Source organism: Salinigranum halophilum (assembly GCF_007004735.1).
Taxonomy (GTDB): domain Archaea; phylum Halobacteriota; class Halobacteria; order Halobacteriales; family Haloferacaceae; genus Salinigranum; species Salinigranum halophilum.
The window spans coordinates 277,903-330,878 of record NZ_ML660182.1; the positions used below are offsets into that span (position 1 = coordinate 277,903).

Here is a 52,976-nt window from a genome sequence, read left to right on the forward strand (position 1 = left end):
TTGACGATCTCGGCCCCGAGTTCGGAGGCGAGGTCGGCGACGGTGACGCCGGCCAGTTCCTGCACGCGCGGGACGAGGCCGACGACCGGGACGCCGCGCGATTCGAGGAACGGGACGACGTCGTTCTCGAGTTCGTCGTACGCGGAGTCGGAGACGCGGTTGAACAGGACGCCAGCCAGCCGGTCACCGATGTCGGACGTGGCCGCGAGGACGTCGTCGAGATCGCCCGGGTCCGCGTAGTCGGCGACGAGAAGCACTCGTGCGTCGAGGAGGTCGGCGACCTGCGGGTCGGTGAGGTCGACGATGCCCCCGGTGGTGTGGTGGCCGCCACCCTCGACGAGCATAAGGTCTCGCCCCTCGGCGAGCGCGTCGAACTGTTCGCGGACGTTGTCGGCGAGCGCGCCGGGCTCTTCGTGGCCGCGGATAGCGCCCTGGACGAACGTCGGCGAGTAGACGATGGGCTCCATCTGGTGCATCTCCGAGTCGAGGTCGAGCAGGTCGCGCGCGAGCATCGGGTCGCGGTCGAGCGTCTTGCCGACGTTCGACTGCAGGCGCGTCCCTTTCGGCTTCATGTAGCCGACGTCGCGGCCACGCTCTTTCGCCAGGAGGCCGAGCGCGAGGGTGATGGCCGTCTTGCCTGTGCTCTCTCCGGTCGAGGTGACGAGTAGTGTCTGGGTCTGGGGTTCAGTCATTGGTCTGGCTCCGTGAGGGGCTTGTCGGTCTCCGATTCGGTCGGTTCGGCGGGCCGCTCCAGTTCGTCGAGGTCGACGGTGAGCCGAACGTCCACGGCCTGTGCGCCGTCGGGCATCGCCACGAGCGGGTTGATGTCGAGTTCGAGGATGGCGGGGAAGTCGGTCACGAGTTGTGAGAGGCGCTGTATCGTCTCGGCGACGGTGTCGACGTCGACGGGGTCGCGCCCGCGTGCACCCCTGAGGAGCGGTGCCGCGTCGATTTCGCCGGTCATCTCGGCCGCTTCGGTCTCGGTGACGGGTGCGACGCGGAACGTCGTGTCCTCCAGTACCTCGACGAAGATGCCGCCGAGGCCGAACATCATGAGCGGGCCGAACTGCGGGTCGCGGTTCATGCCCACGATGGTCTCCACGCCGGAATCGAGGTCGACCATCTCCTGGACCTGGACGCCGAGTATCTCGGCGTCGGGCTGGTAGTTCCGCGCCCGCGTGATGAGGTCCTCGTAGGCGTCGTACACCTCCTCGTTCGGGACGCCGACGCGGACGCCGCCGATGTCGGACTTGTGGAGGATGTCGGGTGAGACGATCTTCATCACGACGTCGCCCTCGATGGGCTGTGCGAGGTCGAGCGCCTCGGTCGGGTCCGTCGCGATGCCGCCCTCCGGTGTCGGAATCCCGTAGGCGTCGAGGAGGTCCATCGCCTCGACACCCAGCCTGGGCTCGTCGCGCTCGGCGGCGCGGCCGAGAATCTCGCGGGCGGCCTCGCGGTCGACGTCGAACGTCGTCGGGGTGTCGTACTCCCGCGTGGAGAGCTCCTTGAACCGGACGAGCGCGTCGAGACCCTCGATGGCGCGGGCGGGGTCGAAGTAGTTCGGGATGCCGGCCTCGCCCAGGACGCCGGCGGCCTCGTCGACCCGCGCACCGCCCATGAAGCAGGCGGCGACGGGCTTGTCGTGTTCTTTCTGGAGTGTCACCGTGTCGCGGGCGAGCTGCTCGTAGTCGAGGACGGCGGTGGGACACGAGAGGACGAGCGCGCAGCCGACGTTCTCGTCGGCGAGGGCGACGTCGAGCGCCTCCGCGAACCGCTCGTTGTCCGCGTCGCCGACGATGTCGACGGGGTTGTAGATGTTCCCCTCCTCGGGGAGGCTCTTCGAGAAGGCGTCGAGCGTCTCCTCGGAGAAGGACGCCATCCCGAGTCGGGAGTCGCCGACGGCGTCGGTCGACATGACGCCGGGGCCGCCGGCGTTCGTGATGATGGCCACGTTGTCGTTATCGGGGAGTGGCTGTGACTCGAGGACGCGCGCGGCGTCGAACAGTTCCTGGACCGAGTCGGCGCGGATGACGCCCGCCTGGTCGAGGCCGGTCTCGTACGCCTGCTCGCTGCCGGCGAGCGTCCCGGTGTGTGAGGAGGCGGCCTGTGCGCCCGCGTCGGTCCGCCCGGACTTGACGAGGACGACCGGCGTGTCCTTCGTCACCTCGCGGGCGGTGTCGATGAACTGCCGCCCCTCCTCGATGCCTTCGAGGTAGCCGATGATGACGTCGGTCTCGGGGTCGTCACCCCACTCGTTCACGAAGTCGGCCTCGTCGAGGACGGCCTTGTTCCCCAGTGAGACGACGTCTTTGAAGCCGATTCCCTGGTCGTTGGCCCAGTCGAGGACCGCCGTGATGAACGCCCCCGACTGAGACATGAACGACATGTTCCCCGCGAGGGCGTTGTCCGGGCCGAACGTCGCGTTCATCCCTCGCCGCGTCGAGAGGACGCCGAGGGAGTTCGGCCCGACGAGGTTCAGTTCGTACTCCTCGGCGACGGCGCGCAACTCTTCTTCGCGCGCTGCCCCGTCGCTGCCGGTCTCACCGAAGCCGGCGGTGATGACGACGACGTTGTCGATGCCGTTCTCGCCCGCCTCGCGGACGACCTCGACGGCGACAGAGGGCGGGACGACGACCACGGCGAGGTCGGCGTCGGCCTCCGCGAGCGACGAGACGCAGGGGCGGCCGAGCACCTCCTCGCGCTTCGGGTTCACGGGAACCACCGTGCCTTCGAAATCGGCGAGGAGGTTCTCCGTGATGGCGCGGCCGACCGACCCCTCGCGGTCTGTGGCGCCGACCACGGCGACACGCTCTGGGGCAAACAGTGCAGCTAGCTCTCCCATCCTCTGGCCGTTCACTCGCGACGGAATTAAAACCGCCGAGTCTTCTCGCGCCGTGAGAGCCGTCCGCAGGTCACACGAGGTCGTCGGGGTCGTTCGCCGCGCGGACGCGCTGTGCTTCGGCGGCGTAGCGCTCGCGCGTCTCCCGGTCCTCGACGCGACCCAGTGTGCCGGGCGACACCTCGACGGCGGCCGTGGTGTCGCGGTGGTCGGAGAAACTCACCAGCGCCCGTTCTTTACGGTAGTACCGCGTCCCGTCGGGCGTCGCGTACACGAGGATGATGATGTTCTGTTCGTCGTCCGAGTACGTCCGCTCGACGAGCCACACGCGAACGGGCTCGGCAGGGTCTGTCGCCTCTGACTCGGGGGTCATCCCTGTGTCCATACACTCCGTTCCCCCGCGACGCGCAAAAGTTCCGGCGTGGCTACCACTGTGTGAGAACCGACTCGACCTCGCCCGCGCGGGAGGCTGCGACCCGGGCCGCGTGGTAGTCGACCCACGCCTCCGTGTACGCGCGGGCTGGGTCGACGTCGTCGTGTCGGTCGAAGTACCGCAGGGTGAGGTCACCGTTCTCGACCGCTTCGCGTGCGTGCCGGAGATGGTCGCGGACGAGCGGTGATGGATTCGAGTCGAGTCGTTCCCGGAGCGCCTCCCGTGCTGTGCGCTTCTCTTCGAACACGCTGTCGGCGTCGGGTGGGGACTCGGGGTCGAGCGTCTCCAGCGCGTCGACGAACGCGTGGATATGGACGAAGCCTTCGGCGACTTTCGCCGCGCCGAACGCCGGGAACTCCGTCGTCCGATACGCTCCCTCGTTCACCCCGTTGCGTCCGCGCATTCCGCGGGTCCAGATGCCGTCGGCGAAGGCGGCCGGGTACTCCTCGTGTTCCTCCTCGAACGTCTCGAAGCGCTCGACGAGCGGGTCGAGGTCGGAGACGAGTGTCTCGACGTTACGGGTGAGCTGCTCGCCGAAGGGTCTGCGCTCTCCGTCCGGCGAGCCGTCTCCGAGCGGCTGTTTGCGGGCGACCGCCCGGTACTGCCGGACGTCGAGGAGTCGCGCCTGGGCCGTCGCGTGCTGGCCGGCGAGCGAGGCTTTGCCCTCGGGCGTCGAGCGGTCCGCCCCCGACCGCACCTCGCCACCGGGGACGACGGCGTCGGCGTCGCGCTGGCCCCACCACCGCTGGTGGTCGATGCGGCGGGCGTAGGGGAGATACCGCCCCGGGTCGGCGCAGGCGTGGTCGACGGTGAGTGACTCGAACGCCGCGAGCGTCTCGTCCGCCTCGCGATAGAGCGCGTCGACGTCGAACGACCCCTCGAGCGCCACGGCGTACGCGAGTGCGCCGACGGCGTCGTCGACGCGCCACAGCGCCTCCTCGACGGTGTCGGAGGTCCGCGGTCTCGAATCGAGGTCGTCGAGAAAGGCGCGGGCCTCCTCGACGTCGTCGCGGGTGTACGCGGGGAAGTCCGGCAAACTGTCGGGGTCGATGTCTTCCCATCGCTTCTCGGCCGCCGGCACGGCCTCGGCGAGTCGCGCCCGGTAGGCGTCGACGTGGCTCTCCAGCACGGGCACGGTCGGCTCGACAGGCGGGACGGGAATCGTGCGGGTTCGTGCCCGGACCACGACGGGTGGGAGTGGGCCATTGGGAACGGACGCACAGCCGCTCAGGCCGGCGAGCGCCGCCGTCGTCAGTGCGAGAAAGCCGCGCCTGGAGGGGAGAGGCGAGCGGTGGGACACGACAGGCGCTTGTAGAAGCGAGGAAATGTGTGTTCTGGTCGTCGCCGGTCAGTCGGTCACCTCGACGACCCGCGCGTCGGCGAGCGCTCGAATCTCGTCGGGGGCCATCGGGAAGACGGCCTCGGGCGTGCCCGCCGCAGCCCACACCGTCTCGTGAGTGAGGAGGGTCTCGTCGAACAGGACTGGGACGGCCGTCGCATGACAGAAGGGCGGGACGCCGCCGATAGACCACCCGAGCGTGTCGGCGATTCGGCCCGGGTCGGCCATCGTCACCTCGTCCGCGCCGACCCCGAGGTGGTCGGCGAGGCGGGCCTCGCTCACCCGGTTCGCTCCGCTGGTGACGACGACGACGAGCTCCCCGTCCGTAGCGAACGCGAGGCTGCTGGCTATCTGCGCCACGTCACAGCCGACGGCGTCGGCGGCGTCGGCGGCGGTCTTCGTCCCCTCGGGGAACTCCTCGACCGCGAGGTCGACGCCGTATCGCTCTCTCGCCTGTGCCGTGAACTCCGTCGCGCGTGGGTGCATAGTCTCGAGATGGTAGAGGGGGGACAAAACTCCTGTCGACTGGACGGTCTCACCCCGTGGGTAGCTGTGTGACCCGACGCCGGTCGAGACGGCCGTCGCCACGCGGCGCGCCAACGGGGCGGACCCGTGTGTCCACCGTGGTCGACGCGGAACCGCGAGACCGCACCTTCTTAGCCCCCCGTCTCGGAGATGAAGCCATGAGACCGGTCCGCCAGCGAACGCCCTCTCGACCGCGCCATCGATGAACCGCCTCCACCCGCGCGTCCGACTCGTCTGGGTCGCCCGCGCCGTCGTGAGCGCGACGGTTCTCGGCGTCGTCCTCGGCGTCGCCGCTCGAATCGTCCCGTTCGTACCCACCGACGTCGTCGCGCTCGCCGGTGTCGTGCTCCTCTTCGGGGTCGTCCACGCCGTGCTCCGGTACCGCTCGTGGCGTTACGAGATCCGCGACGACTCCATCTACCTCGAACGCGGCGTCCTCACGCGCGTCCGGACGGTCGTCCCGTTCGTCCGCATCCAGCACGTCGACTCCTCGCGCAGCCCCGTCGAGCGCGCCGTCGGCCTGGGGCGTGTCGTCGTCTACACCGCGGGGTCGCGCGGCGCGGACGTCTCCGTCCCGGGACTCACGCCGGTGGCCGCCGACGACCTGCGCGAACGACTGAAACGCCTCGCCATCCGCGCGGAGGGCGACGACGCCGTATAGATGAAGCTCTCCCCGCTCTCGGTCCCGTATCGCGTGCTCGAACGCGGCGGGAGCCTCCTCGTCGCCGCGGCGTTCATCGTCTTCTCGGGCGGATCGATGCTCGACGGGTTGGCGGGCCCGCTGACGCTGTTCGCCCTGCTCGGCGTCGGCGTCCTCCTCCTGGTCGGCTACGAGGTCGCGTACTACCAGCGGTACGAGTACGAACTCACGGCCGACACGTTCGACATCCACTCGGGCGTGTTCGCCCGGCGCGACCGAGAGATTCCGCTTCGCCGTATCCAGAACGTCGACATCTCGCGTAACGTCGTCCAGCGCGTCCTCGGCCTCGCCGCGGTCGACTTCGAGACCGCCGGCGGCAGCGAGACCGAAGCGTCGCTTCGGTTCGTCTCGTTCGAGGAGGCGAAACGCCTCCAGCGCGAGGTTCCGCGGCTGAAGCGCAGCACGGCCGGCGAGGAACCCGAGGAGCCGGAGCCGGCGACGGAGCTGTTCGCGCTCTCGGACCGCGAACTCGCGCTCGTCGGCCTCCTCTCGTTCGACTTCCGGGTGCCCGGTGTGCTCGCGCTGGTGCTGTCGGGGTCGGTGCCGGTCGTCAGCTCCGTGCTCCCGAGTCGCGGTGCGCTCCCGGTCGCCGCGTTCGTCCTCCTGCTCGTCGTCGGCGTCTTTCTCTTCTCGTGGATCGCCGGTGCCGTCGCGGCCGTCGTCAACTACTACGATTTCCACCTCGTGCGCGCGGGCGACGAACTCCAGTACGAACGCGGGTTGCTCCAGCGGTACGACGGCTCGATCCCGTTCGACAAGCTCCAGACGCTCACCGTCGAGGACACGCCGCTGAAGCGCGCGTTCGGGTACGCGACGCTCCTCATCGAGACCGCGGGCTACGCACCGGGACAGTCGTCGGGTGGGGGTCGCGGGTCGGAGGCCGCCATCCCGCTGGCCGAGCGCGACCGCGTCTTCGAACTCGCGAACGCCATCGACGCCTTCGGCGACCCCGAACTCACGCGACCGCCGAAGCGGGTCCGTCGTCGCTACGTCGTCCGCTACCTCCTCGTGGTCGGCACGCTCGTCGCCGTCCTGTTCGGCGTCGACGCTGCCCTGGCCGGTGTGGCCGGGCTCGGTCCGCTCCCGTTCCCGTGGTACCTCCCGCTGGTGTTCGTCCTCGTCATCCCGCCGGCAGCCCACCTCAAGTGGACCCACCGGGGGTACTGGCTCGGCGAACACCACGTCGTCACGCGCAACGGCGTGTTGAAGCGACAGACGAAGGTCGTCCCGTACGACAGGATTCAGACCGTCATCGACACCCGCACGGTCTTCCAGCGGCGGTGGAACCTCGCGACGGTGACGGTCGACACGGCGGGGTCGCTCTCCATCACGGGCGGTGACGCCGCTGCCGTCGACGTCGACGACGCCGTCGCCGACGACCTCCGTGCCGAACTCGACGAGCGACTGCGCGAGGCGCTCGCCGAACGGCGGCGGACGCGACAGTCGCGCCGCGCCCGCGCGGACGCGCTCGGCGGCACCGCTACGGGGGCGACGGAACGCGACTCGTCGGATGGACAGGAATCGGACGACACGTCGGCGGGGTTCGTCTGGGGGGAATCGCTCGACGGCGGGTCGTCCGACAGCGAGCAGGGACCTGAGAGCGGGGACGAAGGCAAGGGAGAGGACGATGCCGGCGTGACCGGCGGCGACGGGGACGACGCGGAACCGACGCCGGGCCCGGACACGGAAGGGCCGAACCGCGACCACACCTGACGCGCCCCGTCGGGAGCAAAGCTATACTGTCGGGGGCCGAGATACTCCCGTGCGCGTTTACGAGACGACCACCGTCGACTGGGGCGACCTCGACACGGAGACGCGCGCGTCGCTCGCGTGGACCGGGATGGCGGCCTTTCAGGTCCTCGACGGCGTCTCACCCCCGGAGGTCGACCCCATCCAGGCGTACGCGCCACACCGGGTCGACGTCGGTCGCGGCGGGAGCCAGGAACTCGTGCTCGTCTACACGGAGCGACGACCGTCGTCGTTTCCGCACTCCTCGGGCGTGACCGTCGCGGACCTCGACACCGTCGTCGAGGACGCCCTCCGGGAGGACGAGACGCGGGTTCTCAGACGGCTCCGCGACGACGAGGCGTTCCGAGCGCTCCTGCGTCGGCACCTCTCCGCCGAGGCCCGCACGTCGCTGGTCGAGGAGTACGGTCAGGACCCGGACGCGGCGGGCTACGTCCAGCGGTTGCTCGACACTACCTAATTGCGGCACTCGAAGTCGGGGGTCCGTCCCAGTCGGCCATGGCGTGTGAGGTCGCGCACGCATTAGCCTGTCTAGCGTGGTCACCGACGAGACGAGGACACCGTTGCTCTCCGGGTCGAGACCGACGATGAAGTATGAGTGTGGACAGTGGGATTGCCCGGCGTTCCGGCACGGGTAGTCCCGGTTGCCTCCTCCACCCCGCACCCCGTCGAGCGGCGCACGTCCAGTGGTGGGCTGCTCACTTCCGTGCCTGACCCGATTCCACCGACGAACCACGGACGACCACCCCTGCGGATGGGGCCCGTGGGCCGCTGCCCCCGACGGACGAGGCTTCTCAGTCGGCTCCCGGGGCCCGTGTCGGTCTGACCGGACGCCCCCGGGTTCGGTCCCCGCTAAAGACCTATTTCACGGGTGACGAGCAGGGCCTAACTGCCCGACCTAGTCCATCCCATCCTATCCCGGTGCCACATAAGGGCCTTTCGGCTTGGATTGCAGACCCAAATCAGAGGACGGCACGGGCGTACGCACCCGCGCTCAGCGGGACGAAGGCGGTGAGGCCGACGACGACCCAGCGGTGGTAGCCCATCCAGGCGGCGGAGAAGTTGAACACGAGTTCGGGGTCGACGGCGAACGCCCACGAGGCGGCCAGCCCGAGCATCCCCAGGCCGAGAACGAGCGTGAGACCGGCCGCGGTCACCGGGTCGGTCCGCCCGCGTCGGCCCGCGAGGAAGACGACGACGGCGATCGGTGCGAGGAACCCGAGCACGGTCCCGCCGGCCGGACCAGACGCGTAGTAGAGCCCGAGTTCGGTCCCCGGGTTCGAGACGAGCACGAACGGTGCGACGAGCGCAGCGACGACGGCGCCACAGGCGACACTGCCGACGAGGGGCGCGACGTCTTCGACGTCCATGTTCCAACCCCTGTCCGCCGTGGTCTTAACAGGTCTGAAACGGCGCTCGCGCTCACGGCGGCGGCGGTCGTCTCGCGCAGGCAGAAAGTGGAAAGAAGTAAGCGGGACGGTGCGCCTCGTCCTGTATGGAACGCGTTGCAATCATCGGCGCATCGATGACCCAGTTCGGGCAACGGGACGCCTGGCTCCAGGAGCTACTCGCCGAGGCGGGGCAGGCCTGTCTCGACGACGCGGGCGTCTCCGCCGACGAGATCGACCACCTCTACCTCTCGAACATGGCGAGCGGCGAGTTCGAGGGGCAGACGGGCTCGATGAACTACCTGGCGCACGACCTGGCCGCGATGCCGTCGTACACCCAGCGCATCGACCAGACCTCCTCCTCCGGCGGGGCGGGCGTCTACGCCGCGTACCAGTCCATCGCGTCGGGCGCGAGCGAGATGACGCTGCTCGTCGGCGGGGAGAAGATGACCCACTGCACCACCGCGGAGGCGACCGACGTCATCGCGTCCATCACACACCGTGCGGAGTACAAACACGGCCTGACGCTCCCCTCTTTCGCCGGGCTGACGGCGCGGCTGTACCTCGACCAGTACGACGCCCCACGGGAGTCGCTCGGAAAGGTCGCCGTCAAGAACCACAAGAACGGCGTCCACAACCCTCACGCGCAGTTCCAGAAGGAGGTCGACCTCGAGACGGTGCTGGAGTCGCCCATAGTCGCCGACCCGCTCCGCCTGTACGACTTCTGTCCCATCACCGACGGCTCCGCAGCGCTCCTGTTCTGCCCCGAGTCCGTGGCGGAGCAGTACACCGACGACTACGCCGTCGTCGCCGGCGTCGGCGGCGCGACGGACACCCACGTCGTCCACGAGCGGGCCGACCCGACGACGATGCGCGGCGTCGTCGAGTCCTCCGAAATCGCCTACGAGATGGCCGACATGGGCCCCGACGACATCGACGTGGCCGAACTCCACGACATGTTCACTATCCTCGAGTTCCTCCAGTCGGAGGACCTCGGCTTCTTCGAGAAGGGCGAGGGCTGGAAGGCCATCGAGGAGGGCAAGACCGAGTTGGACGGCGAGATTCCGGTCAACCCCTCGGGCGGGCTGAAGTCGAAGGGTCACCCGCTCGGTGCGTCGGGGGTCGCACAGGTGTACGAGATATACAAGCAGGTCATCGGTGACGCCGATACCCAACAACTGGACGCGGACGTCGGGCTCGCGTGCAACGTCGGCGGCTTCGGCAACTGCGTCATCACCACCATCCTGGAGGGTCAGTGAGATGTCCGATTCTGAGCACACACACGAACTGGAGGCGTACCGCTACTCCGACGGGAGCATCACCTACCCCGGCCACCCGGTCGGCCCCGACGGGAGCGAGCCCGAGGGGACGGTCGACCTGAGCGAGTACACGGCGACGGTCATCACGTGGACGACGTCGATGGCGACGCCGCCGGGCGTCCGCCAGCCGAACACCATCGCCATCGTCGAGTTCGACGTCGACGGCGAACCCGTCCGGGCCGTCGGACAGGTCACCGAGGGTGCCGAGGTCGACATCGGCGACGAGGTTCGCGCGGTGTACTGTGAGGAACTCCGCGAACCCGGTGCCGGTATCCGCCATCCCGACAGCCAAGAGTGGGACGGGTTCAGGTTCGAACCGGTCTGACGCCGCCACGTGTGGCTCCGGTGTGAGACGGCGTGCGGGCCGCGGAACGGGTCAGCGCTCTCGTTCGATGCGAACGACGGGCGACGACCTCGGGCGGTGAGCGAAGACAGCGGAGCACGGCAGTGCGAGAGAACGAGACGGCGGCGGTTCGCCGGCGAACCCCTACTCGGCCGCCACCGCGCGCGGCGACGCCTCGAGGGTCTCGAGTTCGTCGAGGCAGTCCTGCACCGTAATCGTATTACTCTCTCTCACGTTCGGCGCGACGGTCGCGATCCCGTCGTCGGTCCGCACTTCGAGACACATCACTGGTAAGACGAGTTCGCGCGCGACGCCGTCGACGAACGACTCGCGCTCGCGGACGGTGAAGAACGGGTCGATGTCGACTCCCACCGTGTCGGCCCACGCGTCGAACGCCTCGTACGCGGCGACGGCTGGCGGTTTGTGGCCCTCGTCCTCGGTCAGCCGGACGCGCCCGTTCCACACCGAGACGTCGTACGTGCCGATTCGGCCCGACGCCTCCAGTTCACGGAGTCGCCTCACGACCGCGTTCTGCTGGTCGTTGGCTCCGAACATATCTCCCCTGACGTAAAGCGTGACGCGCGGTGTCGCAGTCTCGCTGTGTATGGCGCACATCGTGGTGTCCCCCTGCAAGGAGAATGTCGAGCAATCTATGAAAGCGTTTTCCTGATTCTCCGTTGATGCGAGAGCGTGGACGAGCGCCCGGATGATGCGGGTGTCGTGGCTCGGCATTCGTCGCGGCCGGACTGGAGAAGAGCGTTCCCCGCGGAGTCGCCGTTACTGCGACTCGGGCGCGGGGTCGATGAGCACGACCGCTTCACCGTCGATGACCGTCGTCTCGTCGGCCGTCTCGACGGTCGTGTCCAGCCGGTATCGTCGGTCGCCGAGGTCCTCGACGATCTCGACGGTCGCGGTGAGTTCCGAGCCGATGTCGACCGGCTTCAGGAAGCGGAGGTCCTGTGAGAGGTAGACGGTCATCCCCGGGAGTCGCGCGAGCGCGGAGCTGATGAGGCCCGAGGCGAGCGTCCCGTGGACGATTCGCCGGCCGAACCGCGTCTCCTCGGCGAACTCGTCGTCGAGGTGGAGCCGGTTGGTGTCCCCGCTGATGCCCGCGAAGGCGAGGACGTCCTCCTCGGTGATCTGTTTCGTGAAGCTGACGACGTCGCCGACGCCGAGCTCCTCGTCGGCGTCGACGGAGCGCTCCATCGACCACGACTCCTGGCTGTACGCGACGGAGTCGACCTCCGGCTCGCGTACCTCGCTGGCGCCGTTCTGACTCGCCAGCATGGCTCGATTGGCTTCGGCGACGTTGGAGTACATGCGGACGAAGCTCTTCGAGACGTGCTTGGACGACTTGAGCCACGCGGAGGTCATTCCGCGGACTGGTGCAGTCATGTCCATCGCGCTATATTCCATGCTCCGTGTGAACGTCTACAACATTCATAACAGTTGTGAAAGTCCGCTTCGGCTCGACTCGTACCTCCGCCCTCGAAACCATCTGGTGGCATTGAATGGTATTAGGTGGTCAGAGTAGTAAACTTTATCCACTCACGGGGGCTACGAGAAGACGAGATGACAGACGACCCGGACGATGCAACGCCCATGTGGTCGCCCGCCGCGTTCGCGAAGCAGATGCAGGAGGCGTCCCAGCAGGCCACCAAGAGCCAGCAGGAACTGCTCAAGCAGTTCATGCAGGCGTCTTCGGGAGGCATGGACGGCTTCTCACAGCTGAACGCGATGAGTATGGGCAGCGCGATGTTCAAGACGCGCGTCCAGAGCGGCGGCCGCATCTCCATCCCCGACGCCGAGCGCGAGGCGCTCGACATCGAGGAGGGAGACATCGTCCAGGCGATCGTCATCCCCGTCAAACGAAACCGGTGATTCACCATGTCCGCTAACCCCTTCAGCACCATGTTCGACATGCAACGCACGTACATCGAAGCCAGCCACTCCGCGTTCGAGAGCTCGCTCAAACTCCAGCAGGTCGCGTCCGACGCGTTCCTCGGGAGCTTCGAGTCGACGAAGTCCCTGCAGAAGCGCGGCGTCGACCTGACGAAGCGCGCGACGCTCGCCAACCTCGACGCGGTCGAGGAGGCGCTGCCCGCCGACGTCGTCGCCGACCTCCGCTCGGCCGTCGACGAGCAGTACGCCGCCCTCGACGAGGCCCACGACGACGCCTGGGACGCCTTCGAGCGCTCCGCCGAGGACGTCGTCGACTCCTACGACGAACTGACCGAGGCGCAGGCCGAGATGGTCGACGAGCTGTACGAGTCGCTCATGCAGGCCAACGCCGAGGCCGCCGACGTCGCCGACGAGGCCGCAGACGTCGTCGAGCAGTAAATCCGACGGATTTTCCCACCCGCTCTTCGTATTTGAGACCATGGCTAACGACACATTCGACATGACAGACATGACCGACGCAACGCAGATGGAGTCGTTCTTCGAGCAGCTCTCGGAGACCTACTCCGAGGCACTCAAACGCAACATGGACGCTCAGGCGGCGTTCGCCGACCAGTGGATGGAATCGATGGAGGAGGCGATGTCCGAAGAGCGACTCGACGACGCGTCCGACGGTGCCGTCCAGGCCTACGAGGCGTGGATGAACGCGGCCGAGTCCTCGTACGAGCGCGTCGGCGACGCGCTCGAGGGTGAGGACGTCGACCCCGAGGAGTTCCGCGACATCTGGTTCAACGCCGCCAACAAGGCGTTCAAGGAGTCGATGTCGACGACGGCGTTCGCCGCCGCGACGGGCCAGAACGTCGAGGACGTCCTCGACTTCCAAGAACAGCTGAACGACGCCGCACAGGACACCCTCCACGGCATGGGCTTCGCCACGACTGGCGACGTCCGCGAAGTGGGCGAGCGCCTCGTCGAAATCGAGCGCCGCCAGCACGCCATCGAACAGAAGCTCGACCAGCTCCTGGAGCAACAGTAAGATGAACCCCTTCACCGCACCGTTCGAGGCACAGCGGAAGATGCTCGACTCGTGGACAGAGGCCGTCGAGACGGCCGAAGCCACGCCCGAGGGTCTCGAGACGATGGCCTCGGTCGACGTGGGTGAGACGCCGAGCGAGGTCGTCTACGAGGAGAACAAGCTCAAGCTGCTCCGCTACGACGCCGAGGCGGCCGGTATCGAGCCCGAGGAGACCCACGACGTCCCCATCCTCATCGTCTACGCGCTCATCAACCGGCCGTACATCCTCGACCTCCAGCCGGATCGGTCGGTGGTCCGGCGACTCCTCGAAGCGGGCTTCGACGTCTACCTCATCGACTGGGGCGAACCCTCCATGCTCGACCAGTCGCTGACGCTCGACGACTACGTCAACCGCTACATCGACAACTGCGTCGACGAGGTCGCCGAGCGGGCGGGGCTCGACGCCATCAACCTCCTCGGCTACTGCATGGGCGGAACGATGAGCGTCATGTACGCCGCGCTGCACCCCGAGAAGGTCCGGAACCTCGGCCTGATGGCCGCGGGGCTGTGTTTCGCTGGCACCGGCGGCATCCTCGAAGAGTGGGGCGACGACGAGTACTACTCGCCGCGCGACGTCACCGGTGCGTTCGGAAACGTCCCCGCGGAGTTCCTCGACGTCGGCTTCGCCCTGATGGACCCCGTCAACAACTACGTCTCGAAGTACACCACGCTGTACGACAACCTCGACAACGACGACTTCGTGCAGAACTTCGCCCGGATGGAGCGGTGGCTCTCGGACGGCATCGACCTCGCCGGCTCGACGTACGTCCAGTTCCTCGAGGACGTCTACCAGCAGAACAAGCTGTACGAGAACGAACTGGAACTCGACGGCAAGCACGTCGACCTCGGCGAACTCACGATGCCGGTCCTCCAGATCGTCGGACAGTACGACCACCTCATCCCGCCGGAGGCGTCCCGCCCGTTCAACGACGTCGTCCCGTCGGACGACACCACGCTGATGGAGGAGTCGACGGGCCACATCGGCCTGTCAGTGTCGAGCAAGTCCCACGCGAACCTCTGGCCGAACGCCGCCGCGTGGTTCGCCGAGCGGTCGCGCCTCGACGACGAGAGCGAGGCCGTCGACATCGAACTCGACGACCCCGACTCCGAGAGCGACGAGGCCGTCGACGCGGAGAACGGCACCGCTCACGTCGACGACGAGGCGTTCGACGACACGGACCTCGACCAGGTCCGCGGCGTCGGTCCCGCCTACGCCGACCGACTGCGCGAAGCGGGTGTCGGGACCGTCTCCGAACTCGCCGCGGCCGACCCCGACGAACTCGCCGCGAGCATCGACGTCTCGACGTCGCGGGTCGCCGACTGGGTCGACCACGCGACCGAACTGACGTCCTGACACGCGCGTTCCGGACTGACCACGGCTAGCGGACGCTGGGCTGACCAGCCACCATCGCCGTCGTTCCGGCGGGCGGTCGCCGCTTGGAACGAGTGAGACCGGTTCTCGTGTCGGCTTCGAGACCTGAACTATTATACGCTGCTTCCGAGTGTCACCAACTGTGAGTCACCGTCACCGCGTCGACAGGCTGTCGGCGTCGTGGCGCTCACTTCGAACATGAAACTCGAAGACAGAACCTGTGTCATCACGGGCGCATCGAGGGGGATTGGCCGCGGTATCGCGGAGGAGATGGCCGGCGAGGGCGCGAACGTCGTCGTCAACTACCGCTCATCGGAGGCGGAGGCACGGGACGTCGTCGAGACCATCCGCGACGCCGGCGGTGACGCCATGGCGGCGCAGGCCGACGTCACCGATTACGAGGCCGTCGGGCAGATGTGCGACGAGGTCCACGAGACGTTCGGCCCCGCGGACATCCTCATCAACAACGCCGGCATCACGAAGGACACGTCGTTCGCACGCATGAGCCCCGAGGAGTGGAAGACCGTCATCGACGTCAACCTCAACGGGACGTTCAACGCGACGAAGGTGTTCTTCGACGACATCAAGCAGTCCGACCAGGGGAGGCTCATCAACATCTCCTCAATCGTCGGTAAACAGGGCAACTTCGGGCAGGCCAACTACGCGACGGCGAAGTCGGGCATCTTCGGTTTCACCCGGACCATCGCGCTCGAACTCGCCCCGTCGGGGTCGACGTCGAACTCCGTCGCCCCCGGCTTCACGCGCACGGACATGCTCGACGAGGTCCGCGAGGACATCCAAGAGCAGATTCTCGAACAGATTCCGATGGGCCGGTTCGCCGAAGTGGAAGACGTCTCCCACATCGTCAAGTTCCTCGCCAGCGAGGAAGCGTCCTACATCACCGGCGAGGTCATCGACGTCAACGGCGCGATGGACCTCTGAGGCAGCTGCCCGCCTCCTGTGTGAGTCGTATACAAGGACATAATATCCTGTATTAACGATATACATAGTATATGTCCATGTACAAGGTAAGTTTAAGTGGAATCGAGTCAACGTACTGAGTAGACATGACCCAGCAACTCCTCACCCGCAGTGCGGACGAGACGACGCCCGACCTCCCGACCGAACTCGACTCGACCTCGTCGAAACTGGTCTACCTCTACCTTCGCGCCGCGGGGGCGTGCACCGTCGACGAACTCCAGGCGTCGCTGGATATGAAGAAGATCTCGCTGTACCCACTCCTCAAGAGCCTCTCGAAGAAGGGACTCGTCGACAGCGAGGGCGAGACCTACCGGCTCGCCTAGGGCGGCTCAGACTGCCCCGTCTCCGTCCCCGTTCTCGCGGTTCCCCACCTCGTCGCTTTCGTCGTCGCCCTCGTCGCCCCCCGCCGACTCCGCTCGCACTTCGTCCCGAATCGACTCGAGCTCCGCGTCCACGTCGACCGCCGCGTCGTCGTGTTCGGCACCCGCGTCGTCCACGTCGGCCTCCGGTTCGTTCCGCCCGTCGGCCGTCTCGTCGTCGACCGGGATGACGACGCTCCGTCGCTCGTCCCCCGAGCGTCGTGACCGCGACGGCGACTCCCGCCCCGCCTCCCGCGCGGCGGCCAGTCGCGACTCGATTTCGCCGGTGAGGTCGCGCGCCTCCCTGAACACGTCCCGTGCGACCGGGTCCGTCGGCTCCTCGGTCCCGGTGAGCGCCCGCCGCAGGTCGTCGAGCGCACGCTCGGTCCCCTCGACGACCCGCCGGTCGACCCCGTCGAGACTCCCTGTCCCCTCCCCTCGGAGGCTCCGCTCGGGGTCCGCCAACCTGAGGACGCCGCGCAGCAGTTCGAGCGACTGGATCGTCGTCTCGAGGATGGCGATGACGGTCGGGATGGTGTACTCCTCGGTGAACCTGACGACGTCGCTCCCGCGCGGTGGCTCGCGTCGAGCGGGTCGCCGGTCGCGCCCGTCGTCGGTGTCGAGCGTCCGTTCGAGGTCGTCGAGCGTCGTCCGGAGGTCGGAGAGGAGGGTCGCGAGGTCGTCGCGGTCGGGGTCGTGGCTCATACACCACGTTGGGGCGGCGAGGACAAAAACGTCCGCGCCCGCCTCGGCCTAGCGACGCGCCGCGCGCTGGTACTGCGGCGGCCACGCCGCGTCGCGCCCGAGTTCGGACGCGGCACGATGTGTGAAGTACGGGTCGCGGAGGTGTTCACGCCCCAGGAGCACCACGTCGGCCCGGCCGTTGCGGACGAGTGCGTCCGCGTGCTGTGCTGTCGTAATCGCGCCGACGGCCGCGACGGGCAGGTCGACCGCCGTCCGAACCCGTTCCGCGTACGGGACCTGGTAGCCGGGCCCGACGTCGGGGAGTTCCTGTTCGGGGTGGATGCCGCCGCTGCTGACGTCGACGAGGTCCGCCCCACAGTCGGCGAGGTCGCCGGCGAGGCGGACCGTGTCGTCTACCGTCCACGAGTCACGGTCGGGGAGCCAGTCCGTCGCGGAGACCCGGACGAACACCGGCCGGTCGTCGGGCCACACGTCGCGGACGGCCGTGGTGACCTCCCTGACCAGCCGCGTGCGTCCCGCGAAGTCGCCGCCGTACTCGTCGGTCCGTCGGTTGGTGACGGGCGAGAGGAACTCGTGGAGGAGGTAGCCGTGAGCGGCGTGGACCTCGGCGACGAGGAACCCGGCGTCGAGTGCGCGCTCGGCGGCCGCGACGAAGTCGTCGACGACGCCGCTGATGTCGGCCGTCGAGAGCGCGTGGACCGGCGGCGACTCGTGGTCCTCGTAGGGCCACGGGACCTCGCTGGGCGCGACGACCTCCCAGCCGCCGTCGGCCGGGCCGATGGGAGCCCCGCCCTCCCAGGGTCGGCGCGTGCTCGCTTTCCGCCCGGCGTGTGCCAGTTGGATGCCGGGCACCGCGCCCTGGTCGCGGACGAACGAGGCGAGACGCCGGAGCGCGGTCGCCTGCTCGTCGGTCCAGATGCCGAGGTCCTCGGGTGAGATGCGCCCCTCGGGGGCGACGGCGGTCGCTTCCGTCATCACGAGACCGGCCCCGCCCACGGCTCGACTGCCGAGGTGGACGAGGTGCCAGTCGGTCGCGACCCCGTCGACTGCAGAGTACTGACACATCGGGGAGACCCCGATTCGGTTCGGTATCGTCGTCTCGCGCAGGGAGAGCGGGGAGAACAGCGATGGGCTCATTACACCGTGTTGGTGCTTGGATAATTATACGTTGTGTTCGACGTGTTTTAGGCGAGCCAAAAACTTATGACCGACGCTCACTCAGACGGGTGTATGAGCGGACCCGATGCGGAAGCCTCACCTGACACCCGCGCGAACGAGACCAGTCGGAACGCGGACACGCCGCGCGTGTCGGCACTCCACACCTCCCCGGACCGCCTCGTCCTCACCGAAGCCGGGAACACGGACGGGTGGTTGGCGAGCGACGGCGCTGTCGCGCTCGACGAGATCGTATAAGCGAATCGCCCGAACCGCAGCGTCACCGCGGTCGCGTCCGCGCGCCAGGTCGTCTATTCGGTGACGAGCGAGTCGTCTTCGAGGTAGTGCTCGACGTGGTGGGCCGCCTCTTCGACCTCGATGAGGTTCTCTCGGAGCATGTGAGCGGTCGTGGGGTCGCCGAGGTTCTCGGCGAGTTCGATGTGCTCGCGGAGCGTCTCGATGATGTCCCCGTACAGTTCCACGTCGTTCTCGAGGGACGTCCGGATGTCGTAGACGTCGTCACCCTCGGGTTCGACTGGTGCGTGTTCCTCGTGGTTCTTCCCCCCCGAGAGCGGAACGCCGCCGAGCGCCTGGGCCCGCTCTGCGAGTTCGTCGGCGAACTCCTCGGCCTCCTCGGCGGCCTCGCCGAGGAAGACGTGGATGTCACGGAACTCCGCACCCTCGACGTTCCAGTGGTGTTTCTTCAGCTGGTGGTAGAGGACGTACGTCGCCGCGAGGTCGGTGTTGAGGGCATCGACGAGCTGTTCTGCACGGTCGGCATCGATGCGGAGCGCGTCGCTTCCTTCGACGCTCCCGGCGCGCTGTCGGACGGACTGCTGAGTGCTCATTACACTACGACGTAGGGAGAGAAGCCACTTCATGCTTGTGTTTTAGCAAAAATACTTTCTGTAAAGAAAAGAAAAACACTCGTTATGATACATCGTGGGGGGCCGTCTCCTGTGAGAGAGTCACACACATATGTGTCGAGCACGTAGTCTCCCCGCTGGTCTCACTGGACCAGCACGGCGACCGCAAACGACGTGGGTTCTGTCATGGTTTCCCACGGGGTAGGCCTGCGGTCGCCTCCCACTGTCGTCCCCGTTTCGACCCCGACGGGCGGACGTCCGACGGAGAGACGAAGGGAAACGCTCTTTTCGCCCACGGCCGCAGTTTCGACGTATGAGTGACGGGGACGACGCCGCCGATTCGTCTGGGTCGGACGAGGAGCCCACCGCAGAGAGCCTCGAGGAACGCCTCACCGCCGTCGAAGAGGAGCTAGACGCCGCCGAGACGGAGGCCGACCTCGACGAGGTCGAAGCCACCATCGACGACATCGAGAGCGACCTCGAACGCGCGGACCTGCCGGAGCCCGACGAGGACGACGACGACGCCGAGGACCCCCGCGCGGACCTCGAGTCGAAGGTCGACGCGCTCCGCGACGCGCTCGAGGAGGCCCGCGGCCCCTACGGCGAGGACGTGGTGGCCGAGATAGACGAGGCCAAGAGCACCATCGAGGACACCCGCTGGACCGAGCAGGGCGAAGGTGAGGTCGCGGAGGCCGTCGCGACCTTCACCGACGCCGCCGCGGAGACGCTCGACGGCTCGTTCTCGGCCGACGGTGCCGACACCGACTCGCTCGTGGCCGCACTCGATTCCGTCGCCGAGGCAGTCACCGAGGCCGGTTTCGACGCCGACGACGACGCCGAAGAGATCGCTGCGCTCCTGGAGGCGACCGACGCGCTCTCGACCGGGCTCGAGGAGGCCCAGGAGTGGGACGACCTGCTCGTGAACGAGCAGTTGGAGGCGCTCGGCTTCTACGACTGCCTCGGCCACTACAAGGACTTCCCGCCCGAGTGGTCCGCGGTCAAGGAGTGGGAGAAGCAGGGGAACGTCGAGATGGTGTTGCTCGCGCTCGACAAACTCGGCGACTCCGGCTTCATGGAGGAGCACTGCCTCGAAGCCATCACACGCATGGGCGACCCGGGCGCGTTCGACGAGATGCACGCTCGCGCGCAGAAGCGCGGCAAGCCCGCGATCAAGGCGCTCGGAAAGATGGGTGCCGACGCCGAGGACGCGGTGGAGACGCTCGTCGACTACGTCGACGCCGACTCCGACCCGGCCCTCCAGAAGGTGACGTTCAAAGCCCTCGGTGAGATTGGCTCCGAGGAGGCCACCCAGGCGCTCGCGGACAAACTCGCCATGGACAACGACAACGTTCGCCCGCACGCGGCCCGTGCGCTCGGGCTCGTCGGGGACACCCGTGCGGTGAAGCCCCTGACTGACGCCCTGACCGACGACGAACACGACAAGGTCCGCGCCGCTGCGGCGTGGGCACTCCGACAGATCGGCACCGAAACCGCCCTCGAAGCCGCCGCCGGAGCCGCCGACGACACGGCGTTCGTCGTTCAGCACGAGGCCGAACGCGCCGCCGAGACGCTCGCGTCCTCCGACACGGACGCCGAAGCCCCGACGGCGTAACGGCGCTCCTTCTTCCCGTCCAAGAGTTCATAACAGAAGACGCGGCCACCACGCGGCGTGTTCCGCACGCGCCGCCCGACCGTCCGGCTCCTACTCGTCTGTGCGCTGCTCGTCGTGGGGACGACACCCGCGGTGGTCGCCGCCGAACCGACGTCCGCTCCTCGGCTCGTGTCGGTGTACCCGAATCCCCTCGCCGACGGCGACGCCGGGGAGTTCGTCGTCGTCACCACGACAGGGCCGCAGAACCTCACCCTCGCTGACGGCGAGGGGGCCATCGAACTCTCGCTCCCCGGCGGCCCGGTCGCCATCTCGGCGGACCCGACTGCGACGAAGGCGCTCACCGACCGCCCGGTCGTCGCCGTCTCGGGACTCGAACTCGCCAACGGCGGCGAGCGACTCGTGCTCAGCCGCGGGGGGAGAACGGTCGACACCGTCGTCTACGAGGACGCGCCGGCCGGCGAACGACTCCTCGTCGACGGGGACGGACGGGAGTGGCGTCCGCTCGGGTACGAGCCCCGTCCGGTTCTCGCTCACGGGGGCGCGCAGGTGACGGCGTTCGTCCTCCCCGACTCGCCCGACGTCGCGCTGGACACGATTCGGGCGGCCGACGACCGCATCCTCCTCGCGGGCTACACCTTCACCTCGCCGCGCGTCACGCGCGCCCTCGTGGACGCCTCCGAGCGCGGGGTCCGCGTTCGTCTCCTCGTCGACGACGCGCCCGTCGGTGGCCTGACGACTCGGGAGGCCCGGATGCTCGACCGACTCGCTCGGGCGGACGTGGAGGTTCGCGTCATCGGCGGCGAGGGTGCACGCTTCGCCTTTCACCATCCGTGGTCACGAGAACCAAATGCGGCCGAAACACCCCCGTCGCCTTCGCCTGGAGACCGACCGACGGCGCGGGGCGGTTCCGCCATTGAGGCCAGTTCCGCCGCGCACTGGGATTCGTTAAGTGGGTCGCGGCCCTCGCCACGAATGCGGCCGTCGGCGGGGCGGCCCGGAGACGAAGATGAAAGACGAAGAAACGACGAGCGACGGCTATGAAAAGCGCCTCGGCGACCTCGCCGAGGAGATGAAGAGGCACATCGAGAAGTCGGACGACGGATGGGCTGCGGCGCGGGACATGGTGCTGCTGGCCAGCGACATCGACAACCTGCCGGCCGTGAAGAGCGGGGCCAGCAACCCCATGAAGGTGTACTGGAACCCCGTTCACCACATGCTGGCCGAGGGCGACGGGTCGTACCTGGCGGCGTTCGGCCTGGGCGACGGAACAAGGGCGGTCCTCGGAGGAGGCTGGGGGATAGAGGACAGCAACAAGCAAGACCTCGCCGCGTCCGTGGCCGCCATGGGATTCGAGGACCCAGAACACCTCGATAGACATTGGAAGAACATGCAGGGCAACGACGGCGCCGAGGGTGGCCGAGGAGGCCGAGCGCCGGACGAGACAGGTGACAAGCAGCGGCTCCGCCCGCTGCTCGACATGGAGCAGGACAGCGCGTACAACGGGACGGACTGGGAGGCCACGGACGCCCAGAAGGCCGGCGAGGCACTGCTATGGGCGGCCGACGAGTACGGCCTCGGCCTCGAGGACAGGCTCCGCGCCCTCGCGCACGCCTTCGAGCGCACCGACCGGTGGCGGAACAGCATCATGTCGCCGCGGGCCCTGTGGCTCCTCCTCGGGCGCAAGATGCGCGACGAGGACCTGTACGTACAGACCAAGGCGGAGGCCGGCGAGCTCGACGACGAGCTGCTCAGCCACGCCGAGAACATCGAGGTCGAGGCCGAGTGCCGGGCCGAGCGGCTGCGGGGGCTGCTGTGACGGGCGACTGGCTGAGCGTCGACGATCGGACGGCCGAGACGGACGCACTCTGGCACGCCGACTCCGCCATGGCCAGCGCCGAGCTGGGGGCGAGGCTCCTGGACGGCATGGTGCGCGACGTCGGTAACTGGAGGACGGCGTGGCTGCTCATCGGGTATGCGGCGGAGAGGGAGTACGGCATGTTCCTCCGGGACGAGGAGTACCGCGAGCTGGAGGACGACCTCGCGTCCCTTGAGGGGGGCTTCGAGCCGGCCGGCGTGCTGCGCGACAGGCTATAGCCGCGGCGGCCGAGCGCGGCCTCCTTGCCGTGGTGGACGATTTTCGCGATGCTATAGACGCCTCGTTCGCACCGGACCCGTAGCCACATGTCTGGTGCCGTTCGTCGGTCCGGACGAGGGCCGTCTGACGGGCCTCCAGACCCTGATATTCCGGGGATACGGGGTTTGTACGCAGAATATTTCTCGAAAAAAGCCAGGGCCGGCACACCGGCGCCGCAACCGCCACCCTTAGACGCACCGGACGGCGTCCCCGATATGCGATATGGGTCGAAAAACGGCGTGCGGGGTTGGGATGGCCCTCTCGACCAGGTCATCGGTAGCCCAGTGGACGCACAATCAATCTGTGGCCACATGGGTGTGGTGTGCTCCAGGCAGGCACGAGGTGTGGTTTGAGTTATTCAGCGGCCCTTGGACAGGCTACGAGTGGGACCGGTCAAGCCTTTATATAGCGGGGCCAGACGGTTCTTTAAATAGCTGACTGGGCCCTGGTCGGCCTCCTGCCTGGGGTGAAAACGCGGTGCGGGGACAGCCTGTCTGGGGCGGTCGGGCCATTTCGGTAACTTTTACCCTCCCCGGGAGGCCCCGTAGGTGGACCGGTGCAGACGTAGACGAGAGAGACATGTGGTCAGGATAAAGCACGCACGGGCACACGCTCACGAAAAACAAATTGAGCCTACCCCCCAGACAGCCCGACCAGGCCGTCCCCGTACGTCGGTTTACCCCCAGACAGGCCCCCAGTCAGGGGCCCAGACATTGCCCGACCACCCCTATTAAAAGGGCCCAGACGGGTCTATTGCACGCAGGAAAACAAACCGCAGAAAAGTCTACTCGAGGTCCTGTTGGACGGCGCCCTGTTGCGCTATGCCGAGCCACCGTCTGCCGTCCTCGTTCAGCTCGATACCGCGGTAGCAGCGCTTTCTGCCGCCGCCGTGTGAGACGCGGCTGACCTCGACGTCGAACTGGTCTACCCGCTTGAGCTTGGTGGTCAGCTGTCCCTTGGAGAGCTCGGTGACACCCTCGTGGTCGGCCCACGCGTTGTAGGCGTTGAGCATCTGGTCCTTGCCGACCCACTCGCCGTGGTCGCAGAAGAGCTCGGCGAACGCTTGGACCGGGTTGGCGTTCGTGTCGTACCCCCTCCGTATCTCCGCCGCGGACTTCTCGTGCTGCAGCGCGAGCGCGTTCCGCTCCTTCACCCTGTCGAAGGCATCGACGGCGCGGTTGAGGATGCCGGAGAGCTCGGTCTCGGTGGTCATCATCGCGACCGCCTCGTGCTTCATCAGGTCCTCGTCGGTCTCCGCCTCCATGTCCACACCCATGTGGACGGGCACGAGCCTCCGCGACATACCCTTGGAGTCGTCGGCGAACTCCGGAGGTTCGTTCGCCGCGCCGATTATCTGCGCCTCGTTGCTGAAGGCGAACTTCTTGCCGTACTTCTCCCTCGCGCTGACGGTGTTGCCGTCGGTGAGCTCCTTCAGCACGCCGGTGTTCTTGATGACCCCCGAGTCCATGTCCCCGATGATGTTCGCGCGTTTGCCGTACAGCTGGGCCTTGCTCGCGTCCGCGTCGTAGCCGGTCAGGTCCCGGAGGCTCTCGGACGAGACCGAGTCGCCGACGAACTCACGGACGACGTCCAGGAGGGTCGTCTTGCCGTTCGCGCCGTCCCCGTGCAGGATGACGAAGTTGGCCACGGGGTACCCGGGCGAGATGCAGAGGGCGACGGCGTCGTAGACGGTGTCGATGAGCGTCTCGTCGCCCTCGAGCGCCGTGCGGAGGAACGCGTCGAACGCCTCCGGCTCCACGCCCGGGTCGTACCGCACCGGGATGGACTCCAGCAGCATGTGCTCCGGGGAGTGGTCGAGCAGTTCGCCGGTCTCGAGGTTCAGGGTGCCGTTCTCGCAGGCCACCAGCGGCTCGTCGAGGCTCGCGCCTATCTCGTCCTCGTCGACCTTTGTGGCGCTGAGGTGGTACTCGACCTTGTTCTGCTCGTTCTCCGAGGCGTACTTGCCCAGTTTGTCCGCGAGTATCTCGTGCAGCCTGTTCTCGCCGTCGCTCTTCCACGTCCCGGTGCTCGGGTCGTAGCGGAACAGGTCGCCGCTCTGCTCGTGGGAGAACCAGTCGTGGTCCTCGCGGAGCAGGTCGGCGGCGATCATCCGCGCGTCCACGAAGTTGCCGTTGTCGTAGTTCCACCTGACGGTGTCCCAGTCGGTGACGCCATACCCGCCGTCCTCCTTGTCGACGGCGCGCAGGACGCTCCGCTTGTAGCTCTCGCCCTTCCGCGGCCACTTCTTCAGCGCCGGCGGGTCGACGGCGTCGGGCAGGTTCCGCCCGTCCATCGCGTCCCGGACGGCGCCCTTGTCGCCGTCGAACCACCACGCGAGATTTCCGGCGAGCGCCGTCTCCGCGCTCGACCTGTCGTCGAAGCCGCTGTAGTTGCCCGACCAGAGCGCCTGCAGGCTCTCGGAGTCGCTGTCCACGACGGCCTTCTCGAGCCTGTCCCGGTACTCCGCCCGGGACACGGAGGAGGATGTGGACACATCCTCCCGTCCCGTGTCGGGAGCCGGCTCCGGCGCGTCCCTCTCGGGCACCAGCGCGAGCAGCGTCTCCGCGTCGACCTCGAGGATGGGAGCGTCGTTGGCGAGCGCGTACTCGCCCTCGCCGTCCTCGGAGCAGTCGTGGTCGTCCTTGTCGCACGCCGCGAGGGTCGAGCCGGGGCCGACGGTGAACTGGTTGTCTACGCGTATCTCGCCCCACTCCACTTTCGGGTTCCTCGCGCCGCACTTCTGCTCGAAGCGGTCCGCGATGTCCGCCGGGCCCTTCACGTAGAGGTGGCCCTCGTGCGGACCGGCGTGCGGGGAGGCGACCGAGAGGGTGTCGGCGAGCTCCTCAAGCTTGTCGGGGAGCCCGTCGCCGGCGTCGTCCACGTCGATGTCGACGAGCCCGTCGCCGCCGTACACGCCGTAGTTTCCCGACAGCTCCTCCGCGGTGGGCCCGTACCGGTCGTGCCGCCCGACCGGCTTCTTCCACCCGTCGTGGACGTCGATGAAGCGCCCGTAATCGAGGTCGGCCTCCATGAGCCGCTTGGCGAACGCCCTGCGGTCCCGCTTCGTGTCCGGGCTCTCGTGGGACCACACGAGGCCTGCGCAGTCGTCGCACGCGTCCTCGCCGCCGAGGACGGACGATGTGGCCGGCTCCCCGCAGAAGTAGCACGGGTCCGACTCGCCGGAGCCGAACATTCCCGCGCACTCGTCGCAGACCTGTTCGCCCGCGACCTCCGTCGTCTCCCGGTCCGATTCGCACACATGGCAGCTCATAGTCGGCCCGCCTCCGGCTCGTGGGCCTTCCTCGCGTGCTGAATCATGCCCCTGCGGCCGGCGTACTCGCCGTTGCAGACTGGACAGACGCCGTCGTCGGGCAGCTGGTGGAAGCTCTGACCGGTGTGGTCGACGGCGAGGTGGGCGTACAGCCGCGGGACGCGCCGCCCGCAGAACCCGCAGTCCTCGCCTACGACCTCAAGCCGCCCCTCGGGGAAGGCATAGGTGGCGCACGGCGGCGCCTCGGTGTGGTAGCGGGTCCGCCACTCCCAGCCGGCGTCCTCGGCCATGTTGACGAACACGACCTCCACGGCCCGCTCGTCGGGATCGCAGCCGGTGGCCTCGTGCACGGTCATGCCGTCGTAGGCCTCCGTCTCGGCGCACGTGCCCGGGACGGCCACCACGACCGCCGTGTCCGGGTCGCCGTCTTCGGAGTCGACCACGATGTCGCCCGGCTCAGGCATGGGCCACCTCCAAGTCGCGCCCGACGTCGCACGGCTCCGCGTTGCAGTACAGATAGCCGCGGTTGGGCTCGTCGTACCAGTCGGGGTCGCTCACGACCAGCTGTGGGTACCTCTCGGCCATGCTCTCGACCATGTCGGGGCTCCCGGTGAGCATGAGCGGGCTGCCGCACTCGGGGCAGCTCTCGCCCATGTCCATCACGCTGGCGCCGTCGTACGCGAGGGCGTACAGCGCCGCCGCCTCGCGCTGCCCCGGGTCGTCTGCGTCGTACGACCACACGATGTCTTGGGTCATCGCTTCACACCCCCGCGGTTGGAGATGTCGTTGCCGACGAGCTCGTGCGCCTCGCGCCACGAGCCGAACCGCCGGATGTACGTCTCCGGTGCCGCTTGTCCGTTCCGTCTATACTCCGCCATCGTCACGGGTCGTCCGAGCTCCTCGCAGACCCGCTTGAGGTCCGAGATGAGCTCGTCTTCTTCGTAGTTCCTCATGCTTGCGCTCCACGACGGGAGAAGAAGGGCTTATTTTCCGGGAGCGCGTATCCAAACACACTGGTTCTGTGCTTGGGCGCTCCGGCGTCCTCCTTCCAACCGTCTACTCTCATGTACGCCCTGTGCCATATTAAATCCGTCACTGAAAGACTAAATTCAAGTCTTGGTAGTTCTGGATTCTTTATTTTCAGGGCCTGAGCTGCCGGTTCTCTGTTTCCGGAGCCCGCAGGACGCACTCGTGACGACGTGCGGAACCCACTAAATCGTTCCGAGAGCGTAGGTCGTCCTCAGGAGTCCATATTCGGCCCATGCCAGGTCCGGTCACGGGGACGACCGAACGCAAGGGCCGGCCAGAGAAGTCCGGATCTGTGAGAATGTGGAGACGAAACAGTGTGATGAGCGAGAGGCGGGAGCGCTCAGCCCATCATGCCCTTCAGTTCCTCAGCGGGCGGGACCCCGGCCTCGTCGAGGAGCCTCCCGACGGCACCAGTCTGCGTGTTCATGATCATGAGCTTGTAGTAGTTCAGCCGCAGCATCTCGTCCTCCGAGACGCGCACCCTGCTCTTGTTCACCATGCCGTATTATACGATTCGCGGGCTTATCAGACCTTCCCGCCGGGATCAGCGGCTCCGACGGTCTCAGGTTAGGCGCACGGCCCGTATAGAATTATTTACGCGCGTTGTCGAAGAAAGTCCGACCAACTTCGACCGTTGGTAAAATCGACCAAGTGGACCTGGGAGGATGGGGTGTCCCAATGGGGTCGTCATCGGAAATGGGGTGCGAGAAGGCAATCGCATATCGGAGAGGCCTGAGGGACGCCGGAAGGGCAGGGGTTCGGGGACCGGTTCAGTCCCCGACGATCCTCGTGGGCGTCCACTTGCGAGTCAGGCTGAGCAAGGAGGCCTCGTCGGGGCCGCATCCCCAGGTGCACTCCACGTCGGTGACGGTCCTGGCCGTGCAGGACCTCTCGACTTGAACCTGCACGAGCCCGCCGCACGCGTGGGACGGGCACGGCCGGAGGAACACCTCGGTGATGCGGGCGCAGTCAGTCATCGTCCCTCAGCCCCATCCGGTCCAGACGGTCGTACACCGTGTTGCGGGACACGTCCAGCTCCTCGGCGAGGTACGAGACGTTGGCGCCCTTCTCGTACTTGTCCCTGAGCCACTCGAGGTCGACGTCCTCCTCCGGCCTGCCGACCCGGCCCTCGCGCTGCGCCTCGCGGTAGCCGCGCTCCATGCGCTCCCTGATGATCTTGCGCTCGTACTCCGCTATCGAGGAGAGCAGGTTGAACAGCAGCTCGCCCTCCTTGTTCGAGGTGTCAATGCTCTGCTCGGTGACCACGATGTCGATGCCGCGCTCCTCAAGGTCGGCCGCCCATGTGGACAGCTGGTTCACGCTCCGCCCGAACCTGTCCAGCTTCGTGAAGGCGACGGCGTCGAAGTCCCCGATGCGGCTCATCATGTAGTCGAAGCCCGGCCTCTCGTCCGCCACGGCCGAGACGCCGTCGTCCTCGAACACCTCGTAGTCGACGCCCTGGTACTCCGCCCAGTCTACCAGCCTCTGCCTCTGCGGTCCGATGTCCTGGTTGACGGTGGACACCCGGGCGTACAGCGCAACCTTTCCTTGCATGCGCATCTATCTTGGATTTATATCCTAATATGCCCTTTTATCCTGTTGATGATGTATCTTAGGATTTCCCAACAGAGGACGGGAGCCCGACACCGCCTTCTTGGTTACATCCGCTGATATTCAGGACAAAGAATTTATCAATACTTCTGATAGACTGGAATCTATATGAGAGCGAAGGTGAAGTACGGCGCCCTGATAACGGGCGTAGGACTACTGCTCTGGTTTGGCGGCATCGAGATTGGTGGCGCCGACGTGCTGATGTACGGCGGAATGACAGGAATAGTGGTCGGCGGCCTGATGCTCTACCTCGCCTATGAGAAGTGGTACTGCGCCGCCTGCGGGCAGGTCCTCTCCCGCGGCAGCAAACCCGACCGGTGCGAGCGGTGCGGGAGCAATCGCGTGACCACCAAGGACCCGGGTGCGGTCCGCTGAGTCCTCGTTCAGCCGAGGAGCGAGTGGAACACTACAAGGGTGCCGGCGGCGATGCCGGCCATCGAAATAGCGACGATTATTTCTAGCGGACCGTGCGGGATGTGGCCCGACACCACGAGCACCACGACCATCAACACCGTCAGGTAGAGCCAGTCGTCGTACTTACCCATCAGAGAACACCCCGGCCGGCGCGATCCGCACGTCCGTGATTCCGAGCCTCAACTCAAGCTGACGCTCCAGCTCCTGCGCCTCCAGCACGTCGTCGCAAACCGCCATCACGTACGTGTGGTCGTCGTCCATCCACACCCTGGCGTCGACGGCGGCACGGACTGTGGCCACATCCTCTTCGCTTCGGCCGACGATCGCCACTCGGGTCAACGGCGCTCGCGCACATGGTCCATATCCTCCCTGCGGTCCAGCTCCTTGGCCACCGCGTACTTAATGAACGAGCCCGCGTCGTCGAAGCCGGCGTCGCCCATGACGCCCTCAATTCGGTCCTGCATCTCGTCCGGGATTCTCGGTCTCATGTTCGGATCCAGATACGTTCCGCACACTTAAAAGGCCGACTACCGCATCGGCCCCAGAACGGCTCCGGAGGGCTCAGAAACGGCCTGTGTGGCATTTCCACGTACACAACCGTCACCTCGGACGCACCGAGAGGCCTCTCTGATATGCGATATTGGGCCGGAAACGGCGTGCGGGGCGACGGCCGGGCTGTCAACCAGAGAGTTGGGGCGTCGGTGGTCAGAGCTTACTCGATGTACGGTGCACTCGTTGTTGAAGTTTCACACGAATTGATTAGAACTCATACACACGCCCCGCGCGATAATAATCCACCACAGACGGGCTTGGAAGAAGCCTCGAGGAGACAGCATACGTCCCCTCGGCCCGTATGCTCCCGTCCCGCAGCGGAAGAGCTTAACTTCGAAGGACGCGAACCACGCACCATGGTCACCACGGTATCGACCTACCCGACCGAGGAGCAGAGGGACAGGTGGCGCGAGCGGGCCGAGGAGCTGGGCATGACCCAGTCCGACCTCGTCGCCTCGATGGTGGAGGCGGGCCTGAAGGCGTCGGAGGGCTTCGAGCCAGGCGTCGGCATGGACGAGACGGAGGCCGACCTCCGCGAGCAGCGCAACGAGCTCCGCGAGGAGCTGGAGCGTGAGAGGGCCCGCGTCGCCGACCTCGAGGAGCGGGTCTACCGCGGCGAACGGTGCGAGGCCGAGCGCTTCGTGTCCGAGAACCCCGGGTGCTCGCACTCCGAGCTCATCAACCACCTGCAGTCCACCGTGCCCGGCCGCATGGACAGGCTGACGGAGGGGCTGGTGGCCGACGAGACGCCAGACGGGGGCGAGGGCTGGTACCTGCCGGGCGACGAGGGCACCGGCGGCGGCTCGAGCGCGCCGTACGTCGCCGGGACCGGCCTGCCGATCGAGGGGGACCGCTGATGGCCGGCAACAGGCCCACCGAGCCCGGCGAGCTGCTCGGCGTGTACCGGCGGCCCGCCGACGTGCCCGACCGGCACCGCCTGGCCCACCACGCCCCGGCCTACGAGGGCCGCGACGTCATCGGGGAGTGGCTGGCCGAGCACGTCCTGTCGGGCTGCGGGACCGACAACGCAAGGGAGAAAGCGCTGAGGCACGGCCGCAGGTGGCGCGATCATGCCGAGGGCCGGGGCGTGCACCACGCCCTCGCCGGGCCCGGTGACGTCGAGGCCTACGCCGCCTCCCTGTCCGGCAGCGACCGCACCGTGGCCAGGTACTGGAGGCGGCTCGTCGCGTTCTACGAGCACCTCCTGACCAGCCCGGACCACCCCCACCTGTACTCGCCGGTCTACATGGCCGCCGACATGGGAGGGGCGGCGCGCGAGGCCTGGGACACGGCGGCGGGGGTGCGGTGATGTCCCGCGAGGACGTGGCCGCCGCCTTCGGCCGCGGCCTGGACCCGCTGGCGGAGCACGCACCGGTGTTCGAGGACCTCGGGCTCGACGTCTTCGAGGCCTTCCTCGGGGAGACGGGCCCCAGGGCGCCGAACACGGAGCGCAACTACCGCAACAGCTTCCGGCACTGGCGGAGCTTCATGGAGTCCGAGGGCCGGCACCCCGCCTGCCCGTCGCGGTCCCACGTCGAGCGGTACGTCCGGGCCCGCGCCGACGACGGCGTGCGGGCGTCCACCATCAGGACCGAGCTCGTCCACGTCGGCGCCGCGCACTCGTACTGGTGCAGGGACGAGGCGTACCCGCACACCGCCGACTTCGACCCGTTCGACGTGGACCCGCCGTCCGACGCCAGGGCGCCGGTGGACGACTACCCCAGGGTGACGCTCGACGACCTGCGGGCCGCGGTCTCGTCGACCGGCCACTACCTCGACCGGGCCGTGCTGGTGCTCCAGCTGAAACTCGGGCTCAGGGCGACGGAGCTCTGCAATGTGCGGATGGCGGAGGTGAACCCCGACCACGGCGGCCTGCGCGACTTCTACCCCGACATCGGCACGCACCCGGAGGTGGCGGACAGGCCGGGATCGCTGTACGTGCCGACCGGCAGGGAGGGCAACAAGTCGAAGCGCGCCCGCGTGCTGCCGCTGGACGACGAGGCCAGGCGGTGCCTCGCGCGCTACCTGCTCGTGCGGCCGACCTGCGGGCGGGGCGGCGTGTTCCTGAGCAAGCGGGAGAAGGTGCCGCTGACGAACAAGCACGTGTCGCGCGTCTGGAGGGCGGCCATGACGGGCCGCCTCGCCGACCCCGACGGCAAGCGGCCGGTGCGGAGCCACTACGGCCGGCACCACTTCACGACGTACTGGGACGTGCACCGCGACTGGAACTCGGAGCTGGTGGCGTACATGCGGGGCGACGCCGCCGGGAGCAGGAACGCCGGCGGCTCGGACTCGATGAGCCACTACCTGCACGCGCACTACGAGGACATCGAGGCGCCGTACCGCGAGCAGGTGTTCAAGCTGGGGGTGTGACGGGCTACAGGAACCTCTCCTCAAGCTCCGGGTGCTCGAAGTCGTCGTCGAGGGTGTCGGCCCGGAAATCGTGTTCGAAGTACAGGAGGACCCGTGAAACGACGCGGCGGACCTTCACGGCGTTGACGCTGCATATCTTGAGCCTGACCTCGTCCTGCACGAGCTCGTAGTCCCTGACGCCATGGTCACCGTCTATCTCGTCCAGGGCCGACCTGAGCTCGGCGCCGTTCTTTTGCGAAAGCAGGTGGCGGACCGTCGTCTGCCGTGTGGCCTCGTTGAGATGAACCGACGGGTGGAGCTTCAGGGAGACGTCCGACCGCGGCGGGACGAAGGACACCCTGTGCAGGAGCGGCCTGACGCTGATCCTCATCGGGCCATAGACCGGGGCCAGCTGCTCGAGGGACTCGCGAATGCCCGCGCGCTTTTGCGAGAGAAACGAAACGCCGCTGATGACTATCGTGACGAGCAGGAGGAGGAGCTGCACCACGTCAATGAGGGCCAGTTGTCCGAGGGTGTCCAGCACCTGGTTCAGCATCGGTCGAGAGTCACGGTGGATGGGCGAGGCGTCATCCCAGGCGTGCTATCGGGCTCAGCCTGTCCTGCTCGACGACGTAGACCTCATCCCCGTACCTGTCGGGCCAGAGCCTGCGGGACCTGCTGAATCTGAAGGTGGACGAACGCCTGACAACCGGCCTCGGTGCGCACCCGAAGACCCTGTACTCGCGCCTGTTGAGCTGCTGTACGAGGATGTAGTAGTCGGCGGTGAGCTCGCCGTGAGTGGAGACATGGAGGCGCGGGCTATTGACGCGCGGGCCGACGGTCTTAACGTCGACACGCATTCCCCTGTACCGGAGGTCGAATCCGGGGTCGCCCCCCTCGTATATCTCGGTGTCGAACTCCCCCGTCACGCCGAGGTGCTTCGACACTGCGTACTCCCCCAGCGCGCCGCGCTCGTGATTGGGTATCGTCCCCCTGCCGTCCCTGGCGCGCATGGCACCCAGCTCCGCGAGGGCCTCGACGCGCCCCGGCTCGAGCCTCACAACCGGCAGCTCTGCGGCGTCCAGCTCCGAGACCGGGACCAGCGGCTTGAGGAACCGCAGGATGTCGTCGCCGGCCAGGGCTGCCCTGCCGTCCCCGCTCATGTCCCACCCCCGCTGATTCGCTTGAGGATTGAGTCTCTCACGTTATCTTCCAGCTCGTCGGCCCGGACGTGTATGTGGATGTGGGTCACCGTCTCGCCGTCTGTTTGTACGTCCGCTCCGGTCCTGGCTGCGACGGAATCCTGTGCGGGCTCCTCCTCTGCGCCCTCTGCTTCCTCCTCCTCCGGCTTGTCGTCATCGTCGGGTGTGTCTTCGCTCGGCAGCGGGTACTCCTCAACGAGCTCGGACGCGTAGGACTCAAAGTCGTCGCTCAGGGCGAGCCTCGTCTGGTATCCCCTCCTTCCGGCCTTGTATTCACCGAGGCCAGCGGCCTGGGCGGTCTTGATGAGGACGTTGACCTCGCGGTCCTCGACCTCCGCCCGGACGGATTTCTGCAATTCCTCCCTGAAGCTGTCCTGCGAGACGGCCGGGACATCCTTGATGACGTCAATTTTGCCCGACGCGTAGGCGCCCGCTATCGCCTCCCGGTAGGGTTCGTAGTCCTCGATGGCCTCGCGGAATATGCCCTCCACGGACTCCTGACCCTCGAATTTCGGAGAGTACGCCAGACCCGATCCCGGGCTAGTGAGACCAAACACGTCATCATCCTCCTCGAGGAATCCGAGAAGGACGCCGTAGTGGAGGGTCCGACGGACCGTCTTCTGGTTCTCGTCGAATCTGTCGTAGATTTCCGACCTGCCCATCCTGCCGCTCTCCCTGATTAGCCTGGTGATTTCGTGGAGGAGCTCGGGTTTGGCCCTGTGAGGTAAGCCGGCGGATGTCATCTGCCTCGTACATCAATCCGCGGCGCCTTAGTATTAACGGTCCGGACCTCTTTCTGAACGGCGCCCATTGTCCACATGTAGACAACCGCCTTCACGGGGCCACTCGAGCCCCAATTTGAGCATTCGATATTTGACGTTGACAGGGACATCTTTGCTGGGCCGGTCCGATATTACTGGCACCACATCTCTTGTGCTACCGCCGAGAGCGCATCCAGTTTCCGAGCCCATCACCTGTTTCCAAGGGTCGAGGTCGACTCTGAAGTACAGAGTGCGCCGCAACGCCCGTGTCTTACCTCGTGACAGGAGTGAATCGGATCAAATTTAAAGCGAACTGGTGACGAAACCGAACCTATGACCGAGGACAAGGAGTGCTTCGTCATCTGCCCCATCGGCTCCGAGGGGAGCGACGAGCGCGAGCGGTCGGACAAGCTGATGGAGCACATCATCGAGGAGGCGGTCGGGGGATACGGCTACACCGCGGTCAGGGCCGACCAGATGAGCGATCCCGGCAGCATCACGAGACAGATCATACAAAAGGTGGTGGAGAGCGACCTGGTGATTGCGGACCTGACCGGCCACAACCCGAACGTGTTCTACGAGCTGGCCGTTAGGCACGCCACAGCCAGGCCCTTTATCCAGTTAATTGATTCTTCGGACACCATCCCGTTCGATCTCGCCCATATGCGCACCATAGATTACGATTTTGACGTCAGCAACGCCGCTCAGGCATCAGAAAAGATAAGCGAACAAATAGCAACAATCGAGGAAGGCGACAGTGAGTTCGACAACCCAATTGCCCAGTCAGCTAATTTCAAATCTTTGCTCGAGAGCGAAGACCCTGCTCAAAAGAGCATCGCGGAATTACTGGAAGGGATGGCCAATATAAACAAGAGACTCGATGTTATTGAGAACGAAGTGACGAAAAATCAATTGGAAGATATGACCGATCTGAATGACGTTTGGAGAAATATAGCACAAAAAGAGGATCAAGCTGCGAGAAATAAACAGATCAGGGAGCTCGTGAATAGCCTCGGCGATGAAGAACTGGAGAAACTGAGAGAGGCAAAACAAGAACTAGATTTCATAAATAAAGATGAAGACTTGTAATAGGTGCAAAGTCTCAAAAATGCTGGTATGCAGATCTGTTTTCTGAGCCCACCACGCACACTACGAGGACATCGAGGCGCCGTACCGCGAGCAGGTGTTCAAGCTGGGGGTGTGAGAATAGGTTCCGCCAAAATGGCAAGCCGGAGGAAAATGTTACGCCAGAGCCAACCTGCCTGGCCACTGGACGGGTTCACTGGGGTCATCAGCCCTTTGTCGTTGTGCCGGTAATACTGGGTGCCCGGAAGGCTTTTCACCCGCAGTGTCATTTTATCTGACACGCTTAGCATGGCCGTGACAAGAGAGAGGCTGCACGAGCTAATCGAGTCACACCCGAAATATCAGAAACGGGTGTATATTGACTACATTCTTGAGTTGGAAGACGAGAGGGAGATTGAACTTGAGGAGTTGTCGTTTGTGCCAAGTAACAACACGCTTGATACCTGGTTCTCCGACGGAGCGGAGCGCGAGGCACACATTGAGTCGGGTGAGCACAAGAAGCTTAAGCGGTATGCCGCCTCATACTTCAGGGAGACGGGATGTGACTCGGTGTCCTTCGAGGTCGAATCGTGGTTCGGCCGGCCTGACGTAGGGTGTACCGGGGCAAAACGCTTCGCGGAGTGCGGTGTCGTCCGCGTTGGCAAGTTCGTTGAGGCGTTCGGTCTTGAGACGAACATAGACCTACTCGGCAGACCCAATCCGAAGTACGACATCGCAGAGGAGATAATCTACCTGCCTTACCGTTCGAACGAGGAGACGCCACCGGTCACAATCATTTCGATGAAAAACCGGAGGACTGGCGAATGAAGGTCCTGAGGCACACCAGCGCGAACGACATCCTGATGAGCCCGGATGAGATGGACCTGGCCCTCAAGGAGTTCGGAATCGGCAGTAGATTCTGGCTTGCGTACTCTCTCTTCGGCAGGTGTGGGCTGAAGTCAAACGAGGCGGTGCGCATCAACTCCACGAACATTGTCGAGGACCACGACCCGCTGCTTCTTGAACTCGAGAGCTCCGGGGGTCATGGTGACCTGAGGCGCGTCCCGATTCCGAACGACATCGCCACGTGCATCATCGGGAGGGACCGGGTGGAGCAGGGCTCGGGACCGACGCTCGACATAGCGACTCGGACCATCAGGAGTTGGTCCAACAGGGTAAGAGACGAACTCGTTGAGAAGACCGGACAGGAAGAGTGGCGCCACCTCTCTCCGAAGTCGTTCCGTCATTCCTGGGCGAAGAACCTGCTTGAGGACGGCATCCCGCCGCAGACCGTGATGCGCTGGGGTGGCTGGAGGGACCCTGTGAGCTTCCACAATCTGTATATCGCCGACGACAAGCGGTCTGACTACACCCAGGTCTATGACACGAGTGTCTTCAAATCGAAGTCTCCCCACTACCTGAACGACGAAGACGCGCCTTGATGTATTTATTAAGCGACTGCATCCAGTTTCTGAGCCCACCACCCGAAGTACGCCGTCGTCGACCACGCCGCGCTCGTACTCACGGAGAACTGGAAACCATCCGGGACCGGTGGTCGCTCCAGCCGCGGCTGGGGCGTCCGCGTCGATTCTCCCACGCTGGCGGCCGACCTCGCGGCCCTGTTCGCCTCCGATATCGCCGGCCGCGACGTCACCTCGTGGACCCGCTTCCGACGCGGACGGGCGTTCACCGAGAGCGACCCGCTGCCGGCGTCGACGTTCCCGACTCGCCACGCACCCGAACGCGTCCAGGTCGACGCGGTCCGACTTCTGACCGCGCCGGGGAACGCGGAGCGTGCTGTCGTCGGCGTCGTCGACGAGACTGACGAGCGCCTCGACGTGGTGCAAGTCTCCGTCGAACGCGACCACCCGTTCACCCGTGCGGCGTTCGACGCGGCCCGCCGCGGTGTCGAGGTTCGGGTCCTCCTCTCGGGGGCGTGGTACGTCCGTCAGGAGAACGAGGCGACCGCCGAGTGGATGAACCGGCGGGCCGAACGCGAGAACCTTCCGCTCACCGCGCGCGTCGCCGACCCCGGCCAGCGGTTCGAGAAGATTCACGCCAAGGGAATCGTCGCCGACGACACGGTACTCGTGGGGAGTCTGAACTGGAACCGCCACTCGTCGCGAGAGAACAGGGAAGTGGTCCTCGCACTGGAGAGCGAGGCGGCCGCGAGCTACTACCGCGAGGTGTTCGCGGCGGACTGGCGGGGCGGTCGCGGCCCCGGTGGGCTGGTGTGGGTCGCCGCCGTCGCCGCCGTCGCGGGTGTGGTGCTCGCGTGGCGGCGGCTCCGGTTCGAGGGCGCGGTCGACCTGTCGGGCGCGTGGGACGGCGAGGGCCACCGCACCGACCGGTGAGTACCCCGTCCTCAGTCGTCGAGCGTCGCCGTCGACGAGAGGTCGTCGTCGATGGCGGCGTCGGCCATCTTCTCGACCAGCGAGTCGATGACTTCCGCGCGCATCCCCTTCACGAACTTGATCGAGCCGACGACGAGGTGTCCGCCTCCCGAGACGCCCCCGCCCACGACCTCCTCGTTGAGTTCGGCGACCATCTGCGGAATGTCCAGCCGAACGCCGTCGGAGCGGAGCACGGCGAAGTCCGGCCCGTAGCCGATGGTGATGACCGGGTCGCCCGTCTCCTGGACCTTCCGGTCGTGGAGTTGGCCCGTGGTCTTCCCGGGTGCGGGGTAGGTGAAGCGGTGGGCGAAGCGGTCGAGGTCGATGCGGTACAGGTGGGCGTCGTTGTCGAGCCGTTCGTGTTCGACGTGCGGTTCGGCGGCGTCGAGCTGGCGTTCGACGTCGCGCTCGGCTCGTTCGGAGAGGAACGACACGAGCTCTTCGTGGCGCTCGTCGTCGTCACAGCCGACGTCGAGGACGTCGTTGACGAGCGACTGGCCGTCGGAGTACCGGAGCCAGTGGGCGGCGTAGTCGAGCGCCTCACCGATGTCCTGGAGCTTCTCTCGCGGGTACCCCTCCTGCTCCGCGAGGTCGACGAACTCGCCCATGACTTCGGCTTTCGAACGGTCCGAGAGCCCCGCGACGGCGGGAACGTGGCGGAGTTCCTCGGTCACGGAGGGGTCGATCATCCGGGCGAGTTCGACGCACATCATCCCCGTCGTGATGCGGTAGTCCTCGCCGTGGAGGTAGGGGTTGACGTGCGCGTCCAGCAGCGGTTCGACGGCCTCGGGGTCGGGGTGGTGGTGGTCGACGACGGCGATGGGGACGTCGTAGTGGGCGAGGTTCTGGTAGGCGGGCACGTCCTCCTCGGTCGAGCCGTTGTCGAGCATGAGGAGGAGCGGGAGTTTCTGACCGTGTCGGGAGCGACCTTCGAGCGCGAAGTTGAGGTCGCGCGTGACGTCCTCCATCTCGTAGAACGGCGCCTTCGACGGGAGACGCTTACAGAGGTGCCTGGAGGCGTCGTCGTCGTCGTGGGTCCGTTCGATGAATCGGTCGAGCGCCAACTGGACCGGGAGGGCCGCACACATCCCGTCGCCGTCGGCGTGGTGGCGGACGCGGATGGGCCGGCCTTCGAGCACCGTCCGGCGAAGCAGGCGGGCGACCTCCTTCAACTCCTCGCGGATGGCCTCGAACGCGGGCCACTCGACGAAGGCGTCGACCGCGTGCGGGGCCGCGCGCTCGGTCAGCGCCGACTCGATACGCTCGCGCGCCGCTTCGGCAGCCTCCCCGTCGAGCAGGGTGACGTCGTCGACCTCGACCTGAGCAGCACCGTCGTGTTCCTCGACGGTGCCGACGACGCGCACGACGTCGTCGAGGTCGACCTCGGGGTAGGCGCGGACGCCGGCCTCGGCGAAGGCGGCGCAGGCGACGATGCCCGAGTGGTCGACGATGCGGAAGACCGTGGGACCGCCGGTCTGTTTGATCTGCGAGACCGTCCCCTCGATTGTCACGTCGGCGCCGGTCTGGATGTCGGCGATACCCGTGATGGTCGGTTCGTGGTCGACGGTCTCGGTGCGGTAGTTCTCGACGTCGGCGGTGGAGAAGGAGATGTCGCCGTTGTCGCGAATCTCGTCGAGACGGACGACGAGGCGGTCCCCGACGCTGTACGCGCCGTCGAGGTTCGACTCGTGGATGAGCCCCGAGACGACGTCGGAGATGTCGACGAACACGCCGTAGTCGACGACGCCGTTGACGACCGCGTGGTAGTAGTTCCCCTCGCGTACCTCGTCGAGGGTGCAGTTCGGAGCGAGATCGTAGACCGTCGGCCGCGGGTCCGAACTCGAACCCGCGTCCGCGCCGGAATCCCCGGCGTTGTCTGCAGTCATACGTTCAGGTGACGGCCGGCCGGTGATAAGCGTTTCATCATGGGTTCGGGCCCGCCTCGACACCCGGCCGGTCGTGAAACCGGCCGACTCCTCGGGGGTACCGGAACGCTTAGATGCGGACGCACCCGAGGGTGGCGTATGCTCTTGCTCCGGTCGAGCGGCGTCGTCGGTATCGTTGCCGACGCGCTCTGGTCCGCGCCCGAAGCCTCCCGCGAGACCCACCCTGACGAGTGTCTGGGCCTCCGCCGCGCGGCCGTACACGCACACGGACACGACCTCGACGCGTCCGGAACCCGAACGGCCCACCTCGTCGTCGCGCCGTCTCAACCGGACGGCTGGTCGGCATCCGACTCGACGGGCGACCCCGCAGACGCCGGTGAGTTCTTGAACTCCACCGAGGAGGACCTCCCGTGACGAGTCGACGCGTGGTCGCACAGGGGACGTTCGACCTCCTCCACCCCGGTCACCTCCACTACTTCGAGGAGGCGCGAGAAATGGGCGACGAACTCCACGTCATCGTCGCTCGCTGCGAGAACGTCACGCACAAGGCACCGCCGATCCTCGACGACCGCCAACGCCGCGACATGGTCGGGGCGCTGGACGTCGTCGACACGGCCCGACTGGGGCATCCCGACGACATCTTCGTCCCGATTCGCGAAATCGACCCCGCCGTCATCGTCCTCGGCCACGACCAGCACCACGACGAAGACGCCCTCCGAGAGGCGCTCGCCGCCCGCGGACTCGACTGCGAGGTGGCCCGCGCCTCGGCGCGCGAACCGGCCTACGAGGGAGAACTCCTCTCGACGGGCCGTATCATCGAGCGAGTCCTCGACCAGCGCGGCGACTGACGGACACTCGGGCGGTGGTCGGTGCAGTCACTGTGACCGGGAAATCGACGCACGAGGCCTGACCTCGCGGTCGTCGTGTCGAGTGAAGAGGAAGAACCGTGTTGCACGCCGGACGGGCCGCCGCGACGGCCGCGACGCTCAGTTCCCGGTCGGGGTCGGCGTGGCGGTTGCGGTCGCGTTCGGCGTGGCGGTCACGGTGGCGTTCCCGCTCGGAGTCGCCGTGGCGGTTGCGGTCGCGTTCTGACTCGGCGTGGCGGTTGCCGTCGCGGTTTCGCTGGGCTGTTGCTCGTCGAGGAACTGCTGGTACTCCTCTTGGGAGACGACCTTGACGGTGAAGTACATCTGCGAGTGGGCGACGCCACAGTACTCCGTACAGTAGCCCTGGTACGTTCCTTCCTCGTAGGCGACCGTCTTGATAGTGTTCGTCGCGCCCGGCATCGCGTCCTGCTTCAGGCCGAGTTCGGGGACGGCGAAGCCGTGTATCACGTCAGTCGAGGTTATCTCGAAGTAGACGTCGGTGTCCGCGGGGATGACGATCTGCGGGCTCCCATCGACCGTGGGAGCGGTGACGCCCTCCTCCTCGGGGTAGCGCATGTTCCAACCCCACTGGAACGCCTCGGCCTCGACGACGACGTCGGCCTCGCCGGGACCATCGTCGTTCATGCCGGGCATGTAGGTGACGTTCGGGTTCGCGAGCACGCCGTAGGAGGCAACGCCGACGAACAGGAGGACGGCGGCGGTAGCGATTGTCCAGGTGATCTCGAGGCGGCGGTTCTCCCTTGTCGGCTGTGCCTCGTCGCTGCGCCGGAACCGGATCACCGTGTAGATGAGGATAGCCTCGGTGATGACGGTGATGGGAATCGCAACGTACAGTAGTTTTCCGTTGAGCTCGTTTATCAGACCCGACGTCGCAGACGTCTGCGCGGCGACGGGATCAGCGGCCAGTGCGAGGGCGACCGCAGAGAGGAGTGTGACGAGCCCGAGTCGCGTCCGTCTCATGCTAAGCGGAGGTTAGGAACTGTGACGTAAATACCTACTGACTCGACTGTCACCGGCGTCTCGTCCGGGGGTTCTGTCCGCCGCGACGGGGAGCAACGAAGCGGGGTGTCTAAGTAGGACGGCTCCCAAGTCGTGATAGATATGTCGCGCGACGCACGCGAGTCGCGGGCGTGGGACGGAGGGCACGGACGGTTCCCCGGCCTCCTCGCGGCCGCGGCCATGGCGGTCTATCTCCTGTTGCTCGTCGGTGCGACGACCGCGCTGACGGACGCGGCCTCGGCGTGTGCGGCGTGGCCAGCCTGTGGTGACGGGCTCGCGCTCCCGTCGACGGCCGACGGCTACGTCGCCCTCGGCCACCGGGTCGCGGCGGTGCTCGTCGGCCTCCTCGTCGCCGGCGTCCTCCTCTCCGCCTGGCGCGGGGACGAGTCCCGCCGCGTCCGCGCGGCGACGACCCTCTCCGCCCTCCTGTACCCGCTTCAGGCCGGACTGGGTGCGCTCGTCGCCACGACCGCTGGCGGCGCACTTCGGGCCGCACACCTCGTGGTCGGGATGGTCATCTTCGGTGGTCTCGTCGCCGCGCTGGCGTGGACGCTCGAGACACGAACCGGCTCGAAGGACGCACCGACGCCCACGACCGACACGGTCGAACCGGTCGCCTCGGACGAACCGACTCTCGACGAACCCGAACCCGGTCGCGACCGGCCGTCGCTCCCGGATTCGCCGCTCGCCCGCGCCAAGACGGTCGCGTACGCGTACTTCCGCCTGACGAAGCCGCGGCTGATGTGGCTGCTCTGTCTCGTCGCGAGCGCGGGCATGGCGCTCGCCGGGTCGATCCAGCCCGGCCTCACGCCGGGAGTGATGCTCGCGACGCTCGGTGGGGGCGTCCTCTCCATCGGGTCGGCGGGCACGCTGAACCACGTCCTCGAGCGCGACATCGACCGGAAGATGCAGCGGACCTCCGACCGGCCGCTGGCGACAGACATCGTCCCCGTCCGGAACGCGCTCGCGTTCGCGGCTGTCCTCGCCGTCGCCTCGGTCGCACTGTTCGCCTCGGTGAACCTCCTTGCGGCCGTCCTCGGTCTCGGTGCCATCGCTTTCTACTCGGTCGTCTACACGCTCTTGTTGAAGCCGAACACGGTCCAGAACACCGTCATCGGCGGCGCGGCCGGCGCGCTCCCGGCGCTCATCGGCTGGGTCGCCGTCACCGGCTCCATCGGCTGGGGCGGGCTTGCGCTGGCGACGGTCATCTTCCTCTGGACACCCGCGCACTTCTACAACCTCGCCCTGGCGTACAAGGACGACTACGAGCGCGGTGGCTTCCCCATGATGCCGGTCGTCCGCGGCGAGACCGTCACAAGAAAGCACATCGTCTGGTACCTCGGCGCGACCCTCGTGGCCGCCGGCGCGCTGGGAACGATGACGGCGCTCGGCTCCGTCTACGTCCTCACGAGCGTCCTCTTCGGGGGCGTCTTCCTCTGGATGGTCGTCCGCCTCCACTACGAACAGAGCGAGGGAGCGGCGTTCCGGGCGTTCCACGCCTCGAACGCCTACCTCGGTGCGCTACTGTTGGCCATCGTCGTCGACACGCTCGTCGTCTGACTCCCGAACCCATGTCCACCGTCACCCGCCTCGACTGGCGCCCCACGAAGTCGGACCTGCTCGTGGGTGCCATCGTCGTCAACGCCGAGATACTCGCCGTCTTGCTCTACCTCGCCGCCGAGTCCGTCAGTGTCGACTCGTGGCGGTTCATCCTCTACGCGTTCGTCTGGATCAACGCCGGGCTGTACGCCGTGGCGAAGACGCGACCCGCCGAGGCCAGCGCGCGGACGAAGCGGCTGGCGCTGCTCGTCGCCGGCGGCTACTTCCTCCTCCTCGCTGTCGCCGGTGGCATCCTCGGCCCGAGCCACACCAGCCCTCTCGCCTCGCTCGTCACCGACGGGCACCTCCACAGCCACGGGACGGCGGCGGCCGGAAGCTTCGACGTTCGGTTCCTCCCGCCCGGCTGGGGTCCGGCGCTCGTCTACCAGGGGTCGTGGGTGCTCGTCATCCTCATGCCGTACAAGGTCATCGGCTACCTCTCCCTGGCGTATCTCGTCTACGCGACGGTCATCGACGCGGCCGGGACGGCCCTCTCGGGGTCGCTCGGTCTGCTCTCGTGTGTCTCGTGTGCCTGGCCCGTCGTCGGGTCGCTCGTCACCACCATCTTCGGCTCGGGGTCGTTCGTCGTCGCCGCCGCCACCACCTGGCCCTACGACATCTCCACCGTCGCCTTCCTCGCGACGGTGGCGCTGTTGACGTGGCGGCCGCTCGCCCGGTAGCCCACAACTCTTCCACCTCCCGGTACCTCCTTTGCGGACGGACTCTCCGTTTTCGCCGGAAGTGCGACGCGGAAACAGCACCGAGGTGGGCTTATTCGGGAGACGGCAGAATCGACTGTCGATGGGTTCAGTTGTCTCATCGGAAACGACCGTCTCGGTACAGCACGAGTGGCTGAGTGCAGGCGTCGCGGGCATCGTGGGGACCGTCGTCTTCGGCGCGGTCCAGATGGCGATGGGCGCGACGGGCGTCATCGCGGTCGCTATCCCCGCCCTGTACGGCCTCTCCGGTCCGAATCTCGCCGCCGGCTGGGCAATCCACCTCGTCCACGGGGCGCTGTTGGGGCTCGGCTTCGCGCTCCTCGCGACGCGGCCCGCGGTGCGGCCGTACGCGACGCAGACCGGCACGGCCGCCGCAGTCGGACTCGCGTACGGGCTCGTCCTCACCGTCCCGACCGCCGGCGTCGCCATGCCGCTGTGGCTCTCCGCAGTCGGCTTCCCGAACGCTCCGCCGCTCCCGAACCTCACGCTGATGGGGTTCGTCGGTCACGGCGTCTACGGGCTGGTGCTCGGGGCGACGTACCCGACGCTCCGTCGACTGCTGTAGGGCGCGCTCGCGACTCCCGGACTGTTTTTGTCTCGCGGCGGCGAAGTCGAGGTATGACCGACGTCGAAATCGAGTACTGCGTCCCCTGTGGCTTTCTCGACCGCGCACAGGACATCCAGCACGCGCTCCTCCGACAGTTCGGCGAGCGTCTCGACCGTGTCGCTCTCGTCACCGGCGACCACGGCGTCCTCCAGGTACGCGTCGGCGACGAGGTCGTGTGGGACAAAGCCGACGACGAGTACGACGTCGACGAGGTTACCCGACGTCTCCGCGAGTACGTCTGAATCGATGAAGTCTGCGGAACACGCGGCCGTCGGCGCGGTCGTCGGTGCCGTGGCCGTGGCGCTCTTCTTGCCGTCCGAGTCGCTCTCGATACAGGCTGCGCTCTGGGCGGGTGGCGTGTTCTTCTCCGTCTTCATCGACCTCGACCACTTCGTCATCGCCCGCGCGATGCGCGGGGACTGGTCGAACCTCCGGCGCGCCGTGACGAACCCTCGGGTGGGGCTCGTCGACCAGGAACAGGTGTTCGCCGACGTCGACGAGCCACGCCTCCGGCAGTATCGTCTCCTCTCACACCTGTTGCTCGGGGGTGTGCTGGTCGCGCTTGCCTCCCGCCTCACCGTTGGACTCGGCGTCTTCGTCGCCGTGCTCCTCTACGCTCACGTCGTTGCGGACCTCGTTCGCGACGCTGAACTGGCGTGAACGGTCCCGTCACCGTCAGTTCCGTCCTCGAATCGACCGGCACGCGTGCCACTCGGCCGTTCGCGTGCTGACAGTCAGTACTGTCTCTCGTACGGCGTCGTACTGAACACCCGCTCCCCGCCGCACGTCGGTCGTCAGGTCATCGCCCGGAAGAGGGTGGCCTCGGCTTCGGATAAGAACGCTCGGCCGTCGTGTGGAGTGGCCCCGCGACCGGTCAGAACACCACGTCGTCGCCGCGGAGAACCGGACCGGGTCGCCGAGTTCAGTGACCCCAGCGCCGCTTCGACGCTGGGTCCTCGTACCGGGCGTTCTCGATGCGCTCGAACTGAGTGGGTGAGAGAGAGATGTCGCAGGCACCGACGTTCTCGTCCAACTGGTCGACGGTGCGAGCGCCGACGATGGGGACGCAGGTGAACGCCTCCTGCTCCATGAGCCAGCGAAGCGCGACCTGTGCGGGGGTCGCGTCGAGTTCGCCGGCCACCGCCCGAATCGCATCGAGGACGTGCCAGCCACGCTCGGAGAGGTAGTAGTCCGAGAACGAGTCGTAGATGGTGGCACGCGAGCCGTCGGGAGCTTTCACCTGTTTCGGGTCGTCGGGGTCCGCACGTTCGTACTTGCCCGTCAGGAAGCCGCCCGCGAGCGGCGAGTACGGACAGACCGCGAGCTCTTGGTCCGCGCAGACGTCGAGGTAGTCCGCGACGTCGTCGCGGTATGCGGCGTGAAAGAGCGGCTGCGTCACCTCGAAGCGCTCCCAGTCGTGCTGTGCGCTCCGTCCGAGCGCCTTCATGAGTTTCCAGCCGGCCATCGTCGACGCGCCGAGGTAGTTCACCTTCCCCTCCTCCACGAGGCGGGTGAGCGTCGAGAGCGTCTCGTCGATGGGCGTCTCGTCGTCCCAGCGGTGGATGTAGTAGACGTCGAGGTAGTCGGTTCCCAGCCGTTCCAGGGTCCCCTCGATCTGTCGGCGGATGTGGGGCCGCGAGAGGCCCGACCCGTTGGGGTTCGACTCGTCGAAGCCGAAGTACACCTTCGACGCGAGGACGTACTGGTCGCGGTCGCGGCCGGCGAGCCAGTCGCCGATCCACTTCTCACTCGTCCCATTGGGGTCGCCGTAGACGTTCGCCGTGTCGATGAACGTCCCGCCGTGTTCGGCGAACCGGTCGAGGAGCGTGTGTGCTTCGTCGCGCGTCGTCTCCGGCCCCTCGGGCGAGTCGCGCCCGAACCGCCACGTGCCGAAGCAGAGTTCAGACACCTGTGTCCCCGTCGACCCGAGCCGTCGGTAGTCCATGCTCATACCATTGGATTGACCGACCGCCGACAAAACCCTCGGGGTTGCGGTCGGCGTCTGGAGACGGGACCGAACACCTGCCCCGACCCACGCACTTATTCGGCTCCCCGCCACCACCCCGGTATGCACCACGCCGCCTGTCTCGGCCTCGGCGACCTCGGTCGGCTCGAAGCCAGTGTCTTGGACTCTCTCGACGGGGTCACCCTCGTCGGCGGGGCCGACCCCTCTCCCGACGCCCGCGACCGGTTCGAGCGTGAACTCCACTGTCCCGCGTACGAGACGCTCGACGACCTCCTCGGGAACGAGGAGGTCGACCTCGTGACCATCGTCACCCCACACACGGTCCACTACGAGCAGGCCCGGGAGTGTCTCTCCCGCGACGTCCACGTCCACCTCGAGAAGCCGATGGTGACGGACCTCGCTCACGCCGACGACCTCATCGCGCGGGCCAAGACCCACGACCTCGTCCTCGCCGTCGGCTACCAGCGCCACTTCGACCCCCGATTCCGAGAGCTACGTCGCCTCGTCGACGAGGGACGTCTCGGGCGACCGCACATGGTCGTCGGCCACCTCGAACAGGAGTGGATCAGGTGGACCCAACACCAGTGGCGGTCGAACCCGGAGCTCTCCGGCGGGGGACAGCTGTACGACTCGGGGTCACACCTCCTCGACGTCCTCTGCTGGACGCTCCGGGCCGACCCCGTCTCCGTCACGGCGACGGTCGACCGCCGCGGCTCCGACGTCGACGTCAACAGCGCGCTCACGATGACGCTCGAACGCCGCGACGCGGCCATCAGAACCAGACCGTCCAATCCGACTCCGATCACTGCGAGCGTCGGAATCTCCGGCGACGGCACCTCGGTCCCCGACCCCGGCGAATCGCTCCGCATCTGGGGGACCGACGGGACCGTCTCGTTCGACGGGGAGACCATCACGGTCCGCGAGGCGGGGATGACCTACGAGACGACGCCCTCGGTCCCCGACTTCGAGGAACTCACCCGGCGCAAACTCGGAAACGTCGTCGACGCCATCGACGGCGAGGCCGACCTGGAGATTCCCGCGGCGGACGGCCGTCGCGTCGTTGCGCTCACCGAGGCGGCCTACGAGTCGGCAGAGCGGGGCGTCCGCGTGTTCGTCTCGCCCGACGACGAGTGAATCGCAGCCCCCCGACACCGCGACGAAAAGCGAACGCTTACACCTGAACCGCCGCCAGCGTACGGTATGGACGAGGTACTCGTCGCGGAGGGACTCCGAAAGTCCTACGGCGACGTTCAGGCGCTCCGGGGCGTCTCGCTCACTGTCGGGACCGGCGAGGTGTTCGGTCTCATCGGCCCGAACGGGGCGGGCAAGACCACGCTCGTCCGGGCGCTCACCGGCACGACCGGCGTCGAGGGAACGGTCCGGGTGCTCGGGACCCCGCCCGCCGGGGTCGACGCGAACCGGCTGAGCCTCCTGCCGCAGTCGTTCTCGCCGTCGGCACGGCTCACCCCCCGCGAACTGCTCTCGTACTACGCCGGCCTCTACGACACGGCGCGGGACCCGGAGGTCGTGTTGCGTGAGGTGGGTCTCGACGATGCGGCCGACACCTGGTACGAGAAGCTCTCGGGCGGCCAGAAGCGCCGCACGTGCGTCGGCGCGGCGCTAGTGAACGACCCCGACGTGCTCTTCTTGGACGAGCCGACGACGGGCATCGACCCCGCCGGCCGTCGGGCGGTCTGGCGGCTCATCGACCGCCTCAAGGCGAGCGGCACGACCGTCTTTCTCACCAGCCACTCCATGCGCGAGGTGGCCCGTCTCGCCGACCGGGTCGGCCTCCTCTGTGACGGCGAACTCGTCGCGGTCGGCTCGCCGGAAGCCCTGGTCGCCGAACACGGCGGGGAGAGCACGCTCGTCGTCGAGACCGAGGCGACCCGGGACGCGACCGACGCGCTCGAGGCGACGTACGCGGTTTCGACCACCGCCGAGGGTGTCGTCGTCCGCGACGTCGCCCCGCGCGAGATCGGCGACGTCGCGACGGCGCTCGACGAGGCCGAAATCGCCTACGGTTCGCTGGCGTGGTCGGAACCGTCGCTCGAAGACGTCTACCTGTCGCTCACCGGCGAGACGTTCCAGGGGCGGCGCGACGGCGTGGCACCGCCGACGTCGTCCGAATCCACCGACGCCGACGGTCCAGCACTCGCCGCTGGCGCGGAGGAGAGCCGATGACCCGCTTCGGCCGCATCGCCGCGGAGTTCGACGCGGCGTGGCACTCGTTCCTTCGCCGCCGGACCGCGGTGTTCTTCACCTTCTTCTTCCCCGTCATCATCGTCCTCATCTTCGGCGTGTTGGTACAGACCCAACCTACCGGTGGCGGGCTGTTCGCGGAGCCGCCGGGCTACTACGTCCCCGGCTATCTGGCCGTCGTCGTGTTGTTCACGCCGCTGTCACGCGTTGGGTCGACCATCGCGCGCCACCGGGAGGGGAACCGATTCCAGAAGCTGGCGACGACGCCGCTGTCGCGCGCGGAGTGGCTCCTCGCGCACACGCTCGTGAACGTGGTCGTCATCGGGCTGGCGGCGCTCTTGCTCTTGGTGCTCGTCGTCCTCGTGACCGGGGCGTCGGTTCCGCTCGCCCCCACGAGTCTGGTCCTCGTCCCCTTCGTCGCCCTCGGGGTCGCGCTGTTCTGTGGCCTCGGGGCACTCATCGGTCGGCTCTCGAGCTCACAGGACGGCGTCATCGCCGCGAGTAACGCCGTCGCACTGCCGCTGTTGTTCCTCTCGGAGACGTTCGTCACTGCCGACCTCCTGCCGGCGTGGTTCCGGCCCGTGACCGCGGTGTCGCCGCTGACGTACTTCGCGCGCGGCGTGCGCGCGCTGACGTTCTCCGGCGGCGACTGGACGGGGGCGCTGGCGGTGCTCGCGGTGCTCGCGCTCGTCGTCTTCTCGCTCGGAGCCGTCGCGGTCCCCTGGACCGAATAACCTCGTCCGCCGCGTCAGCCGTCGCTCTGCGGCGTCGGCGTCGCCGGCTCTTCCATCCCGAGCCACGAGAGCTTGAGCTGTTCGGGCCACTGCTGCTCGCGACTCCGGTCGCGGTGTGGCCGCGGCGAGACGCCCGTGACGAGGATGAACTCTCCGATTTGGTGGAGGTTCGCGTAGAGGTTCGGCCCGTCGTAGTCGTAGAACACGCGGGTCCACTCGCGGTTCGCCAGCCTGACCGTGCCGTCCTCGCCCAGCGTCGTCGAGAAGAGCGTGTCCACCCCGGCCGCCGCTGCCTCCGGGCTCTCGAACCGCTGGACGAATATCGGGACACCCGCGAACTGCTCGTCGCTGTCCGTCTTCGTGACGAGCCTGTTCGCCATGACGTACGCGTAGTCGACGCGGCCCTCCCGGGTGACCGTCGCGTCGAAGACGTTGGTGTACGCCGGTTCGTAGTCGCCGAGGCGTTCGCGCCACGCCTGGGTGTCCTCTAAGATGTCGATGGCCCCGTCGGAGAAGGCGTAGATGATGCCGTTCGGGCGCTCGTTCCCGTGGTCGTAGATGTCGTGGCCGGCGTCGTACGTGTGCGCGTGAGCGTAGACACGCTGGCCGGTCGGGAACTCGTGTTCGTGCGGGCGCACCTCGTCGCTCGCGCGGTCGCTGTACTCGTCGGAGAACGTCTGTGTCGTGAAGTTGTCCCCCGGCGGGTAGCTCACGCCGAAGATTGCTTGCCCCTGGGTGTCCGACGAGAGGTAGTCGTGGAGTGGTGCCTCGATGGGGTGCGCCGAGAGGTGCTGGTCGAGATACGACTCGTTCGTCGCCCGGGTGTAGAAGACGTCGAGCCGACCGAGAGTGTCCTGCTGTGCCGCCGTGTCGTTCTGCTGGACGGCCGCCTCGAAGTTCCGGACGTAGATGTTGTTCCCCCGCCTGAGGGCCGCATCGAGCTCGAAGTGAGGAGCGAGTTCCTCGGAGACGTAAGTCGCGAGCGCGGTCGTCTTCGACCGGAGTTCCTCGACGTCGCCCGACGTGAGGGTGTTGACCTGCTTGAGCTTCGCGATGGTCTCGGTGACCGGTTTCACTTCGAGCAGATACCGGCGGCGCGCGCGCTGGTACTGGGTGCCGAACCAGCTGATCTCGTCCATAACGTTCCGGGTTCGGACGAGGAACTCGGAGGTCGGCTCGGGCGTGGGGGTGGGTGTCTCAGTCGGCGTCGCTGTGGCGTCGGCCGCGCTCCCGCCGCCACCGCTGTCGTCACTGCCCCCCGCGCTGTCACTGTCGCCCTCGTCGCTCGAACCGAGCATTCCGGTACAGCCCGCCAGGAGTGGCAGGGAGAGCGACGACGCGAGGGTAAGCATCCGTCGTCGGGAGTGGTCCATGTGAGCTGCGTACCACAGCGGGCTCCTTGAGCGTTCGCGTCACACTATCAGTGTTGAGTCTCAGATACCCTCGCGAACGGTCCGTTCGAGAGACGACCGTCGAGGACGAGTCGCTCGGAAGCAGACGTCTCTCGCCTATGCGTCCGACTGCGGCCGGTCTCGACACCGCCCGGCCGGTGTCGCTGAGTCTCGGTGGTGAGAGATTGACGGCACCTCGTGGCAGTGGGTCACCTCGGGTGAGACCACGTCGCGCGTCCGAGCAGTTCGCCTCGCCGGGCTTTATTAGTGCGTCGGGCGGACCCACGAGTATGTCCCTCGACAAGCACGACGCGATGCAGCGCCTCCGAGCCAGCGGGACCGTCGCGGTGATGCGCGGTGCCGACGCCGACACGCTCGTGAAGACGGTCGACGCCCTCCGTGCCGGTGGCGTCACCGCCATCGAGATAACCGCGGACAACCCTGATGCGCTGGAGATGATCGATGCCGTCTCCGGCAGCTTCGACGACGAGGTCATCGTCGGCGCGGGGACCGTCCTCGACGGTGAGACGGCGCTCGACACCATCCGTGCAGGCGCGGAGTTCGTCGTCGGCCCCACGGTCGAGTTGGACGTCGTCGACGTCTGCAATCGCTACGGGACGCTCGTCGCCCCGGGAGCGTTCACCCCGACAGAGGCTCTGACCGCGTACGAGGCCGGCGCGGACTTCGTGAAGATATTCCCCGCCTCCTCGGGAGGGCCGGGACACCTCGGCGGTATCAAGGGACCCCTCCCGCAGATTCCGCTCATGCCGACGGGTGGCGTCGACGCCGACAACGCCGGCGACTTCATCCGCGCGGGTGCGGAGGTCGTCGGCGCCGGCAGCGCCCTCGTCCCCACCGGGGCCGTCGAGGCCGGTGACTTCGAGACCATCACCGAGAACGCCCGCGCCTTCTCCGAGGCGGTCGACGCGGCACGCTCGGCATAGCCACTCGCGACCAGGGTTCGACACGGAGAACTCGAGCCGACCGCCGACCCGACGGCTCGCACAGTCGCGTTACAGCAGTGGGGCGACGACCTCACGATGTGCCTCGTCGACGGCTTCGTGAGGGTCGCCCTCACCGACAGCGACGAGGTACGCCCGCCCGTCGGCGTCGCCGTACCGGTGGTGAATGTCGTAGACGAAGCCGTACACGGCGGCGTCGGTCTGCGTGGCAACGAACTCGACCTGCTCGCGGACGTTGTGCTCGACGAGACGGTCGACGACGGTGCTCCGCTCGCCGTCGAGGTCGACGGGGGCGTTCTCGACCATCGTGATGAGCGAGCCGAGGTCCTGCTGGACGCCCGCCGGGAGGGCCGCGAGGTCGGTCTCGCCCGTGACGACGTCGTAGGCGGCCGTGACGGCTCCACATCCCGTGTGTCCGACGATGGCGACCACGCCGGTGTCGGTGAACGTCACCGGGTAGGCGACGCCGCCGTCGAGGACGCGCTCGCCGTCGACCTCCGTCGTCGAGCGGTTGCCGATGTTCGCGACGGTGAAGAGTTGGCCAGGCTCGGAGATGTCCCACATCCCCTCCTGGGAGACGCGCGAGTCCGAACAGCAGACGGAGACGACGGGCGGGTGCTGGGCGTCGCGGACGGCGTCGAACTTCGACTCGTCGGCGCGGGCGACGTGGCGGTCGTTTCCATCGAGGAGGTCACTGAGGAGCTGTTCGGGACGGGAGCCGGTGTTCATACCCGACACGTCACGGTGGACGTCTATATCTGCTTGGAAATATGGCGTGAGCGCCAGCGCGCTCCCCGTCGGCGAGCGGCGACAGGCGAGCAGTCGGGCTCGACCGCGAGACGTGGTGACTCGTGAACCGTGCCGAGACGGGTCCGTCCACTCCCCCGTGGAGGCCGTCGCGCGTTCGCTCGTCACGTCCGTTCCTCGCAGCATGTGCCGGCCGGGATTGTGAACCACGGTCGCGCTGCTCGCTTCGCTCGCGACGCTCCCTGATTCAAATCCCGCTGTGACGCATTCGCTCGTCACGTCCGTTCCTCGCAGAATGCGCCGGCCGGGATTTGAACCCGGGCCATGAGCTTGGAAGGCTCAGGTCCTGCCACTAGACCACCGGCGCGCTCGTTCGCTGCGCTCACTCGCGCGCCGAGCCTCCACCTCGCTTCGCTCGGTGGAGACACCGGCGCTCAGTCGAGTGTCACCAGCGACAGTTCCTGATATCCGACCCCGGAATAAGGACCTTACGTTACTCGTCTGAGAGCGGGCGAAGGCCTCGGCGACGTCCGCCGTGAACACGACCGCCCGGTTCCGGCGCTCAGTCGTCGCCGTGCGCCCGCGCCGTCTCGCGTAACTCGTCCGAGATAGACGGGACCGCCTCGCCGTCGACCGGCCCTTCGGCTTCAATTTCCTCGAGTGACTTGGGGAACTCCCGCAGTTCCATGTGGATGGCGATGCCGGCTTTCGCGCCCATCCCCATCGCGACGGGAATCTGGTTGTGTCCGGGGACGATGTCGCCGACAGCGTAGACGCCGTCGACGGAGGTCCGGCCGTGGTCGTCCGCGTCGATGGTGCCGTCGTCGTTCAGCTCGA

The 52,976-nt window shown here is 67.1% G+C and carries 64 protein-coding genes, 1 tRNA gene and 1 other RNA gene (2 of these 66 only partly in view); 35 read left to right on the forward strand and 31 right to left on the reverse strand.

From position 1 onward, the window contains the following. The 5 genes from E6N53_RS01420 to E6N53_RS01440 all read right to left on the reverse strand — a co-directional run. A protein-coding gene (locus E6N53_RS01420) for a phosphotransacetylase family protein (RefSeq protein WP_142856319.1) crosses the window boundary here: on the reverse strand, positions 1-692 show its 5' portion. 451 nt of this gene lie to the left of the window's left edge; only the first 692 of its 1,143 coding nucleotides appear in the window; its start codon is at positions 690-692; the stop codon falls past the left edge of the window. Next, entirely contained in the window at positions 689-2,842 is a 2,154-nt protein-coding gene (locus E6N53_RS01425; protein WP_142856321.1) for an acetate--CoA ligase family protein, read from the reverse strand. Before E6N53_RS01425 ends, E6N53_RS01420 begins: the two co-directional genes overlap by 4 nt. A gap of 70 nt (positions 2,843-2,912) precedes the next feature. After that, entirely contained in the window at positions 2,913-3,224 is a 312-nt protein-coding gene (locus E6N53_RS01430; protein WP_236642291.1) for a DUF7967 family protein, read from the reverse strand. Between the two features lie 40 nt (positions 3,225-3,264). Beyond that, a complete protein-coding gene (locus E6N53_RS01435; RefSeq protein ID WP_142856323.1) occupies positions 3,265-4,572 on the reverse strand; it encodes a hypothetical protein in 1,308 nt (435 codons plus the stop codon). 48 nt (positions 4,573-4,620) lie between these two features. Next, complete coding sequence (locus E6N53_RS01440; RefSeq protein ID WP_142856325.1) at positions 4,621-5,097, reverse strand: YbaK/EbsC family protein; 477 nt, start codon at positions 5,095-5,097, stop codon at positions 4,621-4,623. A gap of 241 nt (positions 5,098-5,338) precedes the next feature. On the opposite strand from E6N53_RS01440, the gene E6N53_RS01445 reads away from it, so the two are divergent. The 3 genes from E6N53_RS01445 to E6N53_RS01455 are packed head-to-tail and all read left to right on the forward strand — an operon-like array spanning position 5,339 to position 8,042. After that, on the forward strand, positions 5,339-5,797 hold the full coding sequence (locus tag E6N53_RS01445) for a PH domain-containing protein (protein ID WP_142856327.1): 459 nt from the start codon (positions 5,339-5,341) through the stop codon (positions 5,795-5,797). Then, positions 5,798-7,549 (forward strand): PH domain-containing protein, encoded by a 1,752-nt coding sequence (locus tag E6N53_RS01450; RefSeq protein WP_142856330.1) that lies wholly within the window; start codon positions 5,798-5,800, stop codon positions 7,547-7,549. Positions 7,550-7,598: 49 nt separating this feature from the next. Further along, positions 7,599-8,042, forward strand: coding sequence for a hypothetical protein (locus E6N53_RS01455; protein ID WP_142856332.1), 444 nt, complete (start codon positions 7,599-7,601; stop codon positions 8,040-8,042). Between the two features lie 138 nt (positions 8,043-8,180). Here E6N53_RS01455 and ffs read toward each other — a convergent pair. Continuing rightward, positions 8,181-8,491, reverse strand: an RNA gene (gene ffs / locus E6N53_RS01460) — signal recognition particle sRNA. A gap of 53 nt (positions 8,492-8,544) precedes the next feature. Further along, complete coding sequence (locus tag E6N53_RS01465; protein ID WP_136588693.1) at positions 8,545-8,952, reverse strand: DUF7548 family protein; 408 nt, start codon at positions 8,950-8,952, stop codon at positions 8,545-8,547. A gap of 125 nt (positions 8,953-9,077) precedes the next feature. On the opposite strand from E6N53_RS01465, the gene E6N53_RS01470 reads away from it, so the two are divergent. Both E6N53_RS01470 and E6N53_RS01475 read left to right on the forward strand, forming a co-directional pair. After that, positions 9,078-10,229 (forward strand): thiolase family protein, encoded by a 1,152-nt coding sequence (locus E6N53_RS01470; RefSeq protein WP_136588694.1) that lies wholly within the window; start codon positions 9,078-9,080, stop codon positions 10,227-10,229. Position 10,230: 1 nt separating this feature from the next. Beyond that, positions 10,231-10,614 (forward strand): Zn-ribbon domain-containing OB-fold protein, encoded by a 384-nt coding sequence (locus E6N53_RS01475; protein ID WP_142856334.1) that lies wholly within the window; start codon positions 10,231-10,233, stop codon positions 10,612-10,614. A gap of 162 nt (positions 10,615-10,776) precedes the next feature. Here the strand turns inward: E6N53_RS01475 and E6N53_RS01480 are convergent, their stop codons facing one another. Together E6N53_RS01480 and E6N53_RS01485 are read right to left on the reverse strand one after the other, a co-directional pair. Then, on the reverse strand, positions 10,777-11,364 hold the full coding sequence (locus E6N53_RS01480) for an HTH domain-containing protein (RefSeq protein WP_321167794.1): 588 nt from the start codon (positions 11,362-11,364) through the stop codon (positions 10,777-10,779). 45 nt (positions 11,365-11,409) lie between these two features. Then, a complete protein-coding gene (locus E6N53_RS01485; protein ID WP_142856338.1) occupies positions 11,410-12,048 on the reverse strand; it encodes a MaoC family dehydratase in 639 nt (212 codons plus the stop codon). 156 nt (positions 12,049-12,204) lie between these two features. On the opposite strand from E6N53_RS01485, the gene E6N53_RS01490 reads away from it, so the two are divergent. From E6N53_RS01490 to E6N53_RS01515, 6 genes are all read left to right on the forward strand, one after another. Beyond that, the gene (locus tag E6N53_RS01490; RefSeq protein ID WP_136588697.1) at positions 12,205-12,513 is read left to right on the forward strand and encodes an AbrB/MazE/SpoVT family DNA-binding domain-containing protein; all 309 of its coding nucleotides are present in this window, start codon (positions 12,205-12,207) and stop codon (positions 12,511-12,513) included. Between the two features lie 6 nt (positions 12,514-12,519). Further along, positions 12,520-12,972, forward strand: coding sequence for a hypothetical protein (locus E6N53_RS01495; RefSeq protein ID WP_142856340.1), 453 nt, complete (start codon positions 12,520-12,522; stop codon positions 12,970-12,972). 40 nt (positions 12,973-13,012) lie between these two features. Next, on the forward strand, positions 13,013-13,567 hold the full coding sequence (locus E6N53_RS01500) for a poly(R)-hydroxyalkanoic acid synthase subunit (protein WP_136588699.1): 555 nt from the start codon (positions 13,013-13,015) through the stop codon (positions 13,565-13,567). A gap of 1 nt (position 13,568) precedes the next feature. Beyond that, the gene (gene phaC / locus E6N53_RS01505) at positions 13,569-14,960 is read left to right on the forward strand and encodes a class III poly(R)-hydroxyalkanoic acid synthase subunit PhaC (RefSeq protein ID WP_142856342.1); all 1,392 of its coding nucleotides are present in this window, start codon (positions 13,569-13,571) and stop codon (positions 14,958-14,960) included. A 216-nt stretch (positions 14,961-15,176) separates the two neighbouring features. Next, a complete protein-coding gene (locus E6N53_RS01510) occupies positions 15,177-15,920 on the forward strand; it encodes a beta-ketoacyl-ACP reductase (protein ID WP_136588701.1) in 744 nt (247 codons plus the stop codon). 125 nt (positions 15,921-16,045) lie between these two features. After that, positions 16,046-16,282 (forward strand): helix-turn-helix domain-containing protein, encoded by a 237-nt coding sequence (locus E6N53_RS01515; RefSeq protein ID WP_142856344.1) that lies wholly within the window; start codon positions 16,046-16,048, stop codon positions 16,280-16,282. A gap of 6 nt (positions 16,283-16,288) precedes the next feature. Here E6N53_RS01515 and E6N53_RS01520 read toward each other — a convergent pair whose 3' ends face one another. Continuing rightward, positions 16,289-17,023, reverse strand: coding sequence for a DUF7547 family protein (locus tag E6N53_RS01520; protein WP_142856347.1), 735 nt, complete (start codon positions 17,021-17,023; stop codon positions 16,289-16,291). Between the two features lie 48 nt (positions 17,024-17,071). Continuing rightward, entirely contained in the window at positions 17,072-18,160 is a 1,089-nt protein-coding gene (locus E6N53_RS01525) for an NADH:flavin oxidoreductase/NADH oxidase (RefSeq protein ID WP_142856349.1), read from the reverse strand. 93 nt (positions 18,161-18,253) lie between these two features. Here E6N53_RS01525 and E6N53_RS01530 point away from each other — a divergent pair, with 93 nt between their 5' ends. Then, complete coding sequence (locus E6N53_RS01530) at positions 18,254-18,436, forward strand: hypothetical protein (RefSeq protein ID WP_142856351.1); 183 nt, start codon at positions 18,254-18,256, stop codon at positions 18,434-18,436. A gap of 53 nt (positions 18,437-18,489) precedes the next feature. On the opposite strand, the gene dpsA is transcribed toward E6N53_RS01530, so the two are convergent. Next, positions 18,490-19,026 (reverse strand): DNA starvation/stationary phase protection protein DpsA, encoded by a 537-nt coding sequence (dpsA, locus tag E6N53_RS01535; protein WP_142856353.1) that lies wholly within the window; start codon positions 19,024-19,026, stop codon positions 18,490-18,492. Positions 19,027-19,357: 331 nt separating this feature from the next. Between dpsA and E6N53_RS01540 the strand changes: the two genes are divergently transcribed. The 4 genes from E6N53_RS01540 to E6N53_RS01555 are packed head-to-tail and all read left to right on the forward strand — an operon-like array spanning position 19,358 to position 22,750. Beyond that, positions 19,358-20,656: a HEAT repeat domain-containing protein gene (locus E6N53_RS01540; RefSeq protein WP_142856355.1), complete on the forward strand. Its 1,299-nt coding sequence runs from the start codon at positions 19,358-19,360 to the stop codon at positions 20,654-20,656. 57 nt (positions 20,657-20,713) lie between these two features. Continuing rightward, positions 20,714-21,697 (forward strand): phospholipase D-like domain-containing protein, encoded by a 984-nt coding sequence (locus E6N53_RS01545; RefSeq protein WP_142856358.1) that lies wholly within the window; start codon positions 20,714-20,716, stop codon positions 21,695-21,697. Then, a complete protein-coding gene (locus E6N53_RS01550; protein ID WP_142856361.1) occupies positions 21,663-22,472 on the forward strand; it encodes a hypothetical protein in 810 nt (269 codons plus the stop codon). Before E6N53_RS01545 ends, E6N53_RS01550 begins: the two co-directional genes overlap by 35 nt. Beyond that, positions 22,469-22,750, forward strand: coding sequence for a hypothetical protein (locus E6N53_RS01555; RefSeq protein ID WP_142856363.1), 282 nt, complete (start codon positions 22,469-22,471; stop codon positions 22,748-22,750). Before E6N53_RS01550 ends, E6N53_RS01555 begins: the two co-directional genes overlap by 4 nt. A gap of 824 nt (positions 22,751-23,574) precedes the next feature. On the opposite strand, the gene E6N53_RS01560 is transcribed toward E6N53_RS01555, so the two are convergent. The 6 genes from E6N53_RS01560 to E6N53_RS01575 form a co-directional block, all read right to left on the reverse strand. Further along, a complete protein-coding gene (locus E6N53_RS01560) occupies positions 23,575-26,061 on the reverse strand; it encodes a phage/plasmid primase, P4 family (RefSeq protein WP_142856365.1) in 2,487 nt (828 codons plus the stop codon). Continuing rightward, positions 26,058-26,525, reverse strand: coding sequence for a hypothetical protein (locus E6N53_RS20580; protein ID WP_161596499.1), 468 nt, complete (start codon positions 26,523-26,525; stop codon positions 26,058-26,060). Before E6N53_RS20580 ends, E6N53_RS01560 begins: the two co-directional genes overlap by 4 nt. Next, positions 26,518-26,817 (reverse strand): hypothetical protein, encoded by a 300-nt coding sequence (locus E6N53_RS01565; protein ID WP_142856367.1) that lies wholly within the window; start codon positions 26,815-26,817, stop codon positions 26,518-26,520. The genes E6N53_RS20580 and E6N53_RS01565 overlap by 8 nt, the downstream gene beginning before the upstream one ends. Beyond that, positions 26,814-27,014: a homing endonuclease associated repeat-containing protein gene (locus tag E6N53_RS01570; RefSeq protein WP_142856369.1), complete on the reverse strand. Its 201-nt coding sequence runs from the start codon at positions 27,012-27,014 to the stop codon at positions 26,814-26,816. The genes E6N53_RS01565 and E6N53_RS01570 overlap by 4 nt, the downstream gene beginning before the upstream one ends. A gap of 416 nt (positions 27,015-27,430) precedes the next feature. After that, entirely contained in the window at positions 27,431-27,586 is a 156-nt protein-coding gene (locus tag E6N53_RS20585) for a hypothetical protein (protein WP_161596500.1), read from the reverse strand. Between the two features lie 473 nt (positions 27,587-28,059). Continuing rightward, entirely contained in the window at positions 28,060-28,644 is a 585-nt protein-coding gene (locus tag E6N53_RS01575; RefSeq protein WP_161596501.1) for a recombinase family protein, read from the reverse strand. Between the two features lie 165 nt (positions 28,645-28,809). Here E6N53_RS01575 and E6N53_RS01580 point away from each other — a divergent pair, with 165 nt between their 5' ends. Further along, positions 28,810-29,076: a hypothetical protein gene (locus tag E6N53_RS01580; RefSeq protein WP_142856373.1), complete on the forward strand. Its 267-nt coding sequence runs from the start codon at positions 28,810-28,812 to the stop codon at positions 29,074-29,076. An 8-nt stretch (positions 29,077-29,084) separates the two neighbouring features. Here E6N53_RS01580 and E6N53_RS20590 read toward each other — a convergent pair whose 3' ends face one another. From E6N53_RS20590 to E6N53_RS20595, 3 genes are read right to left on the reverse strand one after another with little or no spacing between them, the layout of a single operon-like run. After that, positions 29,085-29,246, reverse strand: a complete 162-nt coding sequence (locus E6N53_RS20590; protein WP_161596502.1) for a hypothetical protein — start codon at positions 29,244-29,246, stop codon at positions 29,085-29,087. Further along, on the reverse strand, positions 29,239-29,445 hold the full coding sequence (locus E6N53_RS01585) for a hypothetical protein (RefSeq protein WP_142856375.1): 207 nt from the start codon (positions 29,443-29,445) through the stop codon (positions 29,239-29,241). Before E6N53_RS01585 ends, E6N53_RS20590 begins: the two co-directional genes overlap by 8 nt. A gap of 5 nt (positions 29,446-29,450) precedes the next feature. Continuing rightward, complete coding sequence (locus E6N53_RS20595) at positions 29,451-29,603, reverse strand: hypothetical protein (protein WP_161596503.1); 153 nt, start codon at positions 29,601-29,603, stop codon at positions 29,451-29,453. Positions 29,604-30,023: 420 nt separating this feature from the next. Between E6N53_RS20595 and E6N53_RS01590 the strand changes: the two genes are divergently transcribed. Genes E6N53_RS01590 through E6N53_RS01600 form a run of 3 tightly spaced genes read left to right on the forward strand, consistent with a single transcriptional unit; the run spans position 30,024 to position 32,040 of the window. Continuing rightward, entirely contained in the window at positions 30,024-30,524 is a 501-nt protein-coding gene (locus E6N53_RS01590) for a hypothetical protein (protein WP_142856377.1), read from the forward strand. Beyond that, entirely contained in the window at positions 30,524-30,976 is a 453-nt protein-coding gene (locus E6N53_RS01595; RefSeq protein ID WP_142856379.1) for a hypothetical protein, read from the forward strand. Before E6N53_RS01590 ends, E6N53_RS01595 begins: the two co-directional genes overlap by 1 nt. After that, positions 30,976-32,040: a tyrosine-type recombinase/integrase gene (locus E6N53_RS01600; RefSeq protein WP_142856381.1), complete on the forward strand. Its 1,065-nt coding sequence runs from the start codon at positions 30,976-30,978 to the stop codon at positions 32,038-32,040. The genes E6N53_RS01595 and E6N53_RS01600 overlap by 1 nt, the downstream gene beginning before the upstream one ends. 4 nt (positions 32,041-32,044) lie before the next feature. Here E6N53_RS01600 and E6N53_RS01605 read toward each other — a convergent pair whose 3' ends face one another. The 3 genes from E6N53_RS01605 to E6N53_RS01615 are packed head-to-tail and all read right to left on the reverse strand — an operon-like array spanning position 32,045 to position 33,964. Beyond that, positions 32,045-32,575 carry a hypothetical protein gene (locus tag E6N53_RS01605; protein ID WP_142856383.1) on the reverse strand — a complete coding sequence of 177 codons (531 nt, stop codon included), beginning with the start codon at positions 32,573-32,575 and terminating at the stop codon, positions 32,045-32,047. Positions 32,576-32,606: 31 nt separating this feature from the next. Then, entirely contained in the window at positions 32,607-33,182 is a 576-nt protein-coding gene (locus tag E6N53_RS01610; RefSeq protein ID WP_142856386.1) for a hypothetical protein, read from the reverse strand. Further along, positions 33,179-33,964: a hypothetical protein gene (locus E6N53_RS01615; protein ID WP_142856388.1), complete on the reverse strand. Its 786-nt coding sequence runs from the start codon at positions 33,962-33,964 to the stop codon at positions 33,179-33,181. Before E6N53_RS01615 ends, E6N53_RS01610 begins: the two co-directional genes overlap by 4 nt. A 351-nt stretch (positions 33,965-34,315) precedes the next feature. On the opposite strand from E6N53_RS01615, the gene E6N53_RS01620 reads away from it, so the two are divergent. The 4 genes from E6N53_RS01620 to E6N53_RS21205 all read left to right on the forward strand — a co-directional run bounded on the left by E6N53_RS01620 (position 34,316) and on the right by E6N53_RS21205 (position 37,401). Further along, on the forward strand, positions 34,316-35,071 hold the full coding sequence (locus E6N53_RS01620) for a hypothetical protein (RefSeq protein ID WP_142856390.1): 756 nt from the start codon (positions 34,316-34,318) through the stop codon (positions 35,069-35,071). A 291-nt stretch (positions 35,072-35,362) separates the two neighbouring features. Continuing rightward, positions 35,363-35,875, forward strand: a complete 513-nt coding sequence (locus E6N53_RS01625; protein WP_142856392.1) for a hypothetical protein — start codon at positions 35,363-35,365, stop codon at positions 35,873-35,875. Then, a complete protein-coding gene (locus E6N53_RS01630; protein WP_142856394.1) occupies positions 35,872-36,489 on the forward strand; it encodes a site-specific integrase in 618 nt (205 codons plus the stop codon). The genes E6N53_RS01625 and E6N53_RS01630 overlap by 4 nt, the downstream gene beginning before the upstream one ends. Positions 36,490-36,816: 327 nt before the next feature. Next, on the forward strand, positions 36,817-37,401 hold the full coding sequence (locus E6N53_RS21205) for a phospholipase D-like domain-containing protein (RefSeq protein WP_269090090.1): 585 nt from the start codon (positions 36,817-36,819) through the stop codon (positions 37,399-37,401). A gap of 11 nt (positions 37,402-37,412) precedes the next feature. Here the strand turns inward: E6N53_RS21205 and E6N53_RS01640 are convergent, their stop codons facing one another. Continuing rightward, positions 37,413-39,326: a Hef-associated nuclease gene (locus E6N53_RS01640; RefSeq protein ID WP_142856396.1), complete on the reverse strand. Its 1,914-nt coding sequence runs from the start codon at positions 39,324-39,326 to the stop codon at positions 37,413-37,415. 138 nt (positions 39,327-39,464) lie between these two features. Here E6N53_RS01640 and E6N53_RS01645 point away from each other — a divergent pair, with 138 nt between their 5' ends. Together E6N53_RS01645 and E6N53_RS01650 are read left to right on the forward strand one after the other, a co-directional pair. Then, positions 39,465-39,740 (forward strand): hypothetical protein, encoded by a 276-nt coding sequence (locus E6N53_RS01645; protein ID WP_142856399.1) that lies wholly within the window; start codon positions 39,465-39,467, stop codon positions 39,738-39,740. Next, a complete protein-coding gene (locus tag E6N53_RS01650) occupies positions 39,737-40,174 on the forward strand; it encodes an FAD synthase family protein (protein WP_142856401.1) in 438 nt (145 codons plus the stop codon). Before E6N53_RS01645 ends, E6N53_RS01650 begins: the two co-directional genes overlap by 4 nt. A gap of 138 nt (positions 40,175-40,312) precedes the next feature. Here E6N53_RS01650 and coxB read toward each other — a convergent pair whose 3' ends face one another. Next, positions 40,313-41,173 carry a cytochrome c oxidase subunit II gene (coxB, locus tag E6N53_RS01655; RefSeq protein ID WP_142856403.1) on the reverse strand — a complete coding sequence of 287 codons (861 nt, stop codon included), beginning with the start codon at positions 41,171-41,173 and terminating at the stop codon, positions 40,313-40,315. A 141-nt stretch (positions 41,174-41,314) separates the two neighbouring features. Between coxB and E6N53_RS01660 the strand changes: the two genes are divergently transcribed. From E6N53_RS01660 to E6N53_RS01680, 5 genes are all read left to right on the forward strand, one after another. Next, on the forward strand, positions 41,315-42,772 hold the full coding sequence (locus E6N53_RS01660; RefSeq protein WP_236642293.1) for a heme o synthase: 1,458 nt from the start codon (positions 41,315-41,317) through the stop codon (positions 42,770-42,772). An 11-nt stretch (positions 42,773-42,783) separates the two neighbouring features. Further along, positions 42,784-43,491, forward strand: coding sequence for a DUF7546 family protein (locus E6N53_RS01665; protein ID WP_142856405.1), 708 nt, complete (start codon positions 42,784-42,786; stop codon positions 43,489-43,491). A gap of 121 nt (positions 43,492-43,612) precedes the next feature. Continuing rightward, entirely contained in the window at positions 43,613-44,095 is a 483-nt protein-coding gene (locus E6N53_RS01670; RefSeq protein ID WP_136588713.1) for a histidine kinase, read from the forward strand. A 53-nt stretch (positions 44,096-44,148) separates the two neighbouring features. Continuing rightward, positions 44,149-44,379, forward strand: a complete 231-nt coding sequence (locus tag E6N53_RS01675; RefSeq protein ID WP_142856407.1) for a SelT/SelW/SelH family protein — start codon at positions 44,149-44,151, stop codon at positions 44,377-44,379. A 4-nt stretch (positions 44,380-44,383) separates the two neighbouring features. Beyond that, positions 44,384-44,797 (forward strand): hypothetical protein, encoded by a 414-nt coding sequence (locus E6N53_RS01680; protein ID WP_136602234.1) that lies wholly within the window; start codon positions 44,384-44,386, stop codon positions 44,795-44,797. A gap of 262 nt (positions 44,798-45,059) precedes the next feature. Here the strand turns inward: E6N53_RS01680 and E6N53_RS01685 are convergent, their stop codons facing one another. Next, entirely contained in the window at positions 45,060-46,088 is a 1,029-nt protein-coding gene (locus E6N53_RS01685; RefSeq protein WP_201741051.1) for an aldo/keto reductase, read from the reverse strand. A 117-nt stretch (positions 46,089-46,205) separates the two neighbouring features. Between E6N53_RS01685 and E6N53_RS01690 the strand changes: the two genes are divergently transcribed. The 3 genes from E6N53_RS01690 to E6N53_RS01700 all read left to right on the forward strand — a co-directional run bounded on the left by E6N53_RS01690 (position 46,206) and on the right by E6N53_RS01700 (position 49,039). Beyond that, the gene (locus tag E6N53_RS01690) at positions 46,206-47,237 is read left to right on the forward strand and encodes a Gfo/Idh/MocA family protein (RefSeq protein WP_142856409.1); all 1,032 of its coding nucleotides are present in this window, start codon (positions 46,206-46,208) and stop codon (positions 47,235-47,237) included. Between the two features lie 66 nt (positions 47,238-47,303). Next, positions 47,304-48,287: an ABC transporter ATP-binding protein gene (locus E6N53_RS01695; RefSeq protein WP_136588717.1), complete on the forward strand. Its 984-nt coding sequence runs from the start codon at positions 47,304-47,306 to the stop codon at positions 48,285-48,287. After that, complete coding sequence (locus E6N53_RS01700) at positions 48,284-49,039, forward strand: ABC transporter permease (RefSeq protein WP_142856411.1); 756 nt, start codon at positions 48,284-48,286, stop codon at positions 49,037-49,039. Before E6N53_RS01695 ends, E6N53_RS01700 begins: the two co-directional genes overlap by 4 nt. Before the next feature lie 14 nt (positions 49,040-49,053). Here E6N53_RS01700 and E6N53_RS01705 read toward each other — a convergent pair whose 3' ends face one another. Further along, positions 49,054-50,412 carry a hypothetical protein gene (locus E6N53_RS01705; RefSeq protein ID WP_142856413.1) on the reverse strand — a complete coding sequence of 453 codons (1,359 nt, stop codon included), beginning with the start codon at positions 50,410-50,412 and terminating at the stop codon, positions 49,054-49,056. A gap of 308 nt (positions 50,413-50,720) precedes the next feature. On the opposite strand from E6N53_RS01705, the gene E6N53_RS01710 reads away from it, so the two are divergent. Continuing rightward, positions 50,721-51,374: a bifunctional 4-hydroxy-2-oxoglutarate aldolase/2-dehydro-3-deoxy-phosphogluconate aldolase gene (locus tag E6N53_RS01710; protein WP_142856415.1), complete on the forward strand. Its 654-nt coding sequence runs from the start codon at positions 50,721-50,723 to the stop codon at positions 51,372-51,374. Between the two features lie 69 nt (positions 51,375-51,443). Here E6N53_RS01710 and E6N53_RS01715 read toward each other — a convergent pair whose 3' ends face one another. The 3 genes from E6N53_RS01715 to E6N53_RS01725 all read right to left on the reverse strand — a co-directional run. Beyond that, the gene (locus E6N53_RS01715; RefSeq protein ID WP_142856417.1) at positions 51,444-52,121 is read right to left on the reverse strand and encodes a carbonic anhydrase; all 678 of its coding nucleotides are present in this window, start codon (positions 52,119-52,121) and stop codon (positions 51,444-51,446) included. 314 nt (positions 52,122-52,435) lie between these two features. Next, a tRNA-Gly gene (locus tag E6N53_RS01720) sits at positions 52,436-52,506 on the reverse strand. A gap of 195 nt (positions 52,507-52,701) precedes the next feature. Then, positions 52,702-52,976, reverse strand: partial view of an NAD(P)/FAD-dependent oxidoreductase gene (locus E6N53_RS01725; protein ID WP_136588722.1) — the final stretch only. Its footprint extends 742 nt past the window's final position; the window shows 275 of its 1,017 coding nt (coding positions 743-1,017); its start codon lies beyond the right edge, outside the window; the stop codon is at positions 52,702-52,704.

Bases quoted from the DNA above. Each gene is read 5' to 3' on its own strand.
- E6N53_RS01425 (WP_142856321.1), bottom strand. From the start codon at position 2,842: ATGGGAGAGCTAGCTGCACTGTTTGCCCCAGAGCGTGTCGCCGTGGTC.
- E6N53_RS01430 (WP_236642291.1), bottom strand. From the start codon at position 3,224: ATGGACACAGGGATGACCCCCGAGTCAGAGGCGACAGACCCTGCCGAG.
- E6N53_RS01440 (WP_142856325.1), bottom strand. From the start codon at position 5,097: ATGCACCCACGCGCGACGGAGTTCACGGCACAGGCGAGAGAGCGATAC.
- E6N53_RS01445 (WP_142856327.1), top strand. From the start codon at position 5,339: ATGAACCGCCTCCACCCGCGCGTCCGACTCGTCTGGGTCGCCCGCGCC.
- E6N53_RS01450 (WP_142856330.1), top strand. From the start codon at position 5,798: ATGAAGCTCTCCCCGCTCTCGGTCCCGTATCGCGTGCTCGAACGCGGC.
- E6N53_RS01465 (WP_136588693.1), bottom strand. From the start codon at position 8,952: ATGGACGTCGAAGACGTCGCGCCCCTCGTCGGCAGTGTCGCCTGTGGC.
- E6N53_RS01470 (WP_136588694.1), top strand. From the start codon at position 9,078: ATGGAACGCGTTGCAATCATCGGCGCATCGATGACCCAGTTCGGGCAA.
- E6N53_RS01475 (WP_142856334.1), top strand. From the start codon at position 10,231: ATGTCCGATTCTGAGCACACACACGAACTGGAGGCGTACCGCTACTCC.
- E6N53_RS01480 (WP_321167794.1), bottom strand. From the start codon at position 11,364: ATGCCGAGCCACGACACCCGCATCATCCGGGCGCTCGTCCACGCTCTC.
- E6N53_RS01485 (WP_142856338.1), bottom strand. From the start codon at position 12,048: ATGGAATATAGCGCGATGGACATGACTGCACCAGTCCGCGGAATGACC.
- E6N53_RS01490 (WP_136588697.1), top strand. From the start codon at position 12,205: ATGACAGACGACCCGGACGATGCAACGCCCATGTGGTCGCCCGCCGCG.
- E6N53_RS01495 (WP_142856340.1), top strand. From the start codon at position 12,520: ATGTCCGCTAACCCCTTCAGCACCATGTTCGACATGCAACGCACGTAC.
- E6N53_RS01500 (WP_136588699.1), top strand. From the start codon at position 13,013: ATGGCTAACGACACATTCGACATGACAGACATGACCGACGCAACGCAG.
- phaC (WP_142856342.1), top strand. From the start codon at position 13,569: ATGAACCCCTTCACCGCACCGTTCGAGGCACAGCGGAAGATGCTCGAC.
- E6N53_RS01510 (WP_136588701.1), top strand. From the start codon at position 15,177: ATGAAACTCGAAGACAGAACCTGTGTCATCACGGGCGCATCGAGGGGG.
- E6N53_RS01515 (WP_142856344.1), top strand. From the start codon at position 16,046: ATGACCCAGCAACTCCTCACCCGCAGTGCGGACGAGACGACGCCCGAC.
- E6N53_RS01520 (WP_142856347.1), bottom strand. From the start codon at position 17,023: ATGAGCCACGACCCCGACCGCGACGACCTCGCGACCCTCCTCTCCGAC.
- E6N53_RS01525 (WP_142856349.1), bottom strand. From the start codon at position 18,160: ATGAGCCCATCGCTGTTCTCCCCGCTCTCCCTGCGCGAGACGACGATA.
- E6N53_RS01530 (WP_142856351.1), top strand. From the start codon at position 18,254: ATGAGCGGACCCGATGCGGAAGCCTCACCTGACACCCGCGCGAACGAG.
- dpsA (WP_142856353.1), bottom strand. From the start codon at position 19,026: ATGAGCACTCAGCAGTCCGTCCGACAGCGCGCCGGGAGCGTCGAAGGA.
- E6N53_RS01540 (WP_142856355.1), top strand. From the start codon at position 19,358: ATGAGTGACGGGGACGACGCCGCCGATTCGTCTGGGTCGGACGAGGAG.
- E6N53_RS01550 (WP_142856361.1), top strand. From the start codon at position 21,663: ATGAAAGACGAAGAAACGACGAGCGACGGCTATGAAAAGCGCCTCGGC.
- E6N53_RS01560 (WP_142856365.1), bottom strand. From the start codon at position 26,061: ATGAGCTGCCATGTGTGCGAATCGGACCGGGAGACGACGGAGGTCGCG.
- E6N53_RS20580 (WP_161596499.1), bottom strand. From the start codon at position 26,525: ATGCCTGAGCCGGGCGACATCGTGGTCGACTCCGAAGACGGCGACCCG.
- E6N53_RS01565 (WP_142856367.1), bottom strand. From the start codon at position 26,817: ATGACCCAAGACATCGTGTGGTCGTACGACGCAGACGACCCGGGGCAG.
- E6N53_RS01570 (WP_142856369.1), bottom strand. From the start codon at position 27,014: ATGAGGAACTACGAAGAAGACGAGCTCATCTCGGACCTCAAGCGGGTC.
- E6N53_RS01575 (WP_161596501.1), bottom strand. From the start codon at position 28,644: ATGCAAGGAAAGGTTGCGCTGTACGCCCGGGTGTCCACCGTCAACCAG.
- E6N53_RS01580 (WP_142856373.1), top strand. From the start codon at position 28,810: ATGAGAGCGAAGGTGAAGTACGGCGCCCTGATAACGGGCGTAGGACTA.
- E6N53_RS20590 (WP_161596502.1), bottom strand. From the start codon at position 29,246: ATGGGTAAGTACGACGACTGGCTCTACCTGACGGTGTTGATGGTCGTG.
- E6N53_RS20595 (WP_161596503.1), bottom strand. From the start codon at position 29,603: ATGAGACCGAGAATCCCGGACGAGATGCAGGACCGAATTGAGGGCGTC.
- E6N53_RS01590 (WP_142856377.1), top strand. From the start codon at position 30,024: ATGGTCACCACGGTATCGACCTACCCGACCGAGGAGCAGAGGGACAGG.
- E6N53_RS01595 (WP_142856379.1), top strand. From the start codon at position 30,524: ATGGCCGGCAACAGGCCCACCGAGCCCGGCGAGCTGCTCGGCGTGTAC.
- E6N53_RS01600 (WP_142856381.1), top strand. From the start codon at position 30,976: ATGTCCCGCGAGGACGTGGCCGCCGCCTTCGGCCGCGGCCTGGACCCG.
- E6N53_RS01605 (WP_142856383.1), bottom strand. From the start codon at position 32,575: ATGCTGAACCAGGTGCTGGACACCCTCGGACAACTGGCCCTCATTGAC.
- E6N53_RS01610 (WP_142856386.1), bottom strand. From the start codon at position 33,182: ATGAGCGGGGACGGCAGGGCAGCCCTGGCCGGCGACGACATCCTGCGG.
- E6N53_RS01615 (WP_142856388.1), bottom strand. From the start codon at position 33,964: ATGACATCCGCCGGCTTACCTCACAGGGCCAAACCCGAGCTCCTCCAC.
- E6N53_RS01620 (WP_142856390.1), top strand. From the start codon at position 34,316: ATGACCGAGGACAAGGAGTGCTTCGTCATCTGCCCCATCGGCTCCGAG.
- E6N53_RS01630 (WP_142856394.1), top strand. From the start codon at position 35,872: ATGAAGGTCCTGAGGCACACCAGCGCGAACGACATCCTGATGAGCCCG.
- E6N53_RS01640 (WP_142856396.1), bottom strand. From the start codon at position 39,326: ATGACTGCAGACAACGCCGGGGATTCCGGCGCGGACGCGGGTTCGAGT.
- E6N53_RS01645 (WP_142856399.1), top strand. From the start codon at position 39,465: ATGCTCTTGCTCCGGTCGAGCGGCGTCGTCGGTATCGTTGCCGACGCG.
- coxB (WP_142856403.1), bottom strand. From the start codon at position 41,173: ATGAGACGGACGCGACTCGGGCTCGTCACACTCCTCTCTGCGGTCGCC.
- E6N53_RS01660 (WP_236642293.1), top strand. From the start codon at position 41,315: ATGTCGCGCGACGCACGCGAGTCGCGGGCGTGGGACGGAGGGCACGGA.
- E6N53_RS01665 (WP_142856405.1), top strand. From the start codon at position 42,784: ATGTCCACCGTCACCCGCCTCGACTGGCGCCCCACGAAGTCGGACCTG.
- E6N53_RS01670 (WP_136588713.1), top strand. From the start codon at position 43,613: ATGGGTTCAGTTGTCTCATCGGAAACGACCGTCTCGGTACAGCACGAG.
- E6N53_RS01675 (WP_142856407.1), top strand. From the start codon at position 44,149: ATGACCGACGTCGAAATCGAGTACTGCGTCCCCTGTGGCTTTCTCGAC.
- E6N53_RS01680 (WP_136602234.1), top strand. From the start codon at position 44,384: ATGAAGTCTGCGGAACACGCGGCCGTCGGCGCGGTCGTCGGTGCCGTG.
- E6N53_RS01685 (WP_201741051.1), bottom strand. From the start codon at position 46,088: ATGAGCATGGACTACCGACGGCTCGGGTCGACGGGGACACAGGTGTCT.
- E6N53_RS01690 (WP_142856409.1), top strand. From the start codon at position 46,206: ATGCACCACGCCGCCTGTCTCGGCCTCGGCGACCTCGGTCGGCTCGAA.
- E6N53_RS01695 (WP_136588717.1), top strand. From the start codon at position 47,304: ATGGACGAGGTACTCGTCGCGGAGGGACTCCGAAAGTCCTACGGCGAC.
- E6N53_RS01700 (WP_142856411.1), top strand. From the start codon at position 48,284: ATGACCCGCTTCGGCCGCATCGCCGCGGAGTTCGACGCGGCGTGGCAC.
- E6N53_RS01705 (WP_142856413.1), bottom strand. From the start codon at position 50,412: ATGGACCACTCCCGACGACGGATGCTTACCCTCGCGTCGTCGCTCTCC.
- E6N53_RS01710 (WP_142856415.1), top strand. From the start codon at position 50,721: ATGTCCCTCGACAAGCACGACGCGATGCAGCGCCTCCGAGCCAGCGGG.
- E6N53_RS01715 (WP_142856417.1), bottom strand. From the start codon at position 52,121: ATGAACACCGGCTCCCGTCCCGAACAGCTCCTCAGTGACCTCCTCGAT.